A 55727-nucleotide genomic window follows, 5' to 3' on the forward strand; every position below is an offset into this window, starting at 1 on the left:
CGTTCTATCCGTGTTCGAGTCTAGCAGAGCAATCTGCGTGCCAAAAGCCGCGACAAAGTTGCCGCGGGACGTGGCGCGTCATACGTCGAGTCCTTCGTCCCGATATTGCTGCAGCTTGTAGCGCAGCGTGCGCTCCGAAATCCCGAGGCGTTCGACGGCGCGCTTGCGCGAGCCGCCGACGTCGCGCAGCGTCGCGAGGATGTGCTCGCGCTCGAGGTCCTTCATGTTCGTCGGGCGCGGGTCGCCGGCCGATCCCGTCGGAAGCGGCGACCCGCCGGCAAAGCTTGCCGGGGAAGCGGAAACATTTGCCGCCGCCGGCTCGCAAGCGTATGCGAGCGCGAAAGATTCGGCCGCTGCGGCGGGCTCGGCTTGCGGCGTCGGCGCCCAGTTCGGGATGCACAGTCGGATCGTCTCGACCGGGATCGTGTCCCCGGCCGCGAGGATCAGCGCACGCTGCATCGTGTTTTCGAGTTCGCGCACGTTGCCGGGCCACGCGTGACGTGTCAGCAGTTGTTCCGCGTCGACCGTCAGATGCGCTGTGCGTCGCAGCCGTTCGCCGTGGCGCGCAAGAAAATGACGTGCCAGCGGCAGGATGTCGCCGGGGCGCTCGCGCAGCGCCGGAATCGCGAGCGGGAAGACATTGAGCCGGTAATAAAGGTCCTCGCGGAAGCGGCCGGCGGCGACTTCGCGCGCCATGTCGCGGTTGCTCGTCGCGATGACGCGGATATCGAGTGCGATCGGCTTCTTGCCGCCGACGCGCTCGACTTCACGCTCCTGCAGCACACGCAGCAGCTTCGCCTGCAGCGCAAGCGGCATCTCCGAGATTTCGTCGAGCAGGATCGTGCCGTCCTGCGCCTGTTCGAACTTGCCGGGCTGTGCACCGTGCGCCCCGGTGAAGGCGCCCTTCTCGTAGCCGAACAGCGTCGCTTCGAGGAGATTCTCCGGAATCGCGGCGCAGTTGATCGCGACGAACGGCCCCGCGCGGCGCGCCGAATTCGCATGGATGTGGCGCGCGAAGACTTCCTTGCCAGTGCCGGATTCGCCCGTCAGCAGGACGGTCGCGTCGGTATCGGCGACTTTGGCCGCGAGCGCAAGCAGGTTGCGGGTGCGAACGTCTTCCGCGATCGCGTCGTCAGTCGAGGGCGGCTTCGCCGCATAGCGGCGCACGTGTTCGAGCAGCACCTCGGACTCGAACGGCTTCATCAGGAAGTCGCACGCGCCGCCGCGCATTGCAGCCACCGCCTTTTCAACGTCGCCGTACGCGGTCATCAGCAGCACGGGCATTTGCGGCAGGCGCGCGCGCAGTTCGGCGAGGAGCTGCAAGCCGTCCATCGGCTGCATCCGCAGGTCGCTGACGACGAGGTTGAATGCCTGTCGGCCTACTTCGGTGAGCGCGGACGGTCCGCCGTCGACGCCGGTCACGCCGTGGCCGCCCATCTCCAGCGTCAGGCAGACCGCGTCGCGCAATGCATCGTCGTCCTCGACGACGAGAATGTTGAGCTGCTCGATCATGAAATTTCCTTCGTTGCGACGGCGGCGCCGTCGTCATCGACTTGCACGAGCGGCAGAGTGAGCGTGAACACCGAGCCTTTCCCGGGACTCGATTCGATCGTGATGTCGCCGCCATGCCCGCGCGCGACGCCGCGTGCGATCGCCAGCCCGAGGCCGGTGCCGTCGGCGCGAGTCGTGAAGAACGGCTCGAAAAGCCGCTCCTGCTGCGCGGGTTCGATGCCGCGGCCGGAGTCGGCGACGCGAAAGAAGGCACTCTCACCGTCGTCCGCCACTGTCAGCGACACGACGCCGCCCGCATCGGTCGCCTGGATTGCGTTCTCGATCAGGTTCGTCAGCGCCCCGCCGAGCGCCTTGCGGTCGCCGAGCACGTCAAGGTCGCCGCAGTCGCAGCGGGCCTCGAAACGCAACTCGCGGGCGCGGGCGAGCGGTTCGAGCGTGTGCACGAGTTCGCCGAGGAGATCGCAGATGCCGAAATGCTCGCGGCCGAGGCTGTCGCCGCGCGCGAACAGCAGCATGTCGCGGATCAGCCGTTCGAGGTAGCGCAGGCGCTCGATCGCGCGGTCCGCAACCTGGATGCGATTGGCGGGGCCGAGTTCGGGCTGGCGCAGGTTGCCGGTATAGAGCAGCGCCGCGGCGAGCGGCGTGCGCAACTGGTGTGCGAGCCCGGCGACCATCTCGCCCATCGCCGCCAGGCGTTCGTTGCGCTCGGCCTGCAGGCGCATGCGGTGCGTTTCGGTGACGTCGTGCAGCAGCACGATGCGTCCTTCTCCGGATTCGAGCGCGGTGACCGACAGCGACACGCGCCGCACGCTGGCTCCGGTGCCGATCGTCACGTCGCCCGGCGTCTCGGTCGAGCCGAGCTCCGCGGCGAGTTCGTCCCATCGCGTCCCGGCCGGGTCGCGGCCGAACAGCCTTTGCGCCGCGCGATTGACCTGCGCGACCCGGCCTTCGCGGTCGAGCATCACGACGCCGGCCGGCAGCGCGCCGAGCAGCACGTCGAGCCGCTCGGTGAGCTGCGACACCTGGCCCTGCAGCGCGTTGTACGCGGTCGACAGTTCCTCGGACGCGCGCGAGAAGACCGCGAACGCTTCCGCGAGACGGGCGGCGTCGAGGCGCGGACCGGGCTCGTCGGCGGCAGGAAAGGTTTCGGGGAGCATCGCGTGCGAATCCGTTTTCACGGCTCGCAGAGTACGGCGCTCCCGGCGAGCGGCAAGGGGCAAATAGACGGCAAAAACTGCCGCTTATCCGCGCGAGGGATTTGACGCCGCGGCCGACAATGTCGTCATCCGAAATAGTCTGACCCAGGGACTCTCATGGCATCCGCCGACCCCGTCGTAGCGCAGCGGCCAGCAATGCCGGCCTTGCCGGTCTTTCAGCGCATCAATGAACTGAGCCAGCGCCAGAAGCTCTCCGCTGCGGCGGCGATCGCGATCGCCATCGCGATGCTCGTCGGCGTCTGGCTGTGGTCGCGCACGCCCGATTACGCGGTGCTGTTCTCGAACCTCGAAGAGCGCGACGGCGGCGCGATCGTCACCGCGCTGCAGCAGCAGAACGTGCCCTACCGTTTCGCCCCCGGCGGCGGCGCGATCCTGATCCCGTCGGCGATGGTCCATGAAGTGCGGCTGCGCCTTGCCGCGCAAGGGCTGCCGAAAGGCGGACTCGTCGGCTTCGAGCTGATGGAGAACCAGAAGCTCGGCGTGTCGCAGTTTCACGAGCAGGTGAACTTCCAGCGCGCGCTCGAAGGCGAGCTCGCGCGCACGATCCAGTCGATCGGCACGGTCGCGTCGGCGCGCGTGCATCTGGCGATGCCGAAGCAGTCCGGCTTCCTGCGCGACGAGCAGAAGCCGACCGCGTCGGTGCTCGTGAATCTGCGCCCCGGGCGCACGCTCGACGCGGCGCAGGTCGCCGGCGTGGTGCACCTCGTGTCGTCGAGCGTGCCGCGGCTCTCGAACGACAACGTCAGCGTCATCGACCAGAACGGCACGCTGCTGACGACGCGCAGCGACCCGTTGCGGACGGCCGGACTCGACGCGACGCAGCTCGACTACGTCCGCAACCTCGAGGCGGGCTACATCCGCCGCATCGAGACGATCCTCGCGCCGATCGTCGGCGCCGAAAATTTCAAGGCGCAGGTGACCGCGGACGTCGACTTCAACCAGGTCGAGCAGACGGCCGAGACCTACAAGCCGAACCCGGCCGCGGAGCAGGCGATCCGCAGCCAGCAGACGAACGAGCAGACGACGCGCGAGCCCGCCGCGCAAGGCGTCCCCGGCGCATTGACGAACCAGCCGCCCGCACCACCGACCGCGCCGATCACGTCGCCTGATGTCGCACCCGGCGGCGACGCGGCCAACCCGCCGCTCAACAGCAACCGCGCCTCGACGATCAACTACGAGCTCGACCGCACGATCCAGCACACGCGCCAGGCGCTCGGCCAGGTGCGCCGCCTGTCGGTCGCCGTCGTCGTCAACCAGCGTATCGAGACCTTGCCTAACGGCCAGACACGCACCGTGCCGCTGACCGACGAAGAGTCGACGCGGCTGACGAACCTCGTGCGCGAGGCGGTCGGCTACAACCAGGCGCGGGGCGACAGCCTGCACGTGTCAAACGCGCCGTTCGCCGCGCCGGAAGCCGCAGCCGACGCCGCCGTTCCCGCGTGGAAGGACCCGCAGATGATCGAACTCGGCAAGGAGCTGCTGAAGTACGGCGTCGTGCTGCTCGCGCTCGCGTTCGTCTATTTCGGCGTCGTGCGGCCGCTGATCCGCAACGTCACGCCCGTGCACAAGGACACGGACGCGTTCGACGAAGACGGCGACGATGACGTGATCGTCCAGCTCAACGGCCCGACCGGTCCGACGTTCGACGACAAGCTCGCCCGCGCGAAGGAAGTCGCGAAATCGGATCCGAAAATGATCGCGAACCTGATCAAGGACTGGATGGGCGCGAACGATGAGGGCAAGAAATGAACATGCCTGACGAAGGCCTCGCGAAGAGCGCGACGCTGTTGCTCGCGCTCGGTTCGGATGAAGCGGCCGAGGTGCTCAAGCTGCTCGGCCCGAAGGAGGTGCAGAAACTCGGCACGGCGATGGCGAACCTGCCGTCGCAGCAGCGCTCGCGCGTCGAATCGGTGCTCGACGAGCTCGAGGACCACCGCGTCAAGGGCGCGCCGGTCGAGGCCGACGAGGAACAGATCCGCGCGATGCTGACGAAGGCGCTCGGCGACGAGCGCGCCGGCCATATCATCGCGCGCGTGCTGCAGGGTTCGGACACGGCCGGCATCGAAAGCCTGAAGTGGATGGATCCGATGACGGCGTCGGACCTGATCAAGAACGAGCATCCGCAGATCATCGCGACGATCCTGGTGCACCTCGAATTCGACCAGGCGGGCGAGATCCTGAAGCAGTTCCCGGACCGCCTGCGCAACGACGTGATCCTGCGCATCGCGACGCTCGACGGCGTGCAGCCCGCCGCGCTGAAGGAGCTCAACGAAGCGCTGGCGCGGATGCTTTCCGGCGCATCGGCGATCAAGAAGGCGTCGATGGGCGGCGTGCGCCACGCGGCCGAGATCCTGAACTTCGTCGGCGCCGGCGCCGAGACCGCGGTGCTCGACAACGTGCGCGAATACGATCCGGACCTCGCGCAGAAGATCCTCGACGAGATGTTCGTGTTCGAGAACATCATGGACATCGACGACCGCGGCGTGCAGACGCTGCTGCGCGAAGTGCAGTCGGATTCGCTCGTCACCGCGCTGAAGGGCGCAGCGCCGGAGCTGCGCGAGAAGATCTTCAAGAACATGTCGCAACGCGCGGCCGAGATGTTGCGCGAGGACCTCGAATCGAAAGGCCCGGTGCGGCTCTCGGAAGTCGAAGCCGAGCAGAAGGAAATCCTCAAGATCGTCCGTCGCCTCGCCGAGGAAGGCCAGATCATGCTGAGCGGCAAGGGGAACGACGATGCGTTCGTCTAAGGCGCGCGATCCGCGCAACGCGCTGAAGCGGAGCCACCGATGAGCCTGTCGCGCCATCAGGCAGCTGGTGCCTACCAGCGCTGGGAACCGCAGTCCTTCGGCGGCGCCGACGAAAGCCGCGGTCGGGCGGAAGCGGCGCGGGCCCCTCTTCCGCCGACCGAAGCTGCGCCGCAGCCGGAACCGCAACCGGAGATCCAGTTGCCGACCGCGGCGGACCTCGAAGCGATGTACGAGGACGCGCGCCGCGAAGGACTTGCGGCCGGCCGCGAGGAAGGCTACGCGGAGGGTTACCGCGACGGCGCACAGCAGGCGCGCGACGAGGCCGCACGGATCGCCGCGCTCACGACCGGCCTCGATGCCGCGCTGACGCGCCTCGACGAGGAGGTGTCCGAGGAAGTCGTCGGCCTCGCGATCGAACTCGCGCGGCGGATGGTGCGCCACACGCTCGCCGAGCAGCCGTCGGCCGTCGTCGACATCGTGCGCGCGGCGCTCGCGCAGCTGCCACAGGGCCACGCGCGCATCCACCTGAATCCCGCCGATGCCGCCCTCGTCGCCCGCCATCTCGGCGAGCAGCCCGGACATGTGCACCATTCGATCGTCGAGGACGACGCGGTGAGCTGCGGCGGTTGTCGCGTCGCCAGCGTGACGAGCGAAATCGATGCGACCGTCGAGACGCGCTGGCGCCGCATCCTCGAAGGGCTCGGCCGCAGCGACACCGCGTGGCAGGAGCACGACTGAGATGCGCGGCGCCGACGCGTGGAAGGGCTACCTCGCCGAACATCGCCGTCTGCTCGCGAGCGTGACGCCGTTTCAGACTTCCGGGCGCCTCACGCGCATCAACGGCCTCGTGATGGAAGCGGCCGGCCTGAAGCTGCCGCTCGGCGCGGATTGCCGCATCGTCGCGAGCAGCGGCGCCGCCGTCGAGGCGGAAGTCGTCGGCTTCAACGGCGACAAGCTCTATCTGATGCCGACCGACGACGTGTTCGGCCTCGCGCCGGGGGCGCCGGTGCTGCCGGTCGAACCACGCCCGTCGCGGCCCGCGGTCGGCGTCGCACCCGTGCCGCGGCGCCGCACGTCCGACCGCGCAAAGCATCTGCCGGTCGGCGACAAGCTCCTCGGCCGCGTGCTCGACGGCGCCGGACGTCCGCTCGACGGCCTCGGGCCGCTCGACACGACCGACACGCGCTCCTTGCAGAGCCGCCCGTTCAACCCCTTGTCGCGCGCACCGATCGACACTCCGCTCGACGTCGGCATCCGCGCGATCAACGCGCTGCTGACCGTCGGCCGCGGCCAGCGGCTCGGCCTGTTCGCCGGCTCGGGCGTCGGCAAATCCGTGCTGATCGGCATGATGGCGCGCTACACCGCGGCCGACGTCATCGTCGTCGGGCTGATCGGCGAACGGGGCCGTGAAGTCAAGGAATTCATCGAGCAGAACCTCGGCGCCGAAGGGCGCGCGCGCTCGGTCGTCGTCGCCGCGCCCGCCGACACCAGCCCGTTGATGCGCCTGCAGGGCGCGGCGTACGCGACGACGATCGCCGAGTACTTCCGCGACCAGGGCAAGCAGGTGCTGTTGATCATGGATTCGCTGACGCGCTACGCGATGGCGCAGCGCGAGATCGCGCTCGCGATCGGCGAGCCGCCGGTCACCCGCGGCTACCCGCCGAGCGTGTTCGCCCGCCTGCCGGCGCTGGTCGAGCGCGCAGGCAACGGCCTCGAAGGCGGCGGCTCGATCACCGCGTTCTACACGGTGCTCGCCGAAGGCGACGATCAGCAGGACCCGATCGCCGACTCCGCGCGCGCCATCCTCGACGGCCACTTCGTGCTGTCGCGGGCGCTCGCGGATCAGGGGCACTACCCCGCGATCGACATCGAGCAATCGATCTCGCGTGCAATGCACGGCCTCGTGACGCCCGAACATTTCGACCTCGTGCGGCGCTTCAAGCAGATGTTCTCACGCTACCAACGCTCGCGCGACCTGATCGCGGTCGGCGCCTATCAGCCTGGCGCGGACCCGATGCTCGACCGCGCGGTCGCGATCTACCCGAAGCTCGAAGCCTTCCTGCAGCAGCGCATCGACGAGCAGGAAACCTACGCGCGCGCGACAGCCGGCCTCGGCGGCCTGTTCGCCGCCTGACGCTTGCCCGACGCGCCGCCGCATCCGACTCGCATGTCCGACCTCCCTCGAACCTTGCCCCTTGTTCGCCAGCGCCGCGCCGCGGCCGATGATCGATGAGCCATTCCTTTCCGCTGAAGCCCCTCCTCGACCTCACACAGACCCGCATGGACGACGCCGCGCGCCGCCTCGGCCAGCTGATCGCGAGCGAACAGGAAGGCACGCGCAAGCTCGAGCTGCTGCAGAACTACCGTGCCGAGTACGAAACGCGCTTCCACGATGCGGCGCGCAACGGCCTGAGCCCGGAGGCATGGCGCAACTACGCGAGCTTCCTCGGCCGCATCGATGAAGCCGTTGCGATCCAGGCCGCCGCGGTCGAGCGCTCGCGCCACCTCACGGTCGCGGGCCAGGAGGCGTGGACGGAGCAGCGCAACAAGGTCAAGGCCTTCGACACGCTGCAAAAACGCTTCGACGCCGGCGTAGCGCGGAACGCGGCGAAACAGGAACAGCGCGCTTCAGACGAATACGCGGCGAAGCGCTACCGCGATCGTGAGGACACCGACGATGCGGGCGCCGCATGACCAGCGCCTCGTCGAATGGCATGGAGCTTGCTAATACACGTCGCGCTCCATCGAGAATTGCAGCAACAGGAATTCCAGCATGTCCGACTCCGCCCTGAACGCCCTGCTCCGGCCCACCGCATCGTCGCCGCTGTCCGCGAGACCTCAGAAAACGCCGCCGCCGGCGGGAGGCGAGCCTCGTTCCGACGACAGTTTTTCGAAGGCGCTGGAACGTCGCATGAATCCCGCCGAACAGGGTGTCGGCCGCGGGACGCGCGACGCGCAGCGGCGGGACCCGGCAGTGCGCAGGAACGAAGCGGGGCGCGACGCGCAGGCCACGCGGCAGGAACAGCCGCTGCGCAACGACGCCGGATCACGCGAACGGACCGACGCCCGCCCCGCCCGCGGACCGGCCGGCGCGTCCGAGCGCCGCGATGCGAAGGTCGCGGCGACCGGTTCCAGCGCAAAACGGGAAGCACCGGCCCAGTCCAAAGCCACGCCCCCCGCTGCCGAAGCCCGCGTGACGCTCGATACCGCCGCAGCGTCGGAAAGTGAGCAGGCCGCGACCGCCCTCCCCGCCACCGCGCCTGCCGGCAGTCCGGCAAGCGATCCGTCCGCAGCGGCAAGCCTTGCCGCGCTGCTGCCGAATGTTGCCGCGCTGCCCAGCGCGCCGGCCGCAGGCGACACGGACGGGATTCCGCAGGAGGCTGCGCTGCTCGATGGCGCCGGAAGCAGGACGGGCGCATCGCTGCTCGAAAAACTGATCGCCGAAGCGGGCGGCCGAATCGCGTCCGCCGACGGGTCGGAGGCCGGCGCGGGCGCTTCGCCCGCCAACGACGAAGGTAGCCCCGCGGCTGCCAGCGACAAGGCCGCGACGATCGGCCTGCCATGGAAGGCCGACGGGGATGCTGTCGCGACCGACGCCTCGACCGGACGCGCTGCACCGGCGGGCGCGACCGCCTTGGCCGCGAACTCCACCATCCCGCAACCCGAGACCCAACTCGGCCTGCACGCCGCGGGCGTCACCCCGACCGGCCGCGTCGAGCAGCCGCTGCCGCAACTGCCGGTGACAACCCCTGCCGGACAGCCAGCCTGGGCGGAGGACGTCGGCGGACGACTGGTGTGGATGGTCGGCCGCCACGAATCGAAAGCCGAAATCGTGCTGACCCCGCCGACTCTCGGCAAGCTCGAAGTGTCGATCCACGTCGGCGCCGACCAGGCGACCGCACATTTCGTCGCCGCAACTTCCGCTGCGCGCGACGCGCTCGAGCAGGCGATGCCGCGGCTGCGCGAAGTCCTGCAGCAGGCCGGCATCAACCTCGGCCAGACGAACGTCAGCACGTCGGGCGAACAGCAGGCCCAGCAGCACGCGCCCGGGCGGCAGAACGGCAGCCGGTCGGTGAGCGGCGGGCTGGGCGAGATCGAGTCCGCGGGCGCACCGGCCGCCACCCGCCATTGGGTGCGCAGCGGGAGCGGGGTCGTCGACACCTTTGTCTGACCGCCCATCGACCGCGCGCGAAGGGCGACCGTGCCCGCGCCCGCAGCCCGAAGGCCTCGAATAGCGGCCGCTCTCCCCCACATTTCCGCCCTTGGTCGCGTCATTGCGCGCGGGATAATGCAAGGGTGGAAACAGGAGAAATGATTCATGGCAAAGGCCCCCGCCACCCCGAAACCCGAGGCCGCTGAAGCCGCGCCGGTCGCGCCGCCGCGGAGCAAGAAGCTCCTGATCATCGCGATCGCGCTGGTCGTCGTCGTGGTGCTGGTGCTCGGCGGCGTCGCGGGGCTGCTGATGCTCAAGAAGAGCAAGTCGGCTGACGACGAGCACGCCGAAGATGTCGCAGCGACGCAGACGTTCGACCTGAGTAAGCCGCCGACCTTCGTCTCGCTGGAACCTTTCGTCGTCAACCTCGCGCCCGAGGATGGCGAGCGCTACCTGCAGGTCGTGCTCGCGCTGCGCGTCGCCGACCCGAAAACCGGCGAGATGATCGGCGGCTTCATGCCGGCGATCCGCCATCAGATCAACCTGCTGCTCGCGGGCAAGCTGCCGTCCGAGCTCGCGACGCCCGCCGGCCGCGAAACCCTCGCCGACGAGATCGTCGAACGCACCAACGGCGTGTTCGGCGGCAAGCGTGCGAAGGACTCGGACGCGAAGGCGCCCGCCGGGCCGATCCAGTCCGTGCTGTTCAACTCGTTTATCATCCAGTAAGGAAACGGGCGGCCATGGCTTCCGATTTTCTCTCGCAGGATGAAGTCGATGCGCTGCTGAAGGGCGTCGCCGGGGAGCCGGACGAGCTCGAAGAGGACTCCGGCGACCAGAGCGGCGTACGCCCGTACAACCTGGCGACGCAGGAACGCATCGTCCGCGGGCGGATGCCGACGATGGAGCTGATCCACGAGCGCTTCGCGCGCTACCTGCGGATCGGGCTCTTCAACTACATGCACCGCAACGCCGAGGTCTCGGTCGGACCGGTCAAGGTGCAGAAATACGGCGAATTCGTCCGCAACCTCGTCGTGCCGACGAACCTCAACCTCGTGCTCGCGAAGCCATTGCGCGGCACCGGCCTCGTCGTGTTCGACCCGAACCTCGTGTTCCTCGTCGTCGACAACATGTTCGGCGGCGACGGTCGCTTCCACTCGCGCGTCGAGGGACGCGACTTCACGCCGACCGAGCAGCGCATCATCCAGGGCATGCTCGGCGTCGTGTTCGCGGAATACTCGCGCGCGTGGGCGCCGGTGTTCAAGATCGATCTGGAATACGTGCGCTCGGAGATGAACTCGCAGTTCGCGAACATCGCGACGCCGTCCGAGATCGTGATCTCGGCGAGCTTCTCGCTCGAATTCGGCGGCTCGCAGGCCGACATGCACATCTGCTTCCCGTACTCGATGGTCGAGCCGATCCGCGACCTGCTGTACTCGACGATGCAGAGCGACCATCTGACGCAGGACAACCGCTGGATCAAGCTGCTGACGCGGCAGCTGCAAAGCGCGGAAGTCGAGCTCGTCTGCAACCTCGGCAGCGCCGACGTGACGCTGCGCGACGTCGCCGACCTGCGCGTCGGCGACGTGATCCCGCTCACCGTGCCGGAGCACCTGCACGGCGAGGTCGACGGCATTCCCGTCCTCGAACTGAGTTACGGCCGCCAGGGCGGCCACTACGCGGTCAAGGTCGAGCGCTTCTTCGCGAACGAGGACGCCGACAGCCCATTACCCGGAGGCCAGCATGGCTGACAACGACACCGATCAGATCACCGAAGACGACTGGGCCGCAGCGATGATGGAACAGTCGGCCGCCGAAACCGGTGCCGACGCCGAAGCGCGGCGCGTCGCCGCCGACCTCGCCGCGGTCGCGGAATCGCCGTACCAGGCGAAGCCCGCGAGCCATCTGTTCCCCGACTTCGGCGCGTCGTCGCCGAAATCCGGGACGCTGAACGACTTCGACATGATCCTGGACATCCCGGTCCAGCTCACCGTCGAACTCGGCCGCACGAAGATCTCGATCCGCAACCTGCTGCAGCTCGCGCACGGCTCGGTCGTCGAGCTCGACGGGCTCGCCGGCGAGCCGATGGACGTGCTCGTCAACGGCACGCTGATCGCGCAAGGCGAAGTCGTCGTCGTCAATGACAAGTTCGGCATCCGCCTCACGGACATCATCACGCCCGCCGAGCGGATGCGGAAGATCCGCGGCTGACGGACGAGTCCGCACGCGCCCCGCAGTTCGGGACGTGGACGGCGCCGACACTGAGGCGTCGAACGACGAAGATCGCACGTCGCCGTTGATCCGGCAGGTCCCGAAACGCCGAGTTGTCGCAGCCCAAAACGGAAACTCTTCGCCGATGTTCCGGCCGATCTCCTCGCGAAGGCGGAGGCCATCATTGATGGCGGATTCGCCGAATTTCCGGAAACGACGGGCCCCGACGTTTGATCCACCCACCTTCCCCGGCAGGGGTGCTTTCGAGCCCGGGCCCGCGCCCCGGAAACCTCGAATAGCCGCGCTTTCGCCCCTCTTATCCCTCCTCCCCCGCCGCGGCCGGCGTCTATCCTTCTTCCATCCGAAGAACCCGCGAACCGCCGTGACACCCTTGCGCTTCACCCACCTCGCTCTCCTCCTCGCCGCGTCGCCGCCGCTCGCTGCCGCCGACGCACCGCCCGACGTCGCCGGCAGCATCGGCCAGATGGTGTTCGGCCTCGCGGTCGTCATCGGGCTGCTGCTCACCGGTTTGTGGCTGATCAAGCGGCTGTCGGTCGCGCGCGGCGCGATGACCGGACTCAAGGTGCTCGGTGCGGCGCCGGTCGGTCCGCGCGAGCGAGTCGTGCTCGTCGAGATCGCGGGCAAGGTGCTGGTGCTCGGCGTGACGTCGGCGAGCGTCAATACGCTGCACACGCTGTCCGCGGACGAGGCCGCAGGTCTCGTCGGCTCCGACCCGGGCAAGGCCGCCGGCGATTTTCCGGGCTGGCTCAAGCGCGCGATGGAGCGTCGCAACGATGCGCGTTGATCGGATGAGCATGTTCCGGCACTTGCTGCCGGCGCTGCTGCTGTTCGCCCCGTTCGCCGCCGCCGCGCAAGGTCTGCCCGCGATCACCGGCACGCCGGCGCCGGGCGGCGGCACGACGTACAGCCTCAGCGTGCAGACGCTGCTGCTGCTGACTTCGCTGTCGTTCATCCCTGCGGTCGTGCTGATGATGACGTGCTTCACGCGGATCATCATCGTGTTCGCGCTGCTGCGGACCGCGATGGGCACGCAGACTTCGCCGCCGAACCAGGTGCTCCTCGGCCTCGCGCTGTTCCTGAGCTTCTTCGTGATGTCGCCGGTCCTCGAGCGCGTGTATGCCGACGCCTATGTGCCGATGTCGCAGAACGAGATTTCGCTCGACGAAGCGCTCGCGCGCGGGTCGGTGCCGGTCAAGGAGTTCATGCTGAAGCAGGTGCGCGAGCCCGACATCGCGCTGTTCGCGCGGCTGTCGAAGACGCCGCCGGTCGAGCGCGCCGACGACCTGCCGATGCGAGTCGTCGTGCCGGCCTTCGTCACGTCGGAGCTGAAGACCGCGTTCCAGATCGGCTTCGTCGTCTTCATCCCGTTCCTGATCATCGACATGGTCGTCGCGTCGGTGCTGATGTCGATGGGCATGATGATGATGTCGCCGGTGATCGTGTCGCTGCCGTTCAAGATCATGCTGTTCGTGCTCGTCGATGGCTGGACGCTTCTGATCGGCTCGCTCGTCCAGAGCTTCGCCGTCTAACCCGGAGAACCCAACATGACCCCTGGCATGGTCGTCGACATCGGCCGGCAGGCCGTCGAAATCACGCTGATGATGTCGGCGCCGCTGTTCCTCGCCGCGCTCGTCACCGGCCTCGTCGTCAGCGTCTTCCAGGCGGCGACGCAGATCAACGAAATGACGCTGACCTTCGTGCCGAAGCTCGTCGCGGTATTCGCGACGCTGGTCATCGCCGGCAACTGGATGATCACGCTGATCACCGACTTCACGCGCCGGCTGCTCGAATCGATCCCGACGGTGATCGGCTAGGCGCCGACCGATGCTGAGCGTCACGTCGGCGCAACTCGACGCGTGGATCGCCGCGCTGATGTTTCCGCTCGCGCGCATCCTCGGCCTCGTCGCGTCCGCGCCGCTGCTCTCCAACCGCATGGTGCCCGTGCGCGTGCGTCTCGCGATCGGCATCGCGGTCGCGCTCGCGGTGACGCCGGCGCTGCCGCCGATGCCTACAGTCCCCGCCGACTCGATGCTCGCGGCGGCGATCCTCGTGCAGCAGGCCTTCATCGGCATCGCGATGGGCTTCATGATGCGCATCGTCTTCGCCGCGGTCGACGTCGCCGGCGAGATGATCGGCCTGCAGATGGGCCTGTCCTTCGCGGTGTTCTTCAGCCCGCAGAGTGGCGCGCAGACCGCAGTCATCGCCGAGTTTCTCGGCCTGATTTCGCTGCTCGTGTTCGTCGCGCTGAACGGCCACCTGATGCTGCTCGGCGTCCTCGTCGCTAGCTTCGAATGGCTGCCGGTCGGCACCGCGGCGAAAGCCGAAGGCTGGCTGCTGATCGCACGCTACGGCAGCGTGATGTTCGCGTCCGGACTGCTGCTCGCGCTGCCGATGGTCGCGGCGCTCCTGATCACGAACACCGCGCTCGGCGTGCTGACGCGCGCAGCGCCGCAACTGAACCTGTTCGCGGTCGGCTTTCCGATCACGCTGTCGGTCGGCTTCCTCGTGCTGCTGCTGAGCCTGAACGTGATCGCGCCGGCGCTGCAGAGCCTCTTCGAGCGCGGGTTCGACGCGATCGACCAGCTGCTGCGCGCGTTCGTCTGATCAGAAGTCGGGCCAGACGCGCGAGCGCGCGAGCCGGATCTCGCCGCTCGCGACGCGTCGTGCGAACGGGCGCGTCGACTCGATGCCTTCCTCGAAACGCACGACGTCGTAGCCCGCGAAACCCCCGGTATCGGCGAACTGCCGCGCGTTGCGAGCGAACACTTGCCGGGCTTCGCCCTCGCCACCGCTGACGAGCGACTTCATCCGCAGGTCGAAGCGCACGCGCTCCTCGTCGAGCCGCACCGCCTTGATGTCCCACGTCGGCGCGAGCGGATCGTAGATTGCATAGGCGATCGCGCCGCCGGCAAGGTATTCCGCTCCGAGCAGATCGAGCTTCGAGGCCATGCTCGCGGCACCGGCCACGCCGGCGACGGGCGCGCTGTACTGCTCGAGCGCGGCGCAGCCGGCCGCGAGCGGGACGGCCAGCGCGATGGCGAAGCGCGCGAGTGTGGCTGGGGCGCAGCGACGGCGCGGTTTCGGTGCGAAGAGCGTCATGCCGGTCAGCGCAGGTAGTCGAACAGCGACAGACCGGTGACGCGCACATACGACTGCTGGGCCGCTTCGAGGATCGTCTGCTGCTTCGACAGCCGCGAGATCGCTTCCGCATAGTCGACGTCCTGCAGCCGCGATAGCGTCTGCGCGTACTGTTCGCCGTGTGCTGCCGAGAGTTCCTCGAGCGCGTCGAGCTCGGTCATCCGCGAGCCGACCGACGCGCGGATCGTCAGCACCTTGTCGAGCGCGGTGTCCATGTTTCCGATCGCACTCGCAACGGACGCGGACAGGCCGCCGGCGGGCGGATTGCGAAGGTCGTTGATGAAATTCGATATCCAGCCGAATACTTGCGACTCGGGCTCGCCGGTCGCGGCGTTCGGCACGACAATGAACACGCCGCTGCCGGGCTCGCCGACCGGCATCGTCCGCGACGCGCTCACCTGGATGCTGCGCGCGCCGGCATCGCCGCGGTACGCGACGGCCGCAGGTCCCGCGGCCGGGTCGAACGCGCCCCCCGAGAACGCCGCGTCGGTGGACCGGTAGCCTGCGAAACGATACTCGCCGGTCGCATCCTTGCCGTTCGCAATCCCGAGCAGCGCGCCGAATTGCGCCTCGATGTCGGCCGCGATCGCCTGGTGCTCGGACGACGTGTAGGTCGGGTTGCCGGCCTCGACCGCGCGCGTGCGGATGTAGGTGAGGATGTCGCCGATCGAGCCGAGATCGCTTTCGAGCGTCGCGAGCGCGTCCTTCGCGTAACCGATGTTCGTCTGGAACTGTTCGTTTGCGCGCTGCGACTGCGTGACTTCGAGCGCGCGCGAGGCGGCGATGGGGTCGTCCGACGGCGTCAGAATCCGGCGCCCCGTCGCGATCTGCTGCTGCGTGTGCAGCATCTCCGAACTTTGCCGCTGGATCGCGTTGCGCCCCGCGTCGAAGATCATGTTCGTCGAGATTCTCATGGTGTAACCCCGTGTCAGCGCGCGATGGAGAGGATTTCGTCGAACAGCGTTCCGGCGACCGACATCACCCGCGCGGCGGCCTGGTACGACTGCTGGTAGCGGATCAGATTCGCCGCCTCCTCGTCGAGATTGACGCCCGACAGCGCCTGCTGTGCGTCGGTCGCCTGCTGCAGTTGCGCCTCCTGCGCCGCTTCGCCGATCTGCACTTCGCGCGTCTTGTTGCCGACGAAGCTGACGAGCTGCGAGTACGACGACTGGAAGGTCGCGGTGCCGCCGTTCATGATTCGTGTCGATTGCAACGCAGCGAGCTTCAGCGCGTTCTCGTTGTTGCTGCCGCCCGCGGCTACGCCTCTTGCCGCATCGTTCGCGCCCGATGCGGCGATCGCGCGCGGATCGGAAATCGCGACGGCGAACGAGCCTGCCGCCATACGCAGGCTCACCGGGTCGGCGGCCATCGGGCCGATGTCCGCAAAAAAATCGATGTTGGTCGTCGTCCCGTCAAGAGCGAGGCCAGCACGGTGTTGGGCGTTAAATTCGGTTGCGACCGAAATAGCGAGCTGGCCGAGCTGTGTGCGCGCGCTGTCGAGCGTCTCGCCGCGGAACTTCAACAGCCCCCCGAGTTGCCCGCCGGAAAACAGCGAATCGGGGAGCGACACCGAGCCGTTATTCGGGGCTACGAGGTGGATTTCGCCGCGGAACGGGTCTGCTGGGTCCGGCCGCCTGACTTCGAGTTGCGACACGGCCGAGCCGACGACGAGCGATTGGCCGCTGCCGACGAAGACGCTGAGCGAGCCGTCGGATTCGGTGAGCGTGCTGACCTTGACGAGCTTGTTGAGTTCGGTGACGAGGTTGTCGCGCTGGTCGAGGAGGTCGTTCGCCGGTATCGACGGCCCGCCGACCTGCAGCACGCCGATGCGCTGGTTCATGTCGGCGATCTGGCGCGCGTAGGCGTTGATCGAATCGATGGTGCTGACGATCTGCCCTTCGTTGAGGTCGCGGATCTCGTTCAGACGCGTGTCGAGCGAATTGAAGCGCGCGGCGAGCGATTCGGCGGTCGAGATCAGCGCCTGTCGCGCGGGAATGCTCGCGGGATTCGTCGCGACGTCCTGCACGCCGGCGAAGAAGTCGGCGAGCGCGGGCGACAGGCCGGCGTTCGGGTCGGCAAGCAGGTTGTCGAGTTGCGAGATTTGCGCGCCATAGGCCGAGAATTCTTCCTTGCGCGCCGACGCGTTCAGCACCTGCTGGCCGAGGAACTGGTCGTACTGGCGGCGCACGCCGTCAACTTTCGAGCCCTGTCCGAAGAAGCCGGCACCGGAAAACAGCGGGTCGTTCGTCGTGATGACGGTCGTCTGGCGGTTGTAGCCCGGGGTGTTCGCGTTCGTGATGTTGTGGCTGGTCGTCAACAGGTTCGCTTGCGCGCTGTTGATGCCTGTCAGACCGATGCCCAGTAGCCCCGCCATGATGCTTCCCCCTTTCCTGCTGCTCTTACGGCATTCCCTAGCAAAACTTCTGCCACAACCTCCGCGCCGTCACGCTCCCGCGGCGCGGATCAGGCGAGCAGCGCCGAGCGCAGCGTCTTGCCGTCGATGATGCGCGCGAGCTTGTCCGCGTACATCGGGTCGGTCGCGTAGCCGGCCTGCTGCAGGCTGCGCGCGAAGCCTTTCGCGTCGGTCTGGCCGAGCACCTTCGCGTAGCGCGGGCTCTGCTGCAGCAGGTTTGCGTAGTCGCGGAACGCTTCCTCGTACGAGCCGTAGGCGCGGAAGCGCGCGATCTCGGTGTATTTGCGGCCGTTCGCGTATTCGGTGACCGGCACTTCGACGACCGGTCCTTTCCAGTTCGCGCCGGCCTTGATGTTGAAGAGGTTGTAGCTCGGCCGGCCGTCCGCGTGCCGCAGTTCGGCACGGCCCCAGCCGGTTTCGAGCGCCGCCTGCGCGACCATGAAGCGCGCCGGAATGCCCGTCGCGCGGCTCGCCGTGTCGGCCTGCGCCCAGACGCGATTGACGAACTCCTGCGGCCGGCCGGAGGCAGAGCTGCGCGGCGGCGCCGCGTCCGCCGTTTGCGCGCCGCGCTCCACCGCTCCGGCGCCCGGAGTGCCCGCCGCCGCTCTCGCCGCTTCGCGACGTGCATAGGCGGCGTCGAGTGCCGCGCTCGCCTGCGCGGCGAGTTCGCCCGTCGCACCCGGTTCGCGGGCGGCGGAAGTTGCCGCTTCGCGCGGACGGACGGCGGGAATTGCCGTTCGTGCCGGCACCGCCGGCGCACCGGACATCGGCGCCGCGGCGAGCGGCTCCATTCCAGTCCCGCGGTTTTCGGCCGCGTCGCCGCCGAGCTGCCGATAGATCACGTCCGCAAGCCCCACGCCGCGACCTTGCGCGAGGTTCGTCGACATCTGCTGGTCCTGCAGCGACTGGAAGAGCCGCGTCTGGTCGGTGTCGAGCATGCCGTTGGACGGCACCGCGTCGCGCATCGACTTCATCACCATCTGCAGGAACAGCGCCTCGAACTGCTTCGCGGTCGCGCGCAGCGCCGCCGGCGAATTGTTGTCGCGCGACAGGCGCTTCAGGTCCGCGAGCGCGTTCGGGTCGAGGGTGTTGATCTGCGCCGGGGCGACCATCTCAGATCACCTCGAGCTCGGCGCGCAGCGAACCCGCGGCCTTCATCGCCTGCAGGATGCTGATGAGGTCCATCGGCGTCGCACCGAGCGCGTTGAGCGCCTTGACGACGTCGGCGAGGTTCGCGGCCGCGCGCACGTTGTGCACGATGGCTTCGTCCTGCCGGATGTCGACCGCGCCACGCTGCGTGACGACGGTCTCGCCGCGCGAGAACGGCGCCGGCTGGCTGATGACCGGCTCGACGTCGATCGTGACGGTGAGATTGCCGTGCGCGACGGCGACGTTCTGCAGCGTCACGCTCTGGTTCATGACGACCGAGCCGGTGCGCGAATTGACGATGACTTTCGCGGCCTGCTGCGCGGGCGTGACTTCGAGGTTCTCGAGCTTGCCGAGGAAGGCGACGCGGTCGGTCGTATCCAGTGGCGCGCGCACCTGGATGCTGCGTGCATCGAGCGCCTGCGCGGTGCCGGCCGCAGTCGCGAGGTTGATCGCATCGACGACGCGGCGCGCGGTGCCGAAGTCGGAGTCGTTGAGCTCGAACGTGACGTGCTCGCCCTGACCGACCATCGTCGGCACGGCTCGCTCGACGGTCGCGCCGCCCGGCACGCGGCCGGCCGACAGGTGATTGATCGTCTGCGACGAGCCCGCGGCCGATGCGCCCGCGCCGCCGACCAGCATGTTCCCCTGCGCCATCGCGTAGACCTGTCCGTCGGCGCCCTTCAGCGGCGTCATTACGAGCGTGCCGCCGCGCAGGCTCTTCGCGTTGCCGATCGACGACACGGTGATGTCGAGCTGCTGCCCCGGCCGCGCGAACGGCGGCAGGCTCGCGGTGACCATCACCGCGGCGACGTTCTTCAACTGCAGGTTCGTGCCCGGCGGCAGCGTCACGCCCATGTTGCCGAGCATGTTGACGATGCTCTGCACGGTGAACGGCGTCTGCGTCGTCTGGTCGCCGCTGCCGTCGAGGCCGACGACGAGGCCGTAGCCGACGAGCTGGTTGTCGCGCACGCCGGCGACCGACGCGAGATCCTTCAGGCGCTCGGCCGCCGCGCCGCCGCAGCCGACGATCAGCGCGAACGCACACGCCGCGGCCCGCAGCATCCTGCCCGGGGTCACGGGGCGTCGGTCATTGCGAAACATCTTTCACTCCCCGCGGGCCGCCATCAGAACGGCAGCACGACGTTGAAGAAGCGCTGCAGCCAGCCCATCTGGTTCGACTCATCGATGTAGCCGCTGCCCTTGTATTCGATCCGCGCGTCGGCGATCTGCGTCGACTGCACGGTGTTCGCCGCGGTGATCATCGTCGGGTTGACGACGCCGGAGAAGCGGATGAACTCGTTGCCCTGGTTGATCGCGACCTGCTTTTCGCCCGACACCAGCAGGTTGCCGTTGGGATAGACCTCGATCACGGTGACGCTGATCGTGCCGTTGAAGCGGTTGTTCGCCGCGGACGCGCCCTTGCCGGCGAAATCCGAATCCATGCCGGCTTCGACGTTCATGCCGGCGAGCCCGGCGAGCGGCACGCGCGACGCCGCGCTGATGCCGCCGCTGATCGACGAGCCGCGCGTCGCGCTGCTGTTCGCGGCCTTCTGCGCGGTCGTGCTCTCGACGAGGTTGATCGTCAGCGTGTCGCCGACGTGGCGCGCGCGGCGATCCTCGAATAGCGGCCGCGCCTGGTTCGCCTGGAAGATCGCCCCCGTCGCGGGCTGCGCCTGCGGACGCGGCTCCGGCCGCGCCGTCATCGGCTGATGCACCGCGGTCGGCGGCGTCGAATAGATCGCCGCACAACCGGACAGCAGCGCGAGCACGAGAACGGGGACGACGCGGACGATATTCATGATGCGACGGTTCAAAGTTGCGTCAGGCGCCCGAGCATCTGGTCGGAAGTCTGAATCGCGCGCGAGTTGAGCTCGTACGCGCGCTGCGTCGCGATCATGCTGACGAGCTCCTCGGCGACGTTGACGTTCGAGGTCTCGACGTACTGCTGGTTGATCACGCCGGCGCCGTTCGTGCCGGGCTGGTTGGGCGTCGCGACACCGGACGACGGCGTCTCGCGGAACAGGTTTTCGCCGATGCTCGACAGGCCGCCCGGATTGACGAAGGTCGCGAGCTGGATGTTGCCGACGACGGTCGGCGCGGTCTGGCCGGCCTGCAGCACGCTGACCGTGCCGTCCTTGCCGATCGTCACGGTCTGCGCGTCGTTCGGGATGATGATCGCGGGCTCGAGCGGATAGCCGCTCGCGGTGACCATCTGGCCTTGCGAGTCGAGCTGGAAGGCGCCGTCGCGCGTGTAGGCCGGCGTGCCGTCGGGCAGCGCGACCTGGAAGAAGCCCTGCCCCTGCACGCCCATGTCGAGCGCGTTGCCGGTCTGCTGCAGGTTGCCCTGCGTGTGGATGCGCTCGGTCGCGACCATGCGCACGCCCGTGCCGAGCTGCAGGCCGCTGCCGATCTGGTTCTGCTGCGTGTTCTGCGCGCCGGGCTGGCGGATCGTCTGGTACAGCAGATCCTCGAACACCGCGCGCGAGCGCTTGTAGCCGTTCGTCGAGACGTTGGCGAGGTTGTTCGAGATGACGTCGAGCTGGCTTTGCTGGGCGTCGAGGCCGGTACGGGCGATCCACAGTGAGCGAATCATGATGCTGGCTCCTTTCTTTCCGGCGGACGCGCCGCCTGCAGTGTCGGAGCCAGTCTAGGCCGGCTCCCTTTGCTTCAATCGCCGGAACACGACGTGAAAGACCCGCTATTCCCGGCGCGGGCGCGGCGCTCAGCCGTTCGACAGCACGCGCGTCGCGGCCTGGTCGTTGGACTCGGCGCTCTGCAGCATCCGCGTCTGCATCTCGAACTGCCGCGCGAGCGCGATCATCTGGACCATCTGGTCGACGACATTCACGTTGCTGCCTTCGACGTGGCCACCGGCGACCTGCACCGCATCGTCGACCGGCGCCTCACCGCCGCCGCGCAGCCGGAACAGGCCGTCCTCGCCGCGCACGAGCATCTCTTCGGGCGGATTCACGAGCTTCAGCCTGCCGAGGTTGTTCACGACGTTCTGTTCGCCACCGGCGAGCATTGCCGAGATCGTCCCGTCCTTGCCGACCAGGATCTCGTTGTCGGGCGGAATCGTGATCGGGCCGCCGTCGCCGAGCACCGGCAGGCCGTTCCTCGTCTGCAGCACGCCGTTCGCACTGAGTTCGAAGCTGCCGTCGCGCGTGTAGCCTTCGCTGCCGTCGGGCAATTGCACCGCAAGCCAGCCCTTGCCCTCGACCGCGACGTCGAGCGCGCGGCCGGTCTGCTGCAGCGGCCCGGCGTCGAAGTTCGTCGCGACGCTCGCATCGACGACGAACGCACGCGTCGCGAGCCCTTCGCCCTGCACCGGCACCGCGCGCAGCTTGTGCAGCTCGGCGCGAAAGCCGGTCGAGTTCGCGTTCGCGAGGTTGTGCGACACCGCCGCCTGCTGGTTCAGCGTGTGCTTCGCGCCGCTCATCGCGGTGTAGATCAGGCGGTCCATGTCGCGCTCCGTTGCGGTGACGCGCCGTCCCGGGAGGCCGGCGCGAGGTCAGACGTGCTTAGCCGAGATTGACGATCGTCTGCAGGATCGTGTCCTGCGCGCGCACCGACTGCGCATTGGCCTGGTAGGCGCGCTGCTGCACGATGAGCTGCACGAGTTCGGACGTGAGATCGACGTTCGCTTCCTCGACCGCGCCTGCGGTCATCAGGCCGAGGTTCGCACTGCCCGGCACGCCGACGATCGGCTGGCCGGAATCGGGCGACTCCGCCCACAGGTTGCCGCCGAGCGACAGCAGGCCGTTCGGGCTCTGGAAGTTCGCGAGCACGACCTGCCCGAGGTCGCGACTCTGGCCGTTGCTGTAGCGCCCGAGGATCACGCCGTCGTCACCGATCGTGATGCCGGTGAGCCGCCCCGACGCGAAGCCGTCCTGGCGCAGGGTGTTCACGCCGAACTGGCTGCCGAACTGGGTGCTGTCACCCATGAAGAACTTGACGTTGAAATCGGGGGCTCCGCCAAAATTCGCATTGTCGATATCCATCGTCAATGTCGGTTCCGAGCCGGCCGCCGGGCTCGTCAATTTACCGGTCGCGGGGTCGAACGTAACTGTGATGCTGCCGGGGGTGGTGGGCGTCGTCCCGTCGACGATGGGGTGAACGGTCCACTCGCCCGCTGTCGCCTCCTTACGAAAATACAAGGTTGCGGTATGCGAGTTGCCAAGCGCGTCGTAGAGCGTCGCGGAAGTCGAGAAATTGTAGTTTCCGGACGCGGGGTTGTTGGGATCGAGCGGCTTGGGATTGGCGGCGCTGAACGCCTCCGTGGGAGTCTGGGCTCTGGAATCCAGGTTCATGCCGATGGCCAACTCGGTCGTCCGTTCGGGCGACACGTCGGAATAATTCAGCTTGATGGCCGTCGGATCGCCACCGGCAAGGATCACGCCGTTGTTCGCCGGGTAACCCGTCAATTGCATCCCCTGAGCATTGACGATGTAGCCGTTCTTGTTGATGTCGAACTGCCCGTTGCGCGTGTAGGCGACCGAGCCGTCGGAGTTGGCCATGCGGAAGAAGCCGTTGCCGTTGATCGCGACGTCGAGCGGGTTGTTCGTCGTCGTGATGTTGCCCTGCGAGAACGACTGCGTGACCGCGCCGATCGCCGAGCCGATGCCGACCTGCACCCCGGCCGCCGCGCCATTGAGCGCCGCCGCATAGACGTCCGCAAACTCGGCGCGGCCCGCCTTGAAGCCGATCGTGTTCGAGTTCGCGACGTTGTTGCTGATGACGTCGAGCGCCTTCGACGCGGAATTGAGGCCCGAGAGGCCCTGCTGGAATGCCATGATCTTCTCCCTGGAAGGTCTGGGTTCAGAGAATCTGTTTGATCTCGGACATCTTGAAGATGCCCAGGTCGCCGATCTGGAGGTCCGAGCCCTTGGGCCCGCGGACGACGCTCGTGACCGCGCCGAACTCGAGCATCTGGCTGGCGACCGCCTTGTCGCCGGTAAGCGCCTCGATGCTGACGGTGTACTTGCCGTTCGCCGCGCGCGCGCCGTCCGCCGCCGTGCCGTCCCACTGGAAGTTGTGCGTGCCGGCGTCGAAGGAGCCGAGCGGCACGGTCGCGACTTCGAGTCCGTTCGCGTCCTTGATGCTGAGCGTGACCTTGTCGGCGGGCGCATCGAGCGAGAAGCCGCCGATCGCGCCGGCGTCGCTGAGCTGCATCCCCTTGCCGGGGATCAGCACGCCGCGGCCGACCAGCGAAGCCGCCTGCAGCGCTTCGGACGACTGCTGGCCTTGCATGATCTGGCCGAGCATCGAGTTGAGCCGCTCGATGCCGTCGACGGTGCTGATCTGCGCGAGCTGCGACGTGACCTGCGCGTTGTCGAGCGGATTCATCGGGTCCTGGTTCTTGAGCTGCGCGGTCAGCAGCGTCAGGAAGCGCGACTCGGAAAGTTCCTCGGATTTCGCGGTTGTCGTCTTGCGCGCGAGGCTCGCGGCGATCGCGTCGGTCGGCGACGGAGAGGTGTTGGTTACGGCGGCCATCGTGCGCTCCCTGCTTACTGGCCGATCGCGAGCGTGCGCTGCATCAGCGTCTTCGCGGTGTTCATCACTTCGGCGTTGGTCTGGTACGCGCGCGATGCGGAGATCATGTTCGTCATCTCCTCGACGACGTTCACGTTCGACATCTCGACATAACCTTCGGGGTTCGCCGCGGGGCTCGTCGGGTCGTAGGTCATCCGGCCGGCCTCGGCGCTTTCGACGACCTTCGTGACCTGCACGCCGACGCCGTTCGGCCCGGCGACCGGCGTCGCGGTGAAGACGACCTGCTTCGCGCGGTACGGCTGCCCGTCGGGGCCGGCAACGCTGTCGGCGTTGGCGATATTCGACGCGGTCGCGTTGAGCCGCGCGGACTGCGCGTGCAGCGCGGAGCCTGCGATGTTGAAGACGTTGAGCATGCTCATGATGGTCGCGCTCCGGTCACTGGCCGCTGATCGCGGTCTGCATCCCGCGCAGCAGGCTGTTGATGAAAGTCACGCTCGCCTCGTAATGGATCGAGTTTTCGGCGAACGCGGCGCGCTCGACGTCCATGTTCACGGTGTTGCCGTCGACGCTCGACTGGTACGCCTGGCGGAAGCCGATCGGTGCGCCCGCTGCGCCGCCGTCCTGCCCGGCGAGATGGCGGGCGGACGTGCCGGCCAGCGCGAGCGGGCCGACCTTGGCGCCGAGCGCGCCTTTCAGCGCCGACGCGAAGTCGATGTCGCGCGCCTTGTAGTGCGGCGTGTCCGCGTTCGCGATGTTCGACGCGAGCAGCTGCTGGCGTCGCGCCTGCACGTTGAGCGCGGTCTGGTGGAACTGCAGCGCATGGTCGAGTTGGGTCTTCATCGCATCACCTCGAAGTCTTCGCCGGCTGCCGTGAGTGGCTGGATCCGGCCGGCATGGCGCTCAACGCACCTTCCATGCCAGCCATCGTAGTCGGGGCGATGCAAGCGCCTTGCGTCGATAAGACCGGAAATTACCGGCCAATTTCGCCGCTTTCGGATGACGCGGCCGCGCGCGTTGCCGGCGGGCGGAAAATGTTGCCGCTGCACAGGAGCGGCCTCGGCGCGGCGGCCGAAGTGCCGACGACCGCGAAACGGAATGGAGATTTGCCGGCCCAGCGGGGGACGGTGCCGATGACGTCGGATGGACGTTGGCGCACGAACTGCGGGAGGTAGCCGGCAAAGCCGGATGTGTGTGTCCGCGAACTACGGCCGGTAGTCGGCGACGCCGGACGAGCGCTTGCCTGCGAAGCCCGCGCGCCCGGCTGCCGGTGAAACGGGACCGGGCGGTTGCCGCCGACGCGGCGGACGTGTTCGAATCGCGCCATGTCGCCATCCCGTCTTTCTGCTCGGCCAGTCCGTGCCGCACTCAGCGGCGCAATGCTCGCCGCCGCCTTCAGCCTGCCCGCCCTCGCGCAACAGGCCCCGAAACCCGTGCGCGAAGCGGTGAGCGCGTTTCTCGCACAGCAGACCGCCGGCCTTCCCGGCAAGGTCGAAGTGCAGGTCGGCGAATTCGAAGCGGGAAACCGGCTGCCGCCGTGCGCCGAGCTGACGCCTTTCCTGCCGCCCGGCACGCGCGCGTGGGGCCGGATCAGCGTCGCCGTGCGCTGCGAGTCGCCGGTGACCTGGACCGTCTATGTACCGGCGCAGGTCGCGGTGATGAGCGAGTTTCTCGTCGCCGCACAGCCGCTGCGAGCGGGCCAGATCGTCGGCCAGGCGGACCTCGGCCGGCGCTTCGGCGACCTCGCGGCCGAGCCGCCGAACACGCTGACCGACGCGACGCAAGCCGTCGGCCATCACCTGCGTTACGCGGTAGCGGCCGGCAGCACGCTGCACACGAACATGCTGCGTCTGCCGCCGGCGGTGCGGCAAGGACAGGTCGTGAAAGTGGTCGGCAGCGGCACCGGTTTCACGGTGTCGAACGAGGGCCGCGCGCTGAACGCCGCGGCCGAAGGCGAGCCGGTGCGGGTGCGGCTCGGCAACGGGCATGTGGTGTCGGGAACGGCGCGGGCGGGCGGGGTCGTCGAACTGGCGTTCTGATTCGCGGTTCGGGATGCGGAGCCCGCAGGTTCAGGACCAGTGCGGCAATGAAAGCCACGATACGGTCCGCCTGAGCCGGCTTCGGTCGACGGCGCTCGCGCGAGCCGCCTCCCGACTCGTTCGCTGCGACGGAATGCGAACCCCGTCGTTGCCGCGCCGGCCGCTCCGCGAATCTCCTGAGCGCGTCGAACTCCGCTGCCTGCTCGCGGAGCAATTCGACCGCGCAAGACAAATCCTTACATTTCGGCGCCGTTTCGCGACCTTCCCACGGCGGTCGAACGCCTAAAGTTCAGCGGAACTGCGCCGTAGACATGGCCAGAGAGAATACCTACTGGGAGTTGCACCATGAAGATCGAAGGCAGCGTGAAGCCGGTCGGTGCGACGCCGACCGGTGAAACCCGGGCGCGATCGAATGCGAGCACCGCGCCCGTCCCGGATGCCGCGGCGAAGGTCGAACTGTCGTCGTTGTCGGCGAGCCTGATCAAGGCCGAAGCCGCGATGGCATCGACTCCGGTCGTCGATCGCGCGCGCGTCGACGAGATCCGGCAGGCGATCAGCGAGGGTCGATTCACCGTGGACGCCGAGCGGATCGCCGACGGACTGATCAAGAGCGTGCGCGAGTTGCTTGACTCGGGTTCGCGCTCGTGAGCCTGCAGCCGGAACTCCAACGGCTCGCCGCATTGATCGACAGCGAAGCCGTCCTGCTGCGCGCGTTCATCACGCTGCTCGAACGGGAGGAAGCGCTCTTGGTCGCCGGGGATGCCGACGCGCTGCTCGCGCTGTCGCACGACAAGACCGACCGCTTCCACAAGCTGCAGCGGCTGCATAGCGACCGCGCGCTGCTGCTGGGCCGCATGCGTCGGCCCGACACCGACGCGTCGGTACGCGAACTGTGCGCCCCGCTGCCCGACACCCTCGCCCGCTGGGACGAGATCCACGCTCTCGCGCGCGAAGCGCAGCGCCGCAATGCGCTCAACGGCAAGCTCGTCGCCGAGCGCATGCAGCACAACCAGGCGGCGCTGTCGGTGCTGCTCAGCGCCGCGAACCGGCCGCAGCTTTACGATTCTGCCGGCATGGCCCGGCCGACCGGCGGCGGCCGCCACCTCGGCAGCGCCTGAGCGCGGCCTTTCCGGTTCGGCCGTCCCCGCCGCTCCCTTCCGCTGGGGACGGCTGAATCCTCAGCCCGTCAGCCCTTCTTCCTTCATCGCCTCCTGCACCTTCGGGCGCTCGGCGATGCGCGCCATGTAGGCGCGGATATGCGGCCACTGCGCGGTGTCGATCTGCAGCATGCCGGTCCAGTTGAGGACCGTGAACAGGTAGGCGTCGGCGATCGTGAAGGTGTCGCCGCAGACGTACTGCTTGCCTTCGAGCATCTGCTCGAGCGCGTTGAAGCGCCGCCCGATCGTGCCCTTCTGGACTTCCTTCATCTCGTCGGTCATCGCCGGGTTGAACAGCGCGCCGATCTGCTTGTGGACTTCGGACGACACGAAGCTCAGGGCTTCGAGCAGGCGAAAGCGCTCCATCGTGCCGGGCTTCGGCGCGAGGCCGGACTCGGGCTTGCGATCGGCGAGGTACTGGCAGACCACGTTGGCTTCGGTGAGGATCGCGCCATCGTCGAGGCGCAGCGCCGGCACGTAGCCTTTCGGGTTGATCTTCCAGTAATCGTCGCCGCCAGCCGTTCTCTTGTTCGGAATGTCGACCTTTTCGAGTTCGAGGCCGATGCCCGCCTCGCGAGCCACGATGTGGGGAGCGAGCGAGCATGCGCCCGGCGAGTAATAAAGTTTCATGGAACGTTTCTCCTGTCGATTCGGACGCCCGCGCCTGCCGCCGGCTGCGGAATGCGAACGTCCTGCGCCTTAGTGCGACCCGCGCCGGCGAAGTTCGGAGCCCCTTTTCATCTTTCGGCTTTCATGTTTCGCGCTGACGCGGTTCGTCCGCATCGACGGCCGCGCCGCCTCATCGAGCCGCGAGACGCGCGACGGTGTCGTCGATGAGCCGCCGCGCGATGCTGAACGGGTGCGGCAGGCGCGGCAGCCGGTCGATGCCGAACCAGTCGGCCGCTTCGATCTCGTCGGGCTGCGGCGTGATCGTGCCGCGGGCGTAATCGGCGACGAAGGCGACCATCAGCGAGTGCGGAAACGGCCACGGCTGGCTGCCGAAATAGCGCAGGTTCGCGACCTCGATGCCGACTTCCTCGCGGACTTCGCGCACCAGCGTCTCTTCGAGCGTCTCCCCCGGTTCGACGAAGCCGGCGAGCGCGCTGTACATGCCCTCGGGAAAATGCGGCGAGCGCGCGAGGAGCAGTTCGCGCTCGCGCAGCACGAGGGCCATCATCGCGGGCGCGATCCGCGGATAGCTCCTCAGTCCGCAGGACGGACACACCCGCGCCCGCTCGGTGGGGTGCCGCTCGGTCGGCGTGCCGCAGCGGCCGCAGAAGCGGTGCGTCTGGTCCCACTCGATGACCTGGAGCGCACGCCCCGCGAGCGCGAACGTCGCCTCGTGGATGCGGCCGAAGAGCGCGCGCAGCCCGCGCCACTCGGCCGATTCCAGCGCGGCGGCCGTTTCGGCATCGGCGGTGAAGCATCCGCATCCGGCGAGGCGTCCGAGATAGAGGCTGCGCGCGGGCAGCACGCCCAGCCGTCGCAGTTCGGCGCGGCACGGCACGTGCGTCCCGGCGTCATCCGCGACGACCAGCAACGCGCTTTCGTGAAAGACGAACCACAGGTCGTTGTCGCGGGCCTGCGCGGGTTCGACGATGCCCGGTGAAAACATGATCTCCCACTGCTCCGAAACGAAGTGTGCCGATTGTGCTCCGTCCACGCGCGGATGGCGGAACCGCGTCGAACTTCGGCCCGCTACCGCGGCCCCTAGGGCGCGACGCGCTCCGACCGGTTGGCGGCGTCGGGAAGCACGAGCGTCTTGCGCGCGAGCAGCAATTGCAGGCACTCGGCGGCCGGCAACGGTCGGCTGAAGAGGTAGCCCTGCATCTCGTCGCAACCGAGCTGCCAAAGGTGATTCATCTGCTCCTCGCGCTCGACGCCTTCGGCGATCACCTGCAACCCGAGGTTGTGACCGAGCCCGATCACGCCGGAGCACACCGCCTGCGCGCCGCTGTCGGTCGTGACGTCGCGGACGAAGCTCTGGTCGATCTTCAGCAGGTCGATCGGCAAGCGGGTCAGGTAGCTGAGCGACGAGTACCCGGTGCCGAAATCGTCCACCGCGACGCGGATGCCCATCGCGCGGATCGCGCCGAGCTTGTGGATGTTCGCTTCGACATCCTCCATCAGCACGCTCTCGGTGAGTTCGAGGTCGAGATACGCGCGCGACGCCGGGTAAGCCTGGAGCGCCTGCTCGAACCACGCGATCGAATCCTTCCTGCGCAACTGGACGGCCGAGACGTTGACGGCGATCCGCGGCAGCTCGACGCCGGCCGCGAGCCACTCGGTGGCATCCGAAAGCGCCTTCTCGACGACCCAGCGGCCGGTCTCGACGATCAGCCCGGTCTCCTCGAGGATCGGGATGAACGCCGCGGGCGCGATCAGGCCCTTTTCGGGATGGTTCCAGCGGATCAGCGCTTCGAGCCCGATGATCGTTCCGTCGCGCAGGCTGACTTTCGGCTGGTAGTGCAGCACGAACTCGTCGCGTTCGAGCGCGCGGTGCAGCCGGTTTTCGAACGACAGTTGCTCCGACACCCGCGCGTTCATCTCCGGCGCATAGAAAAGGTAGCTCTCGTCGTTCGTCCGCGCCTTCAGCAGCGCCGTTTCGGCGTTCGCGAACAGCGTCTCCGCGTCGAGCCCGTCGCTCGGATACAGCGCGACGCCGAAGCGGAACTTCAGGTGCAGATCGGTGCCGTCGATCGAATACGGACGGTCGAGGGACTCGCTCATCGCACGATCGAGCAGGTGGGCGACATCCGCGGCATCGTCGAACCCGGAGACCACTGCGGCGAAATGATCGCCGCCGAGGCGGGCGATCCGGTCCTTGCCCGAAAAGGCGGCCACGAGCCGTTCGCCGACGAGCTTGAGCAGCGCATCCCCGGCGTGACGGCCGAAAGTGTCGTTGATGCTCTTGAAGCGCTCGATGTTGATCAGCAGCACCGCGACCAGCGACCCGCCGGCGGTCTCACCGCGGGTCTGCACGAGTTGAACGACGCGATCGTGGAACAGGGCGCGGTTCGGCAGGCCGGTCAGCGCGTCGTAATACGCGAGGTAGTCGAGTTGTTCGCCCTTGCTGATATATTCGAGCGCGAACGAGATGTCGCCGGCGAGTTCGACGAGGAGCTTGAGCTCCATCTCGTCCTCGAACACGCCGGTCTGCGCCGCGTACAGCGCGAGCACACCGGCCAGGCGCTGGTCCTCGAACAGCGGGAATACCGCCTTCGAACGGCATCCCATCGCGAGTGCGTCGTTCGGAAAGATCTCGCAGCCCGCCGACGCGAGGTCATTGCACGTCGCATAGCTGCGCCGCTCCATCGCGACGCCGATCAGTCCCGCGCGGGCGTCCAGCAGCGCGCTGTCCGCCGCCGACAGTTCCCGGCCGGCCGAACGCGACAGGTCGCTATTTCCCGCGACCCACGCAGCCGGTCTGATCGTCTGCGAGCCGGGATCGAGCACGCCGATCCACGCGAGGCGGAACTTCCCGAGCTCGACGGCGATGCGGCAAGCCTCCCGGAACAGCTCGCCGCGATCGTGCATCCTGACGATCGCGGTGTTGATGCCTGAGAGCACCGCGTAGATCCGGTTCAAACTCGCGACCTTCTGCTCGGCGCGGGTGCGCTCGACGACCTCCGCCTGCAGCGCAGCGGTGCGCTTCGCGACGAGTTCCTCGAGATGCCGGTAGAGCTGCGCGCGCTGGATCGCGAGGGCGACCTGGCTGCCGACCGCTTCGAGCAGGCGGAGATCCTCGGCGCTGAAGTACCCGCTGTCGTCGCGCACGATGTTCATCAGGCCGAGGCTGTGTTCGCCCGCCATCAGCGGTACGACCGCGTGCGTCCGCGCGAGGTGTTCTCCCGCGGCGACGCCCTGCAGGCGCTCGCACTCGACGAGCGCGACGTCGTGCCGCAGCTCGCCTTCGCGCAGCATGCGGCGGCATCGGCAATCCGCCGCGAGCGCGACGACGTCGTGCAGCGGTGCCGGCAGCGAACCGCTTGCGACGGTGCGCAGCCCGCCATGCCCGTCATCGAGCCATACCCATCCGGCGCGGAAATCGGGCAGCTCGAGCAGGCCCGCGAGCGCCTGCTCGCACGCATCGGTTTCGGTCGTCACCCGGTTCAGCTCGCCGGCGATGCGGTAGAGCATCCGGAGCGTGCGGTTCGACAGCGCGATCTCGCGCTGCTGCGCCTGCAGCTCCTCGTTCATGTGCACCGCTTCGTCGTACGTCGAGACCAGCAGGTCGACGATCTGCTCGCGCCCCGACGCGATGTAGTGCTTGCGGCCCCCCATGTAGATTTCCATCCCCTCGTCCGCGGGGCCGGCCTTGCGCAGCTCGCGGTTGAGCAGGATGTATTCGACGCGCGCGAGGAGCGCGGTCGGTTCGTACGGCTTGCGGATGAAATGGTCAGCACCGCATTCGAGGCTCTTCGCGATGTCCTGCACGCCCGACAGCGACGTGACGATCACCACCGGGATGTCCGCGAGCGCCGGGTCGGACTTGATCGCAGCGCACAGTCCGTAGCCGTCCATCTCGGGCATCACGACGTCGGAGATCACGAGCGCGGGTCGGCGCTCGCGCACCGCGGCCAGCGCCACCCGGCCGTTGGGCGCGACGCGGACGGTGTGTCCCTGCTGTTCGAGCAGAAAACGCAGCTTCTCGGCCTGCGTCGGGCTGTCCTCGGCAATGACGATATCCACGCGCGGAATCCTGTTGTCTTCGTTCGCCACGACCCACTTCTCCTTCGGCATCCTCAGCTATGAATGTGGCTTCATCCGGTCACGGGCGACGAGACCGGCGAGCATCATTGCGATTTTCTGCGGCGGCAGCACGTACTGGGCCGCACCGAGCGCGACTGCCGCGCCGGGCATACCGAAGACGACGGACGATTCGCGGTCCTGCGCAAACGTAGCGCTTCCGCCTTCCCGCAGGAGCTTGAGTTCCTGCGCGCCGTCCCGCCCCATGCCGGTCAGCAACACCGCGGCGGCAGCAGCCCCGAACGCCGCGGCCGCCGAGCGGAACAGCACCGACACCGACGGCTTCACGCCGTGTTCCTTCGGCCCGTCGACGAGCGCGACCGTCCCGGGTGAGCGTACCTGCAGATGACTTCCGCTCGGCGCGACATACGCGACGCCCGAGCGCGTCTCCTCGCCGTCGGTCGCGACCCGCACCGCATAGCCGCTGCTGTCGCCCAGCCATTGCGCGAAGCCCTCGACGAAGGTATCGGAGATGTGCTGCACGACCAGGATCGGCGCCGGCAGGTCTTTCGGCAGCGCCGACAGCAACTCCTTCAGCGCGATCGGGCCGCCGGTCGAGGCGCCCGCGACGACGACGCGGATCGAACTCCCCGGTCGCGGGCCAAGGCCAGCCGGGGCGGCCGGGGCGGCCGGGGCGGCCGGGGCGCTCGACGCGTCGGCGTGACGCGGCCAGCGCCTGACGACTGGGACTTCCGACATCACCCGCACGGTACGGACGAGCTCCGCGGCCTCGACGTCGAACCGCGGATGCCCGGGGCCGCGCGGCTTCGCCAGCACCGCGAGCGCCCCCGCATCGATCGCACGGAAGTTCGCCGCAACTTCGTTCGCGTCGCTCGTCGCCGTCGCCATCACGATGCGCGTCGGACAGGTTTCCATGATCCTGCGCGTCGCCGCAAAGCCGTCCATGCCCGGCAGATGGATATCCATCAGGATGACGTCCGGACGAAGCCGTTCGGCTTCGCGCACCGCCTCTTCGCCGTCGCTCGCCATTCCGACGACCTGGATGCGCGACGCGCCGCCGAGGACATGCGCGAGCAGTTCGCGCGCGACCGGCGAATCGTCGACGACCAGCACCCTGACCGTTCCTCCGGCCGCGACAGCATTCATGTGAGCCTCCTGATCACGGCCAGCAGATCGCTCTGGTCGAAGCTGCTCTTGACGACGTAGGCGTTGGCCCCCGCCTCGACGCCTCGTTCGCGATGTTCGCGCGACGCCAGTGCAGTCACAAGGACCACGGGCAAATCGGCGAGTTTCCGGTCCTGGCGGATCCGCTCGGTCAGCGCGAAGCCGTCCATCCGCGGCATTTCGACGTCGGACACGACGAGATCGAAGTGCGCGGTGTGCAGGGCGGTCAGCGCGTCCACGCCGTCGACCGCGGTCACGACGTCGTAGCCCGACGATTCGAGGATGTTCTTCAGCAGCGTGCGCGAGGTCACCGAGTCCTCGACGACGAGCAAGGACAGTCGCGCCTCTTTCTCGTCAGGCCCTGCCGAGGCCACGGTGCGCGGCGCAATCGTCGATGCGCCCGGGCCTGCGGCGACCGACCCGGCCGATCTGTCCGCGCCTGCACCGTTCGGCGCCGCGTCGATCGGCGCCGGCGACAGCGCCGCCGCGGCGAGTGCCGACTTCATTAGGTCCGGGACGCTCAGGATCGGCACGACGCGGCCGGCGCCGACCACCGTCGCACCGGCGACGTTGCGCACGCGCCGCAGCTGTGGCCCGAGCCCTTTCACGAGCACCTCCTGGTCGCCGAGCACCGCGTCGACGGCGAACGCGATGCGCCGGCCTTCGCTCGCCAGCAGCACGACGCAAAGGTGGCTGGCGTCCCGCCGCCCCGAAGCGGACGGCAGGTCCAGGACATCGGCGAGGCGGACGAGCGACAGCGCCTCGCCGCCGAGCTCGATCGCGTCGCGGTTGCCCGCGGTCCGCACCGAGCTCGCGCCGATCCGCGCGACCCGCTCGACATCACGCACGGGAATCACGAACTGGTGGTCGCCAACGCCGACGAGCAGTCCGTGAAAGTTCGCGAGCGAGGTCGGAAGCACGATCCGGAACGCCGTGCCCCCTTCGGCGGGCGACTCGATCGCGATGCTGCCGCCGAGCTTCTCGATCTTCTCGCGGACGATCGCGAGCCCGAGTCCGCGCCCCGAAATGCCGGTCAGCTCCGGGCTCGTCGACAGGCCCGACGCGTACACCAGCGCCTGCGCCGCGTCGTCGGACAGCCCGTCCGCGTCGGCCGGCGCAACGAGGCCCAGCGCGACCGCCGCGGCGGCAACCTTGCGCGCGTCGATCCCGGCGCCGTCGTCGGCAATCCGCAGTTCGACCCTGTTGCCTTCCTTCGACAGCACCGCGACGTGGATTCGCCCGCGTGCGCCCTTGCCCCGGCGCACGCGCTCGTCGGGCGCCTCGATGCCGTGGTCGACCGCGTTGCGGACGAGGTGGATCAGCGGATCCTTCAACTGTTCGAGGATGCGCCGGTCGATCTCGATCGCTTCGCCGTCGATGCGCAGCTCCACCTGCTTGGCGCTGTCGCGCGCGAGATCGCGGACGAGTCGCGGCAGCAGCTCGAACACGACGCCGAACGGCTGAACGAGCATCTGCTTCACGTCGTCGCGCAACGCGTCGGCAAGGCCCGCGAGCGTGCGCCGTTCCCGCTCGGCCACGCGTTGCAGCGCGTTCACTCGGTCACAGAGTGCCTTCACGTAGTGTTCGTCCCGCTCCACCGCATCGAGCACCCCGTCGACCGTCGGCCCGCGTTGGCCGGGGATTGTTCCGATCCTGTGTGACCGCGTCGCTCCGCCGGCGCCGGTGCCGTTCGCGTTGCGCTCGCTCGCGCGGCGAAGCGCCCGAACGTCGTGGGCGGTCCGACTCCACGACTTCCTCCACGCGGACAGTTCCGCGCACACCGCGTGCAGTTCGGCTGCAAGCTGGCCGGCGCCGACCTTGAACGCGAGAAGTTCTTCCGCCTGGACGAGCACCGCGCCGAGCCTCGCCGCCGGGATGCGGATGGTTTCGCCCGGGCTGCGCGCGGACTCCATCCGCGCACGCCTCGCAGTCGGGCGCGCCGCGTCCGCCGCGTCGCCCTTCGCCACAGTCGGCTGCGCAGCAGTCGGCATGTCCGCCGCCTGGGAAGGTTCCACCGGCGTCCTCCCCTGCGTGTCGGCGGGGCTGGCCGGTGGCGAACGAAGCGCGGCGCCGCCCGCGACGAAGCCTGCTTGCGACGCGGGGCTGACGGGCGCGGTGGCATCCGCGGCCAGCAGCGCCGCGAGCTCGTCCGTGCGCAGCGCAAGCGCTTCGACGAACGCGGGTGTGGGGCTCACCGCCTCCCGTTTCAGCTTCGCAAGGCGCGTCTCGAGGTCGGCGCACACAGCTTCGACCTCGGCGAGGTTCACCGCCCGCGCCGCGCCCTTCAGGCTGTGCGCCTCGCGGAACAGGGTCTCGACCGCCTGTCGTCCGCGCTCGGCGGAAACGGGTTGCTCCAGTTCGCGCAGCAGCGCGGAGATCGCACGCAGATGCTCGTCGGCTTCGAGCCGGAACGTCGCGCGAAGGTGATTCAGAAACGCGTCGGCGTCGAGAGGCGGCATCGGGAAGACCCGCGTCAGAACCGGTAGCGCCCGACCATTTCCTTGAGCTTCTGGCCGAGCGCGTGCAGGTTGTGGGCGGCGGCTTCAGCCTGCCGCGTGCTGTCGAGGTTCTGCGTCGTCGCGACCCGAATGTTCGTCGTCGCCGCCGCGAGCTGATCCATCCCGGCGAGCTGCTGCTGCGCCGATACCGCGATCTGGCTCGCCGCATGCGCGCTGTCGTCGATGCTGTCGGCGAGTTGGCGGATCGCGTCGCCGGCCACCTGCGAGCGCAGCACGCCGGTCTCGACGGCGCGCGACCCCTGCTCGGTTGCCATCACCGCGCCGCTGGTCGCCTTCTGGATGTCGCCGAGGATCGCACGCACCTGGCTCGTCGCCTGCTTCGACTGTTCGGCGAGACTCTTCACTTCCTGCGCGACGACCGCGAACCCCCTGCCGAACTCGCCGGCCTTCGCGGCCTCGATCGACGCATTCACCGCGAGCAGGTTCGATTGCTCGGACAGGTCGTTCACGCTGGCGATGATCTCGCCGATGGCCTGGCTCTGCTCGGCGAGGCGGACGATGCTCTCGGCGATCTGCTCCATCTGCTCACGGATCCGCTGCATCGCGTCGGCGCTGTCCTCCACGGCCCGCCGACCGTCCTGGGCGATCTGTGCGGCCTTCTGCGCCCCGTCGGCGACCGTCCGCGCCTTCTGACTCGACAGCGTCGCGGTCTGCTTCACTTCCTCGACCGTCGTCGCGGTTTCCGCGGTGGCCGACGCGGTTTCCGCCGCGGCAGCGGCAACCTGGGTCGTACCGGCGAGGATGTCGGTGGCCGACGAGGCGAGCACGTTGGTGCCGTCGCTGATCTCGCGCGTCATCTCGCGCAGGTTCCGCACCATCGTCGCGAACGCGGTGCCCAGCGCGTCCTCGTCGGATTGCACCTTGACCTGCATCCCGAGGTCGCCCGCCGCGATGCGGGTCGCGACGTCGGTCTTCTCCTGCAGCGATCGCGCCATCTGGTCGAACCTGTCTTCGAGCACCCCGATTTCGTCCGAGCGCGCGGAGACTGCGCCGACCGCGACGATTTCCCCCGCGGCGATCCGCTCGGCGCGCCGGGCGATCGTCTTCAACGGCACCGCGATCACGCGATTGAGAAACGCCGCCGTGAGGATGCCGAACAAGAGGGCCGCCGCACCAACGACGAGGAAGACGCGCATCGTCGACGTGATCCGCTGCTCCGCTTCGGCGACGCCCGCTTGCGCTCGCGCCTGTGCCTCGATTCCGAGGTCCGCGGCAAGCCCGCGGATTGCTTCGAAGCGTTCCTTCTGGATGCCGACGCTGAGTTGCTGCACCTCGTCGCGCCGCCCCTCGCGGAGCATCGCGATCGACTCCTGCCGCGTCGCTCGACTCGCGGCCGCAAGCATGCTCATCCGGTCGAGTTTCGGCGCGAGCAATGCGTCGCGCTCCACCAGAGCCCGCAGATGCGCGATGCGCTCCTCGGCTTCGCGCTCGCCGGCCGTGACCTCCTTCACCAGCGCCTCGTGCTCCGCAGGTCGCAGCTCGACCTGAAGCTGGAGCATCTGCGCACGCACACGGTTCTGCACCGCGCGCAGCTCGACGAGTTCGGTGGCGACGGCGAAGTCCCGTTCGAAGAGCGTTTTCTGCGACTGCAGCAGGTTCGCCATCCCCGCCTGAGCGATCCAGATCACGACGCACAGCAGCACGAGCATCAGGCCGAAGGCGACGAGGAATTTCGTCCGCGTAGAGAGATTGAGGAGCCAGTTCATCGTTCTTCCCTTTTTTGTTTTTTGGTTCTTCGTCTGCCGGAAGCGAATTCCGCCGTTCGCCGTGAAGGTGTTGAGAGGAGGAAATGGGCGTCAGCTTGCTCGGTCCGAACGGTCGCCTTCATCTTTTGCCTTGACGGTTAATAACCCACCTCGTCGGCGACGACAATCGACGGATCGGCGAGGAGCTTCCGGCCGTCGAGGATCACCCCGCGCTCCCGCGTGACGCCGAGGAGGTAATCGGGACGAATCACCGAAAGCGTCGGCAGCGGCGGCTGCACCTCCGACACCGGAATGCTGCGGCTGCCGACGATGCGGTCGGCGAGGATACCGAAGCGCATCTTGCCGTCATCGAGGACGATCGCCTTGTCGAGATCGGTGAGGCCTTTCCGTGCGAGCCCGAAGAATTTCCCGATGTCGAGCATCGACAGAATCTCGCCGCGCAGATGGATGACGCCGAGCACGAAGGCGGGCGTGCCCGGCAGCACGGTCAGTTCGCGCAACGGGACGACTTCGCGGACCCAGACGGATTCGATCGCGTGGCGCTCGTCGGCGAGCATGAATTCCAGCACCTCGACGCTCGCACCGACGGCCGCCGGCAGCGCAACCGCGAGCGCCCGCGCGCGCGCCTCGAGGGCCGCCCGACGCGCGGCGGGGGACGGTACGCGGTGCTCGTCAAGCGCCCGCGCTGCGTCGGTCAAACGCGCATGCACGCGCGCCCAGTCGATGCCCGAGTTCATGAAATGCGCTCCGTAGCGTCGATGATTTCGCGCAAGCGTCCGGCAGTCAGGCCTTCGCCGTCCGGCAGCGGCGCATCGGCGGCGCTCGCGTCGAGAAGGCGCCGGGCGACCGAGAAATGCGCCGCGGCGCGCGAGGGCTGACCGAGGCGGCGCAGGAGATTGGCGAGCGAAAAATGCGCGAGCACATGGTCCGGGTCAATGTAGAGCGCCTGTCTCAGCGCGGCCTTCGCGTCTTGGGGCCGGCCCGATTCCTCGAACACCGACGCGAGCAGATAGCGCAGGCCCGCGTCCGACTTGTCGGCGGCCACCGCGGCTTCGCCCAGACGGCGCGCTTCGTCGAACTCGCCCCGGTTCGCGCACTCGCGGCAAGCGAGGGCGAGGGCTTCCGGGCGGGAAGATGGTCCGGCGGCCGCGCGCTGCCCATGTTGGTCGCGCGGCCGTCGCGGCGCCCGCGCTTGAACGACGCGACGTCCCTGCCCCGCAGGCTCGCCGATATCCGCTCGGGACACTCCGACGCTGCGGGACGCGGGACCGGAGTCGCCGTGCTGCGCCGTCCCTTGCCGGCCGCGGCTTTTCGACATCGGCGAGGCGTGCGCGGTGCCCTCCTTGCGATACAGCAGCGCGTCCCCGATGCGCACCGTCGAGAATCCGGGGAACAATGCGGCGTCGGCCTCCGCCGCGGCGACGATCAGCCAACCGCCGTCGACGACGGAGCGATGGAACCGGCGCGCGACGGCCTCGGCGGCAGAGCGCTCGAAGTACATCAGCACGTTGCGGCAGAACAGAATGTCCATCGCGTTGGTGCCGTTCGTGACCGACGGATAGACGTCGTCGACGAGGTTCAGGTAGGCGAATCGGGGGAGGCAACGCCCGACCTCCCTGACCCGGAAGCGACCACGCCCGGCCGCTTCGAAATGCGCCTGACGCAGCCCGTCGGAAACGCCGCGGAACGACCACTCGCGATAGACGCCCTGCTCCGCGCGGGCGAGCGCATCGACATCGATGTCGGTGCCGAGGACCGCGACGTTCCACGACGCGAGGTCCGGCAGCAGGCGGGCAAGCAGGATCGCGATCGAATAGGCCTCCTCGCCGGTGCTGCAACCCGCGCTCCAGATCCGCAAGTGACGGTCGGTGGCGCGGCGCGCAGCAATCAGCGGGGGCAGGATTTCCGCTTCCAGCGCGGTCCATACCGCGGGGTCGCGGAAGAAATAGGTTTCCCCGACCGTCAGGTGATGCGCGAGCGTGTCGAGACGCCGACGATCGGGCGGGGCCTCCATCAGCATCCGCGCGCACGTCTCGACGTCACCATACCCGAGGCCCGCCGCGGCATCCTCGAGGCCGCGCAGCAGGTCCGCCCGGCGCGACGGCGGAAAATGCAGTCCGGTCCGCTCGGCGACGAACTCGCTGAATCGCTGCAAGACCGTTTCGGGGATCGGCGCCTTCATCCCTTGCTGTTACGCGTCGGCCGCGAGCGCGTCGTCGAGCACACGCTCTTCATCGAGGGACAGGAAGGCGTCGAGGTCCTGGATCAGCACGATCCCGTCGGGAAGCCTCGCGACTGCGCGGAAGTGTTCGGTGCCCGGGGCGACGGATTCCGTCGCTACGATGTCACCGGCATCGAGTTCGACGACGCCCGCAATCTGCTCGACGAGCAGCGCGACCTTGCGCATCCGGGTGCGGGCAATGAGCAGATGGTCGTCGAGGGCGATGTCCCGCGCCGGCAGACCGAAGCGCACGTGCAGGTCGACGACCGGGATGATTTCGCCGTGGACGTCGATGACTCCCCGGACCACGGTCGGAGCGTTCGGCAACGGCGTGACGGCGACGGCGCGCAGGACGCGCTCGACGCTGCACAGGGACAGTCCCAACCGCCGCTCGCCCAAGGTAAAGACCGTAACGGTTTCCATCACCTGCCCATTTTGGGGAACACCTACCGCAAGCATAGTGCCGACGCATACCAATTTGCCAGCGTTTTCTTGTGCCGGCACCGTTGCGGACGTGCTGTGGGGGTATTCGCTTGGCGTGACGGCGCCGATCTCGAACGGGGCCGGCGCGGCCCCGTTTCGCCTCATTGTCCCCGCTGCTGCGTCGGCACCGCTGGGCGGTTCCGGCGCGCAGGCGGGGAGCAGGTCACTCCTCGAGCAGACTGCGCAGCATCCACGCCGTCTTTTCGTGCACTTCGAGCCGCTGCGTGAGCAGGTCGGCAGTCGGCTGGTCGTTCGCGGCCTCGACGACCGGGAACAGGTTGCGAGCGGTGCGCGCGGTCGCTTCCTGTGCGTCGACGAGATAGCGAATCATCTCGAGCGCTTTCGGCACGCCGTCGACCTCCTTGATCGTCGCGAGCTGGACGAACTCCTTGTACGTGCCCGGCGCAGGATGCCCGAGGGCCCGGATGCGCTCGGCGATCAGGTCGAGCGCGCCCCACTGCTCGGTGTATTGCTCCATGAACATCACGTGCAGCGTGTTGAACATCGGACCCTTCACGTTCCAGTGGAAGTTGTGGGTCATCAGATACAGCGTGTAGCTGTCCGCCAGCAGTCCGGACAGGCCCTGGGAAATCTTCAGGCGTTCATCCTCGGACAGGCCGATGTCGATCGCCGTGCGTACGTTCGGATTCTTGTTTGCCATGATGCGCTCCTGATGAAAGTTGGATCGAGGCGCGACCGGCCGATCCCACCGACATTGCGAAATTGGGATACCGGCTCATGCCAACTGCGAAGGGGATTCTGGCACAGGTGTCCGGCGCGGGGCGACCTCGTCGGCGACTGCCTCAGCAGGAACACTGCCGAGGCCGACGCGAACATGCGTCCGTGCCGGTCGTCCGGTCCGCGATCGACTTTCGGGCGACGACCGGCGAGTGCTGCCAAGGGTCGCGCTTCCCCCGCGTATCGCCGCAATCCGGTCTCACGCGTGTCGGGCGAAGCGACGACGAGCACGCCGCAGCGAGACCAGGTACGACTTCGCGCACCTGTCGGGACATGGTAGTGTTCGAGCCCGCCATGGCCCTGGATGCCTCCTCCCGATCTCCCGCGCGTCCGCGTCCTCCTCGGGCGTCACGAACGACGATGCGGGACGTCGACCTGCCGCACATTCGAGCAGCTTCGACAAAGTCCTCCCGGCGTGGTCCCTCCGAACTCCTGTTCCCCTTGATCGAATGAAGAGCGTGCTGCAAAGCGGAATGGCCGCGCTCATGGCCGGTGCATTGCTCGCGGGCTGCGCGACGCAACCCGAACCCGTCGCCGTCCAGCCGCCAGCCCCCGTCGAGACGAAGACGCCCGAAATCCTCGAGCAGGCCCCCGCTTCCCCGCCCGCCGGAATCTTTCGTCCCGACCTTCCGGTCCCGCCGCTGCCGCTTCCGGCACCACTGCCGGGACCGGCGCCCGCGGCGCCCCCGCTCGTACGCCCGCTCCCGACGCAGGGGCAGGCCCGGGTGCTCGAACTCCTGCCGCCAACCCTCACGCGCGACCGCAAGGGGTGGGCGGGAGACATCGCTGACACCTTCGCTGCGCTGCGCCTCGCGCCGACCGACAGCAACGTCTGCGCTGCAATCGCCGTCATCGAACAGGAATCCGGCTTCCAGGCGGATCCCGAAGTTCCTGGTCTGTCGCGGATCGCCTGGCGGGAAATCGAAGCCCGCCGTCAGCGCTACGGCATCCCGAAGCTCGCGCTCGACGCCGCACTGTCGAAAACCTCGCCAACCGGGCAGACCTACAAGCGACGCCTCGACACGCTGCGAACCGAACGGCAGATGAGCGCGCTGTACGACGACATGATCGCCGAGCTGCCCGGCGGCAGCCTCCTCCTGAGCGGCTACAACCCGGTGCGGACCGGCGGGCCGATGCAGGTGAGCGTCGCGTTCGCCGAAGCACACGCCCGCGAGAAGGCTCCCCGGACGTTCAGCGACGGCGACACGCGGCGCGCGGTCTTCACGCGACGCGGAGGCGTCTATTTCGGCATCGCGCACCTCCTCGACTACCCCGCCCCGTACAGCACGCCGCTCTATCGCTTTGCCGACTTCAACGCCGGCCATTACAGCAGCCGCAATGCCGCGTTCCAGCAGGCAGTCGCCCGCCTCACGAAGAAACCCCTCGTCCTCGACGGCGACCTGCTGAGCTACGACAACGGCAGACCGTCGACCAAGCCGAGCGCGACGCAGAAAGCGGTCCTCGCGCTATCGCGCCGCCTGAAACTCGACGCCGACGAGATCAACGCCGGCCTGCGCCAGGAAAAGACGGACGCCTTTGCCCGCACGCCGGTGTATCAGCGCCTCTTCTCGCTCGCAGACGGTTCCTCCGGCGGCCGAACGCCGCGCGAAGCAATGCCGCGAATCAACCTGAAAAGCCCGAAGATCCAGCGCAAGCTCACGACCGAGTGGTTCGCGAAGCGGGTGAACATGCGATACGGCAACTGCATGGTGCGAGCCGCGCGCAGCGGAATGCCGAACTGAGCGCGACGACGGTCGAGCGGTTCGAAGTCGTGGGCCTGTAAAGTCGGCGTGCCGATGCGAATCCTGCGTGCCTACGTTGCCGAGGCGTCGAAGAACAGGATCTTCACCGGCCCGACGGATATATAGAAAGCTTGCGACCCCAGCCGGGTCGCCGGACGAGTCCCGGGAAATGCCGGGGCCGGGAACGTCTCTCGGGAAAGCTCGTACACGCCTCGGCGGCGCTATCGTCGTTCCCGCGCCAAAAAGCAAAAAGGGCCTGCATTTCTGCAGGCCCTTTTCTTGTTTGGTGCTGCTGACCGGAATCGAACTGGTGACCTACTGATTACGAATCAGATTTTCGGCGGTCCAGCAAGCATAGACATCTACCTACCTGCATAGCTCAAGTAATTGTTATCGCGGCGTTTTTGGCACACTGCGGCGGTTTGCATCGGTTGGGGAAATAGACGAAAATATATTTAATCCGTTCCCCAAACGTTCCCCGAGGATTCCACCATGCCCCGCGAGCGCCTTACCCTCTTCAGAATCGCTGCATTCAATCCGACCGGCGAGGGCTTTCTCTGGGACACCGAGATGCCCCGTCTCGCGGTCCGCGCTCGGCCATCGGGCGCACGCTCGTTCATCTTCAAAGGGTCGCTCTCGGGCAAGGAAATCCGGGTCACTATCGGCAGCACCGACGCATGGACCATCGAGGCCGCGCGTGAGCGAGCGCGGGAGTTTCAACGATGGATCGACGATGGGCGGGATCCGCGCGAGGTGCTGCGCGAGCGCGAGACAGCACGCCTCGCCGAGATCGCCGCTGCTGAAGCTGCAGCACAGGCAGCACGGGACGAGGCCGAGCGCCGGGAGCGCTACACCCTGGGCGCGCTCTGTGACGCCTATGTCGCGCACCTTGAGCGCTCGGGCAAGGGCAAGAGCGCAGACGATACGCGCTCGTCGTTCAAATGCCACGTGATCGAGGCGCACCCGAAGATTGCCGCCCTCCCCGCCCGTGACATCACCCCGCACCAGGTGGCCGCGATGGTGCGCAAGGTCCGGGACGCCGGCAAGGAGCGGGCCGCCGGCGTGCTGCGGTCCTATCTGTCGGCCGCGTTCAATGCCGCCCAGCGCGCACCGTTCGATTCCGCCTTGCCGTCGGATTTGATCCCCTTCGCGATCGAGCACAGCCCGGTCGATGCGATTCCGGCGATCCCGGTCAAGCGAGGGGAGCGCACCTTGTCCGCGGCCGAGCTGCGCGCATATCTGGCCGCACTCGGTGACGATCTCGCGGACAAGGCGCTGCGCCTCGCCCTCCTCGCCGGCGGGCAACGCATGGCCCAGCTGCTGCGCGCAAAGGTCAGCGATTACGACGTGGACACGGCAACGCTGCGCCTGTGGGATGGCAAGGGCAAGCGGCAGAGCGCACACGAGCATCTGCTGTCGCTGGCACCGAAGGGCGCCGCCCTCGTCGAGGAGCTCATCGAGCGGGCTCGGAAGCGCGAGCGGGACCGGGCGAAGGCCGCCGGCGAGGAACCGCGCGACGTGGGCGGCATGTGGTTGTTCTCGTCCTACGGCAAAACGCAGATGGTCAACACGACACCCGGTGTCCGCGCTGCCGAAATCAGCGTCGGCATGAAGGGCGAGGCCTTCGACCTGCGCGACATCCGCCGCACCTGCGAGACGATGCTCGCCGGACTGGGCATCAGCAAGGACACCCGTGCTCAACTCTTGTCGCACGGCATCAGCGGCGTGCAGGCCGCGCACTACGACCGGCACGGCTACACCGACGAGAAGCGCGCCGCGCTGGTCGCGTGGGAACGGAAGTTGGACGAAATCGAGAAGGGCAAGAAGCCGGCCGGCAACGTGCGCCAGCTGCGTCACGCATCGTAACGCCAACCATCGCAAAAAAGAGATATATTCATGCAATGGACGGTCAAAGCCACACTGGAGGCCGAAGCGGAACTGCTGGCGATGCCCGCCGACACCCAGGCCCGCTATCTGCACATCGCGGAGTTGCTGGAGGAGTTCGGCCCGCACAACGTCGGGCTGCCGCACGTGCGCCCGCTGGAGGGCAAGCTGTGGGAAATGCGGATGACCGGCCGAGACGGGATCGCGCGGGCGGTGTATGTGGCTCGCACGGGCCGGGTGCTGACCGTGCTTCACGTCTTCATCAAGAAGACCCAGAAAACCCCGCGCAAGGCTATCGAGACGGCCCATGCGCGCCTGCGGAGTTTGACCGATGAGTGACCTTGCCAAGCTGAAAGCCCGCGTCCTGGCGAATCCGGACGCCCGCATCGAGTACGAAGCGCAAGCACCCGAGTTCGATATCGCCCGCGAACTCATCGCCGCCCGCGTCCGCGCCGGCTTGTCGCAGGCGGAACTTGCTGAGCGGATGCACACGACGCAATCGACCATCGCCCGATTGGAGAGCGGCCGTTCGCTGCCGTCCATGCGGACCCTGGCGCGCTTCGCAGAGGCGACGGGAAGCCGCGCGGTGGTACGACTGGAACGCGCGGCCGCGTGAGGTGAACTCACATATCGATCAATGGCTTGCGCGCCGCAGACAAGACAGGTAGAGTTCTAGGCACCGGGAGACATCGACATCGCCCGAGTCAGGCCGATACACAACGGGATGCGTGCCCGGTATCGCCCCCCTGATTGCTAGGTCGGATTGAGCGAACGCCACGCAGGAAGTTCGACCGCGATGCCACGGGAGCCCAGTGTTCCCCTCCGCATGCGATGGGCAGACGCCCGTCGTGCGCTGGTACCGTGGCCGAGTATGTGACGGCACAGGCCCCGACGGCGGGCTTACAGCGGACTCACCGGAGTCCGTCCACGCATCGTTGATCCCGATGGCGGACTCCAGAACGGAGCTCCGACCATGTCGCACCCCAAATCCCCCGATCGCGCGCCGCTGCCGGGCCGCAACTACACCACCGCCGAATTTGCCGAGATGCTGCGCATCCAGCAGCGCAGCGTCCGTTCATACCTTTGGCGCCACGGGCACTACGGCGGAATCGTGCCGATCAAGCTCGGCGAGTCGGTCGGATCCCGCCTGCTCTGGCCCGCCGAGCAGGTCGATGCGCTCTTCAAAAAGGAGAGCGCGAAATGACAGCCCGACAGCAACAGATCGAGGCGCTACGCCACGCCATCGCCGTTTACCGGCGCGCGATTACCGAGGGGCGGCACGGTCAGTGCCGGGACTGGCACCTCCGTGTGGCGAACGACGCCGAGCACACGCTCGCGAAACACACCGGCGCGCCCGCGCCCAAGCAAGGCCCGACCTATCACCAGAAACTTAGCCTGACGGACGCGCTGCGCGAGGTCTACCGCGAGCTCGCATTCGTCGCGCACGAAATCGGGTTCTCGCCGCTCCGGGATCGCCAGCGAGCGGCCGAGCTGCTCGGCGTGACCTCCGAGCAATACCGGAGGGTCACGTCATGACGATCACTATCAACCGGCCGCCACAAAAAGAAATGCCCCCGCCGGCGGCTACCGAGCGAGGGGCACAGGTGAGGACAAGTCACAAAGCGAAGATAGCACAAATCGGCGCTGATGGAATTGTTTTCGCCGACGATCTCAGCAATTTTTCGCCTCTTTCGCGCCGGGTCTCGATGGCCGATGTGCTCACCGAGATCGCCGTCGAGGTTGTGCTCGCGCTGCGTTCGACGACCGGGGGTGCGCGATGAGCCGCATCACGCCTCCGCGTCCGGGAGACGCCGCTGCGAACTCGCACCCGGCCGCGTTCCGGGAGCCCATAACGCAGGCCGACGGCGAATGGATCATGACGCATGGTTCTCGTGCGCAGCGCCGGAACGGGCTGCGGCAGCTGAAGGCCCTCGTGCGTCAGGGCGTCTCGGGCGCTGCCGACGTCCTTGCTGACCTGCTCGCCGAGCAGAAAGGGGGCGGGCGATGAACGCACCCCGAATGACCCCACGCCGGAGAGCCGACCACGACTCCATCGAGCGGGGCGTGAAGATCGTGCAGCCGGTGTCGAGCACTCGACCTGCTGCTGCTGCGCAGGCTGCACCGCCTGCCCCGCTTCCGACCGCCATCGAACAACACGCGCCGATTGAGCCGATCGCCGACGCGCAAGAGGACACACGCATCATGAAACCGAACGATCTACCCGCCGGCGTCGCAGTAGCCGTCGCTGAACCGTCGGTCGAATACTGCGGCAACTGCGCTTCGTCGCCGTGCCGCTGCGGCGACGAAACGCCCGCTGCTGCCGAGCCGGCAGCCGAAGCACCGGCCCAATTTGCCAATCCCGTATGTGATGTCGAGGGGCAATGTTTTTGTGGACGCTGCGATCACGACGTCATCACGATCGTCCGTGACGCCGCCGGCAAGCTGGGCAAGAGCTTTCAACTCGGTGAGGACGGGCGCGTCACGAAGAGCGCCGTCGTGCACCTGAGCATGGGGTGCGCCGTCATGCGCCGCGTGCCGGATCATGCAGCCCTGCGCGCGCTGCTCATGGAACTGGGCGACGATCCGCATGCCGCGCTGATCAACGGGGGGTTCCGCGGCATCAAGGTCGGCGAGCCGTTCATGATCTTGTCGGAGCGGAACCTACGCAAGCTGTGCAAGACCGACAGCCGGGATGAGCTCACGGGCGTGCATACGAAGCGCCTCACCGAACCCATGGCCGGTTTTGCTGCCGGAGCGCGCGTCAAGATCGTTGGCCGGCTGAAGGACAATATCGAGCCGTCGTCCTGGCAAATCCTCGACCGCGACGTCGACGAGCACACGCCGCCGCAGTTCGCCGCGCCCGAGTTCGACTGGATCGCGGCCGTCGACCGGATCCTTCCTGGAGTGGCCGCCGCCGAACGGACAATGACCTGCTCGTCGTCGGCGCGAGTATTTCGCGACGCGCAGCCCGTCGGCGCGGGCAACGGGCACACGTGGATCCAGGTCCGCGACCCGAGCGACATCGAGCGCATCCGCGCCGCGGCGATCGTCCGGGCGGCCGAGCACGGCCTCGCCTGGCTGAAGCCCAAGCTCAGCCGTGCTTCGGGAGAGGTGACGGGAAACGCGCTCACGACCGTGTTCGACTCCTCCGTGTGGGACCGGGCGCGTCTCGTGTTCTGCGGCAGGCCGCAGGCGGGCGCGGGGCTCACCGTTGGGCCGCAGGTCGTGGAATCGACCGACGTCGCGCATTCGCCCGAGTGGGGCGCGCACCGGCTCGATACGACGCTCGCGGCTCTGCCGACGACCCCGGAGCGCATCCGTGAAATTACCCGCGCCGCAGGTGTGTCGCTGACGCTCAGGACCGAGAATGGCCGCTTCGTGTTCGACGACTACGAGCAGCTGCGCCTGGCGACCGAGCTCGACATGGTGGACGGCATGATGACCGTCGCGGACCTGATCGAGCTGGGCGCGCCGAAGCTGCGCTGTCAGGCGCCGTTCCGGGCCTCCGACAGCATGGCTGCCTACACGGGAAAATCTGCCGATGGACGCCCGTTCGTGCACGACAGCGGCACGAATACGAACCATTGGCTGTGCAACGACGACTGGGCGCAGGCGTCCGGGATGTTCGACGATTTCGAGGCGGAAGAAAGCGTCGAGGGGCCTGAGGCGGCCGCCTCGGAAGGAAGCGTCAAGGAGCCCGGCGCGGTGCAGCCGGCGGATGTACCGCAACCGGTCGAGCTTCCTCGCGCGGGCGCCGCGGAGGCCATCGACGAACTGCGCACCGAGACGGCGACACAAATCGCAGATGCGCCCGCCGAGGCCTTTCCCGGGCCCTTCCCGGGCGTAATGTCGGATGTGGTAGAGGCCATCCTCGAATCAGCGCCCAAACCCCAGCCCGAGCTCTCGACCCTTGCAGTGCTGATTGCAATGGCCGCCGCGTGCGACGGTTCGCGCTGCCTCCCGAGCGGGGGGCGTCTCAATCTCTACGGGGTGGGCATTGCGCAAACGGGGGCCGGGAAGGAGCATCCCCGGCAGGCCGCTGGAGCACTCGCCGAGGCGTGTGGTGCCCGCTTGATCGGAAAGCCGGCTTCGGGACAAGGGCTGGAGGATGCTCTCACAGAAGGGCCCGGGATGATCGTCGAGCTCGACGAGATCGCCCATGTGCTGGAGGCGCTCTACGGGACAAACAAGCCGCCGCATCTGATCGAGCTGAGCTCGGTGCTTCTGCGCCTCTACTCCGCTTCGAGCACGGTCTACGCGACCCGTGTTCGTGCACAGGCGCGGGGTGTTTCTCAGCATCGGACAGTGGCCAATCCGTGTGTGAACCTGATCGGCTTCGCGACGCCGGAGACCCTCGGGCGAGCCCTCACCTCTGCGAGCATCGAAGACGGGCTGCTCGGCCGGCTGTTGATCGTCCCCGGGCGGCAGGACGTCGCGCCGCGTCGGGTGCGCGCTCGCTTCGAATTGCCGGAGCACGTCACGGGTGTTACACGACTCCTCCGCTCTGACCTGGCAGCCTTCGAGGATGACCCCGAGAGCAGCGGCACAATCAGTGTCACCCCGACGGCGGACGCTCTTCTTGAGGAGCTGCTGCATGCCTTCGACGCCGCGATGAGGCAGTCTTCCGAGGCATTCGCCCGTGCGCTGCTGGTCCGGTCCTATGAGAAATGCGAGCGAATTGCCGGGGTGCTTGCCGTGTTCGATCAGCCGAACGCCCCCGTCGTCGACGTCCGTCATGTGGAGTGGGCCGCCCGGTTCGTGAAAGCGTCCGATCGTGCCACCTTGCGCTTCTGCGCGGATTTCATGCACGGCGGAAAGGTGCAGGCCGCCGCCGCGCTGGTCTTGAAGACTGTCAAGCGCGCGCTGCAAGGGGAATTCACCCCTCAACGCAGGCATGAAATCGAGGCGTTGAAAAACGGAGCGGTGGCTCGTTCGATGGTCTTGCGGGCGACCAAGCTGAGTAAGCGCGAACTCGACGAGGCAATTGAGCATTTAGCGGCCCGCGTAGAACTCGTCGAGTTGGTCGACAGGAAGGCGCAGAAGGACGGGCGCGACGTCAAACGGCACCTCTACTCCCTTCCGTACGCCCATGAGTAACGTGCGCGCCCCGAAAAACGCTCAATCCCAAGCGCAGCAAGGGTTTGAGCGCCATTCACCCCCGTGTTCCGCGTGTTCCCGAGTGTCCGAAAAACGCTCAATCCCAAGCGCAGCAAGGGTTTGAGCGTCATATTTGCGATGTTCCCGGTCCCCCTCATACAACACACACACACACGCAGAGGCAGGATATGTACAAACAAGAAGAGGTGGGGGGGAGAGGGGGTTAGAGAACATATAGAAAATCTCCCTCAATCCCTTGTGGCGTCTGGGGTTGACTGTTCCGGGAACGCACGGGAACAGGGGTGCGAAAAACCCGCCCAATCCCAAGCGCCGCAAGGGATTGTGCGTTCGGGGAACGGATTACGACACACGGTGCCGCATTTCCACGCAGCACCCTGGCTGAGCAAGCACAGATCGGCCCCAGCCGACACACCGTGCCGCACCTCCACGCAGTACGCGTATACTAGGAACCGCTAATGCTTTTTCCCGCGCGCGAGGGCCGGGTGTGGTCATCGAACTTAATGCGGAGAATAGGCGCGGTACCCTCGGTCGTTTAGACACGCCGCGAGGATTCGCTCCCTCGACTCTGTCTCTCCCATCTTCGACAAACCCCCGACCAGCGTTCCCGCCGCTGCAGCACCGGCGACGATGAACGGGATCGCAGGCGGGAAGACTGCGCCAGAGACCGCGGTAGCAACGCCCGCCACCGTCACGCCGCCGGCGGCACCCGCGACGACCGTCGTCCCGGCCGTCGAATCGCTCTTGTCGTAGGTCAGGGCGAGTTGGTGGCACTCGGCCATATCCGTTCGGTACTGCGGCTCACTGGGGATTGAGCGCGGATCAACGACGACCCTCGGAGCACTAGCGCACCCGACCAGGAAGGTTGCCGCGACGGCGACACCCACCAAGCCCAGCTTCATATACGGCTCCGGTATCAGGACAAGCCTACGACGCGACCCGCCATCGACTCGAGTTCGATGCGATTCCGCTCAACACTAGGCGTGTTACTCCACACGTTGATGAATCCGACTTGCTTGTTCGAGCAGGCGCTCCGCGAGGCAGCAGTTCTCGCCAAGTTGCTCCGATTCAGCACCCCCCGCTGCGCTCAGAGCGACGAGACGCGCGAGCCTCGCAGGACGTGGTGTGTCGATTATCGACGTCGAGGCTCAGTTCAGTTAGCTTAGACAGAAGTTTCCCGCCCGCACGAGGGCCTCTGTTCGACCGCATTGAGCAGCGCGCATCGAGCGGCACACCGTGTCGAGACACGTGCGCTCCCCATCCGCTGAAGCACCCGGCGCCCAGCCGACACACAGTGCCGTCGATACGACGTGCCGCGCATGCTTCCTCTCGATCGCCGATACTGAACATCACTCCCCTCAGAATTCTGTGCGACATGTGCGGCCGCTACGCCCTTTACGGCCCCCTCTCCGGGGCCCGACGACAATTCGAGATTTCGCTCGATGAGCAAGAAATCATCCCGCGCAACGCGCCAAATCCGTTCGCCTGGGGGGAGGACCGGTACAACGTCGCTCCGTCGCAGCTCTCCCCGGTTATCCGAACCGTAGGTGACCATCGCGAGATCATCACGGCCCGCTGGGGGTTGCTGCCGCACTGGGTCAAGGAACCCGGCCGGCTCGCTCGGCCGATCAATGCAAAGGTCGAGACGGCCGCTTACAAACCGATGTTCCGTTCCGCGTTTCGCCAGTCCCGTGTGCTGATCCCCGCGAGCGGCTTCTATGAATGGCAACCGTTACGGGGCGGAAAGCAGCCGTACTTCATTCGGCCGATCGGCGGCGAGACGCTGTTCGGCTTCGGCGGTCTCCTCGAGCGCTGGACCGGCCCGGAGGGTGAGGTCCGTACCTTCGCGATCCTGACCACCGCTGCGAATGACATCATGCGACCGATTCACGACCGCATGCCCGTCATCGTCCAGCCGAAGGATTACGCTGCCTGGCTTGACCCACACCTGACCGATGCGGATCTTGTGCGGGAGCTCGCCGACGAGTTTCCGCCGGGACTGATGCGGGCCCATCCCGTGAACCGAGCCATCGGTAATCCTAGATCGCAGGGGCCCCAATTGGTGGAACCGGCCGAGGACATTTAAGGGCCCGACTTCAAAGCTCCTCGCTCCCGCACGAGCGTTTGTTCGGCGCGATCGGACTTCGACGCGTTCCTCGCGATCCTGCACGTTCTCAGGGCCCTGCCATCGCAGGGTATTCCCAAAGCACTGGATCCGCACGAACCGCGACGCGAAGCAATTCTCGGCGCAACCGAAGCAAATGAGGCAGTTGAACTTCGTGCGATGAAGAAGGGCACCCCTACCATGCCCTTCCGGATACGCTGCCGATGGCACTATCGCCGCCAAGCGTTACTGGCGTGCCAACCCACGGTGGCCGATCGATACCGGCAAAGCCGCGACTCAAGCTCCGAGCCTCGCGATACCGCTCATTCACAATCTGAAAATGCACCTGCAAGGGGGAGTCAAGGGACTTGCAGAACGCTCTCCCACGGCAGTTCGATGTCATGTCGGCCGAAATGCCCGTAGACCGCGGTCTTCGCATAAATAGGCCGCTTGAGATCCAGCGACTCGATGATGCCCTTCGGCGTGAGGCGAAAGCGCTCGCGCACCCACCGCTCGATCTCTTGATCGGGAATTGCACCCGTGCCGAAGGTGTCGATCATGAACGACACCGGTTCGACAACCCCAATCGCATAGGCAAGCTGTACGCGGCATCGGTGCGCCAGACCGGCGGCCACGACATTTTTTGCCACGTGACGGGCCATGTAGGCGGCCGAACGATCCACCTTGCTCGGATCCTTTCCCGAGAAAGCACCCCCGCCGTGCGGACAGGCCCCTCCGTACGTATCGACGATGATCTTGCGACCGGTCAAACCGGTGTCGCCCCTTGGTCCGCCGACGGTAAAGCGGCCCGTTGGATTGATGAGGGTCTCGAATCCCTTTGCGCGGAGGATTTCCGGGATTTCAGGTTCGATGATGTGGTGCAGAATCTCGGCACGCAATGCCGGGGTGTCGATGGATTCGGCGTGCTGCGTCGAGAGGACGACCTTTTCGACGGCGACTGGTCGGCCGCCCTCGTAGCGCACCGTCACCTGGCTTTTCGCGTCCGGGTGCAACCAAGGCAGATCGCCGGATTTGCGTAACGTGGCCTGGCGCCGTACGAGCCGGTGCGCCAGGCTGATCGCCAGAGGCATCAGTTCGGGTGTCTCGTCACACGCGTAGCCGAACATCAGCCCCTGGTCGCCCGCGCCGAGCTCTCCGTCGTCGCGATCGACACCTCGGCCGATTTCGCGCGACTGGTGATTGAAGGCGATCTTGATCTCGCAGCGGCGTGGGTCGATTCCGGTAGCGGCATCGCTGTAGCCGATTTCGGTGAGTGTTTGGCGCACGATGCTTTCGGCTGCGGCTTCGATGTCGCGGAAGATCACCTCGTCGCGTGTCTTGAACTCGCCGGCGACGAGCACGAACTGGTCGGCAAGCACGGTTTCGCAGGCGACCCTGGCGTCCGGATCACGGGCGAGGAAGGCATCGAGGATACGATCGGATATCTGGTCGGCGACCTTGTCGGGGTGGCCTTCGGAGACGGATTCGGAGGTAAAGAGGTAGTTTCGCTGGCTCATGAGGTGCTCATATGAGGTTGTTCGGGCTGTCGCCACCGCGTGGGGTTCAGACGCGGGGCTTGCCGTCGTATCGGACGAAATCCTCGCCCTCGTAGACGAAGCGGATCGACCTGCCGCGTTCGGCAGCAATGCGGTTCGCCTCCTCCACGGGAGTGTGAAGTTCGGCTGCGAAGTAGCTGCTACCCGGACACTGGCCTTCGATCACTGCGATCCCCAGTTCATCCATCAGCTCGGAATCCTCGCGCAGGAAATGGTCGTAGGCCGCGCCTTGCGCATCGCCCGTCTTGTAGTAGTCCTCCCACTCCTGACAGCGGTCAGGCGCGTCCGACAGCCAGTCGTCGATGATCCCCTCGATCGCGCTCCAGTTCCTTCCATCGGCCATAAACCACTCGAGCCAGCTATCCTCGACCAACTCCTCAATGGCCGTGTCGTCGAGTAGGGGATTTTGCTCTCGCAAGTGGTCCCGGTAGATCTCCTGAATGGGCTCGTACATGGCGGCGTGACTCTCGACGATGGAAGCATCCACGTCCCCGACGTTGCTATAGCCATGCGCGTCATAGCGCGTTTGCGGCTCCTCAAAGTTGGCGTACGAAAGGGTGCCAAATTCGCTCACCTGGAAGAGATCCAGAGTGCGTACAGCTTCAATCCATAGTGAATCGATCTCGTCCTGGGAGGCGGCGGCCAGATCGACGGGCAGGGCGATTGACGCTCCCAAGGATGCAAAAATCTTGAGAAAAGTCCGGCGGTCCATCTCAGTTGCTCCGCCCGAAGAAGAACAGCCAGTCGTTGATGTCGAGTTGCTGCATCTGCCCCGCTTGGGCGCGAAGGAACTGCTGCCAGCCGTCGTATTCGTCGCGCCGCGCAGTATGCCACTCGAGCTTCTCGAGGCATTCCTCGAGGTCCTTCTGAAGATCGTTGCGGACCATGACCTGCGCGCTGCGGTGCCAGTCACGCGCCTTGGGGTTGGCGTAGCCCGTAGAGATCTTCTCATCGACCTCTAGCCCTTCGGCCCGGATAGTGTCCATCACCGCCTTGCGCTTCCCCTGCCAAAAGGCAAGGCGCTCGCCGTGGAAGTGCAGTTTGACGAGCGCGGCCTCGGCCAGTTGGTCGGTGGTGTAGTCGAATTTCCAGTTTTCGCGAAGCATTTCGGCTTCTCCTCTTTAGCGGCTTCGCCGAAGTGGCAGGGGCCGCAATCCGGACCAAATCCCCCTCGCCCGTGAGGTGGGCGAATCCATTATTCGAAACAGCGCGCTCGCAACGTGAGCTCACCCCTCCTTCAGCCCGACGAGGGCCCCTGGGGACAGCGTGATCGATCTAGAGCAATGGGATCATCGTCGTCTCCCTGATATGGGAGGCGCCCTGTTTAGCGGTATGCATTTAACGTCCCCCGCAAGTGGGGCAAAATCGGGGACGGAATCGCCGTTGCAGCTACGGTCTCACTTTAACGCGGCACCTGCGTTCGTAGGAGAAATTCCCCGCAAATCTGGACCGACCCGCAGCTGCGCGTTCGGAATAAGGTTCATCGACAAGCAATAAATCGTGGCGAAGACCAATGATGGCTTGTCCGCGGGCAACAGGCGGCAAAAACCGGGCCACAACCGGCCGTTGGTGATGCGCTCAGAATTTCCCTCGCCAGCTGCGCTTGGATGACCGGTTTCGGCGACTAGCTTGAACCCCGCTTTGGCGCGACCCGGCCAGGAGCAGACACAGGGAGCAGTTCCCGAAACCGGCCGTTTGAAGCGGCGCCGATGGCTTTCCGGCAGGGGTAGTGAATCCCGGATTGACTTGCGTCGATCTACCTTTGGCTACCACAGTACCTTGCCGTAGAGGAACAGCAAGGCTGCCAATGCCTGACGGTGCGTGGATGCCGAAACCTTGCGTTCGTTCACCAGCCAAGACAGAAATGCTTCGACTTCGCTGCCGCCCACGGTTGCCGGTGACGTACGCCATGGAAACGGATGAACGCACGAACCCAGTGGACATACGAGTGCTCGGTTCGTAAGCTGTAATGCAAGTAGCGTATGTGTTCTCGCATTTGGTCCAGAACCTCGATTGAACGCAGCGGTGGCAACGGTGCAGTGCTGGTTTCATGGCATGGCTTCCAGCCGCCCCTTTGTTTCGCCAACACCGAGGTCAAGCTTCAAGCGGATGAGGTGAGCATCAAAATACGTCGTTTCTGCAATCACACGCAGAAGAATGCAGCTACGTGTCCGTCAACTCCGACGTTAGGCCGACACAGACAGAGCCGTGAGTCGGCTAGGCTATTAAAGAATAAGGATGATGAGAAGCGATGTCCGCTTGGACCGATTTTCTGGATGAAGTGAGGGCAGCTGAGCGTGATCTAGGTAGTCCACTCGAGCCGTGGTACAGGGGACACACGAACCACACGTGGGACCTCGTTCCCAGCCTTCCTCGTGAGACAAACTGGGAAGCAAAGGAGAAAACGCTCTTCTTGGAGTTCAGCCGAACGGCCTCTCGCCTGTTCGAGAAGAGGACGAGCGACTGGGAAACCCTGTTCGACATGCAGCACTATTGGGTGCCCACACGCTTACTTGACTGGACGACCGTAATGGGCGTGGC

The 55727-nt window shown here is 67.1% G+C and carries 55 protein-coding genes, 1 tRNA gene and 1 pseudogene (1 of these 57 cut by a window edge); 27 read left to right on the plus strand and 30 right to left on the minus strand.

What is annotated here, in order from left to right:
• Positions 1–78: 78 nt before the first annotated feature.
• A complete protein-coding gene (locus ROZ37_RS01025; RefSeq protein ID WP_312656780.1) occupies positions 79–1512 on the minus strand; it encodes a sigma-54 dependent transcriptional regulator in 1434 nt (477 codons plus the stop codon).
• On the minus strand, positions 1509–2669 hold the full coding sequence (locus tag ROZ37_RS01030) for an ATP-binding protein (protein WP_312656781.1): 1161 nt from the start codon (positions 2667–2669) through the stop codon (positions 1509–1511). Before ROZ37_RS01030 ends, ROZ37_RS01025 begins: the two co-directional genes overlap by 4 nt.
• 156 nt (positions 2670–2825) lie before the next feature.
• Between ROZ37_RS01030 and fliF the strand changes: the two genes are divergently transcribed.
• From fliF to fliR, 13 genes are all read left to right on the plus strand, one after another.
• Positions 2826–4478, plus strand: coding sequence for a flagellar basal-body MS-ring/collar protein FliF (gene fliF / locus ROZ37_RS01035; protein WP_312656782.1), 1653 nt, complete (start codon positions 2826–2828; stop codon positions 4476–4478).
• A complete protein-coding gene (fliG, locus tag ROZ37_RS01040; RefSeq protein WP_312656783.1) occupies positions 4475–5476 on the plus strand; it encodes a flagellar motor switch protein FliG in 1002 nt (333 codons plus the stop codon). Before fliF ends, fliG begins: the two co-directional genes overlap by 4 nt.
• 39 nt (positions 5477–5515) lie before the next feature.
• Positions 5516–6214 (plus strand): flagellar assembly protein FliH, encoded by a 699-nt coding sequence (locus ROZ37_RS01045; RefSeq protein WP_312656784.1) that lies wholly within the window; start codon positions 5516–5518, stop codon positions 6212–6214.
• 1 nt (position 6215) lies between these two features.
• Positions 6216–7610: a flagellar protein export ATPase FliI gene (gene fliI, locus ROZ37_RS01050; RefSeq protein WP_312656785.1), complete on the plus strand. Its 1395-nt coding sequence runs from the start codon at positions 6216–6218 to the stop codon at positions 7608–7610.
• Positions 7611–7705: 95 nt separating this feature from the next.
• Positions 7706–8170 (plus strand): flagellar export protein FliJ, encoded by a 465-nt coding sequence (gene fliJ / locus ROZ37_RS01055; RefSeq protein ID WP_312656786.1) that lies wholly within the window; start codon positions 7706–7708, stop codon positions 8168–8170.
• 217 nt (positions 8171–8387) lie between these two features.
• A complete protein-coding gene (locus ROZ37_RS01060) occupies positions 8388–9647 on the plus strand; it encodes a flagellar hook-length control protein FliK (RefSeq protein WP_312656787.1) in 1260 nt (419 codons plus the stop codon).
• 147 nt (positions 9648–9794) lie between these two features.
• Complete coding sequence (fliL, locus tag ROZ37_RS01065) at positions 9795–10355, plus strand: flagellar basal body-associated FliL family protein (protein ID WP_312656788.1); 561 nt, start codon at positions 9795–9797, stop codon at positions 10353–10355.
• A gap of 14 nt (positions 10356–10369) precedes the next feature.
• Positions 10370–11377: a flagellar motor switch protein FliM gene (fliM, locus tag ROZ37_RS01070; protein ID WP_312656790.1), complete on the plus strand. Its 1008-nt coding sequence runs from the start codon at positions 10370–10372 to the stop codon at positions 11375–11377.
• Positions 11370–11837, plus strand: a complete 468-nt coding sequence (gene fliN / locus ROZ37_RS01075) for a flagellar motor switch protein FliN (protein WP_312656792.1) — start codon at positions 11370–11372, stop codon at positions 11835–11837. Before fliM ends, fliN begins: the two co-directional genes overlap by 8 nt.
• A 382-nt stretch (positions 11838–12219) precedes the next feature.
• Complete coding sequence (fliO, locus tag ROZ37_RS01080) at positions 12220–12642, plus strand: flagellar biosynthetic protein FliO (protein WP_312656794.1); 423 nt, start codon at positions 12220–12222, stop codon at positions 12640–12642.
• Positions 12643–12646: 4 nt separating this feature from the next.
• Positions 12647–13387, plus strand: coding sequence for a flagellar type III secretion system pore protein FliP (gene fliP, locus ROZ37_RS01085; RefSeq protein WP_312657482.1), 741 nt, complete (start codon positions 12647–12649; stop codon positions 13385–13387).
• Between the two features lie 15 nt (positions 13388–13402).
• A complete protein-coding gene (gene fliQ / locus ROZ37_RS01090; RefSeq protein WP_312656795.1) occupies positions 13403–13672 on the plus strand; it encodes a flagellar biosynthesis protein FliQ in 270 nt (89 codons plus the stop codon).
• 10 nt (positions 13673–13682) lie between these two features.
• Positions 13683–14462, plus strand: a complete 780-nt coding sequence (gene fliR / locus ROZ37_RS01095; RefSeq protein ID WP_312656796.1) for a flagellar biosynthetic protein FliR — start codon at positions 13683–13685, stop codon at positions 14460–14462.
• Here the strand turns inward: fliR and ROZ37_RS01100 are convergent, their stop codons facing one another.
• The 12 genes from ROZ37_RS01100 to flgB form a co-directional block, all read right to left on the minus strand.
• Complete coding sequence (locus ROZ37_RS01100) at positions 14463–14957, minus strand: hypothetical protein (protein WP_312656798.1); 495 nt, start codon at positions 14955–14957, stop codon at positions 14463–14465.
• Positions 14958–14962: 5 nt separating this feature from the next.
• Positions 14963–15910: a flagellar hook-associated protein FlgL gene (flgL, locus tag ROZ37_RS01105; protein ID WP_312656800.1), complete on the minus strand. Its 948-nt coding sequence runs from the start codon at positions 15908–15910 to the stop codon at positions 14963–14965.
• A 14-nt stretch (positions 15911–15924) separates the two neighbouring features.
• Positions 15925–17370 carry a flagellar hook-associated protein FlgK gene (gene flgK, locus ROZ37_RS01110; protein WP_312656802.1) on the minus strand — a complete coding sequence of 482 codons (1446 nt, stop codon included), beginning with the start codon at positions 17368–17370 and terminating at the stop codon, positions 15925–15927.
• An 89-nt stretch (positions 17371–17459) separates the two neighbouring features.
• Positions 17460–18521, minus strand: coding sequence for a flagellar assembly peptidoglycan hydrolase FlgJ (gene flgJ / locus ROZ37_RS01115; RefSeq protein WP_312656804.1), 1062 nt, complete (start codon positions 18519–18521; stop codon positions 17460–17462).
• 1 nt (position 18522) lies between these two features.
• Positions 18523–19620, minus strand: a complete 1098-nt coding sequence (locus ROZ37_RS01120; RefSeq protein ID WP_312657484.1) for a flagellar basal body P-ring protein FlgI — start codon at positions 19618–19620, stop codon at positions 18523–18525.
• Positions 19621–19682: 62 nt separating this feature from the next.
• A complete protein-coding gene (locus ROZ37_RS01125; RefSeq protein ID WP_312656806.1) occupies positions 19683–20357 on the minus strand; it encodes a flagellar basal body L-ring protein FlgH in 675 nt (224 codons plus the stop codon).
• An 11-nt stretch (positions 20358–20368) separates the two neighbouring features.
• Positions 20369–21151: a flagellar basal-body rod protein FlgG gene (gene flgG, locus ROZ37_RS01130; protein ID WP_312656807.1), complete on the minus strand. Its 783-nt coding sequence runs from the start codon at positions 21149–21151 to the stop codon at positions 20369–20371.
• A gap of 129 nt (positions 21152–21280) precedes the next feature.
• Entirely contained in the window at positions 21281–22021 is a 741-nt protein-coding gene (flgF, locus tag ROZ37_RS01135) for a flagellar basal-body rod protein FlgF (protein ID WP_312656809.1), read from the minus strand.
• A gap of 58 nt (positions 22022–22079) precedes the next feature.
• On the minus strand, positions 22080–23351 hold the full coding sequence (gene flgE / locus ROZ37_RS01140; protein WP_312656811.1) for a flagellar hook protein FlgE: 1272 nt from the start codon (positions 23349–23351) through the stop codon (positions 22080–22082).
• A gap of 25 nt (positions 23352–23376) precedes the next feature.
• On the minus strand, positions 23377–24051 hold the full coding sequence (locus tag ROZ37_RS01145) for a flagellar hook assembly protein FlgD (protein WP_312656813.1): 675 nt from the start codon (positions 24049–24051) through the stop codon (positions 23377–23379).
• A 14-nt stretch (positions 24052–24065) separates the two neighbouring features.
• Complete coding sequence (flgC, locus tag ROZ37_RS01150; protein WP_312656814.1) at positions 24066–24470, minus strand: flagellar basal body rod protein FlgC; 405 nt, start codon at positions 24468–24470, stop codon at positions 24066–24068.
• Between the two features lie 16 nt (positions 24471–24486).
• The gene (flgB, locus tag ROZ37_RS01155; RefSeq protein WP_312656815.1) at positions 24487–24891 is read right to left on the minus strand and encodes a flagellar basal body rod protein FlgB; all 405 of its coding nucleotides are present in this window, start codon (positions 24889–24891) and stop codon (positions 24487–24489) included.
• Positions 24892–25427: 536 nt separating this feature from the next.
• Here flgB and flgA point away from each other — a divergent pair.
• The 3 genes from flgA to ROZ37_RS01170 all read left to right on the plus strand — a co-directional run bounded on the left by flgA (position 25428) and on the right by ROZ37_RS01170 (position 27205).
• The gene (flgA, locus tag ROZ37_RS01160) at positions 25428–26087 is read left to right on the plus strand and encodes a flagellar basal body P-ring formation chaperone FlgA (protein WP_312656817.1); all 660 of its coding nucleotides are present in this window, start codon (positions 25428–25430) and stop codon (positions 26085–26087) included.
• A gap of 345 nt (positions 26088–26432) precedes the next feature.
• On the plus strand, positions 26433–26735 hold the full coding sequence (flgM, locus tag ROZ37_RS01165; RefSeq protein ID WP_312656819.1) for a flagellar biosynthesis anti-sigma factor FlgM: 303 nt from the start codon (positions 26433–26435) through the stop codon (positions 26733–26735).
• Positions 26732–27205, plus strand: a complete 474-nt coding sequence (locus ROZ37_RS01170) for a flagellar protein FlgN (RefSeq protein WP_312656820.1) — start codon at positions 26732–26734, stop codon at positions 27203–27205. Before flgM ends, ROZ37_RS01170 begins: the two co-directional genes overlap by 4 nt.
• A 60-nt stretch (positions 27206–27265) precedes the next feature.
• On the opposite strand, the gene gstA is transcribed toward ROZ37_RS01170, so the two are convergent.
• From gstA to ROZ37_RS01220, 10 genes are all read right to left on the minus strand, one after another.
• Complete coding sequence (gene gstA, locus ROZ37_RS01175) at positions 27266–27874, minus strand: glutathione transferase GstA (RefSeq protein ID WP_312656822.1); 609 nt, start codon at positions 27872–27874, stop codon at positions 27266–27268.
• A gap of 169 nt (positions 27875–28043) precedes the next feature.
• Positions 28044–28859 carry an NAD(+) diphosphatase gene (gene nudC / locus ROZ37_RS01180; protein WP_312656824.1) on the minus strand — a complete coding sequence of 272 codons (816 nt, stop codon included), beginning with the start codon at positions 28857–28859 and terminating at the stop codon, positions 28044–28046.
• A 95-nt stretch (positions 28860–28954) separates the two neighbouring features.
• Positions 28955–31966 carry an EAL domain-containing protein gene (locus ROZ37_RS01185; RefSeq protein ID WP_312656826.1) on the minus strand — a complete coding sequence of 1004 codons (3012 nt, stop codon included), beginning with the start codon at positions 31964–31966 and terminating at the stop codon, positions 28955–28957.
• Between the two features lie 27 nt (positions 31967–31993).
• Complete coding sequence (cheB, locus tag ROZ37_RS01190; RefSeq protein WP_312656828.1) at positions 31994–33100, minus strand: chemotaxis-specific protein-glutamate methyltransferase CheB; 1107 nt, start codon at positions 33098–33100, stop codon at positions 31994–31996.
• Positions 33097–35577 (minus strand): response regulator, encoded by a 2481-nt coding sequence (locus tag ROZ37_RS01195; protein ID WP_312656830.1) that lies wholly within the window; start codon positions 35575–35577, stop codon positions 33097–33099. Before ROZ37_RS01195 ends, cheB begins: the two co-directional genes overlap by 4 nt.
• Before the next feature lie 14 nt (positions 35578–35591).
• Positions 35592–37343: a methyl-accepting chemotaxis protein gene (locus tag ROZ37_RS01200; RefSeq protein WP_312656832.1), complete on the minus strand. Its 1752-nt coding sequence runs from the start codon at positions 37341–37343 to the stop codon at positions 35592–35594.
• Between the two features lie 137 nt (positions 37344–37480).
• A complete protein-coding gene (locus ROZ37_RS01205) occupies positions 37481–38080 on the minus strand; it encodes a chemotaxis protein CheW (protein WP_312656834.1) in 600 nt (199 codons plus the stop codon).
• The gene (locus tag ROZ37_RS01210) at positions 38077–39525 is read right to left on the minus strand and encodes a CheR family methyltransferase (RefSeq protein WP_312656836.1); all 1449 of its coding nucleotides are present in this window, start codon (positions 39523–39525) and stop codon (positions 38077–38079) included. Before ROZ37_RS01210 ends, ROZ37_RS01205 begins: the two co-directional genes overlap by 4 nt.
• 9 nt (positions 39526–39534) lie before the next feature.
• On the minus strand, positions 39535–39987 hold the full coding sequence (locus tag ROZ37_RS01215) for a chemotaxis protein CheW (protein ID WP_312656838.1): 453 nt from the start codon (positions 39985–39987) through the stop codon (positions 39535–39537).
• Positions 39988–40210: 223 nt separating this feature from the next.
• Positions 40211–40708, minus strand: a complete 498-nt coding sequence (locus ROZ37_RS01220) for a Dps family protein (protein WP_312656840.1) — start codon at positions 40706–40708, stop codon at positions 40211–40213.
• A gap of 550 nt (positions 40709–41258) precedes the next feature.
• On the opposite strand from ROZ37_RS01220, the gene ROZ37_RS01225 reads away from it, so the two are divergent.
• A complete protein-coding gene (locus ROZ37_RS01225) occupies positions 41259–42527 on the plus strand; it encodes a DUF1615 domain-containing protein (RefSeq protein ID WP_312656842.1) in 1269 nt (422 codons plus the stop codon).
• A 284-nt stretch (positions 42528–42811) separates the two neighbouring features.
• Here ROZ37_RS01225 and ROZ37_RS01230 read toward each other — a convergent pair.
• Positions 42812–42881 (minus strand) — tRNA-Thr (locus ROZ37_RS01230).
• 138 nt (positions 42882–43019) lie between these two features.
• Here ROZ37_RS01230 and ROZ37_RS01235 point away from each other — a divergent pair.
• From ROZ37_RS01235 to ROZ37_RS01270, 8 genes are all read left to right on the plus strand, one after another.
• Positions 43020–44393: an integrase family protein gene (locus tag ROZ37_RS01235; protein WP_312656844.1), complete on the plus strand. Its 1374-nt coding sequence runs from the start codon at positions 43020–43022 to the stop codon at positions 44391–44393.
• A gap of 30 nt (positions 44394–44423) precedes the next feature.
• Positions 44424–44750 carry a type II toxin-antitoxin system RelE/ParE family toxin gene (locus ROZ37_RS01240; RefSeq protein WP_312656846.1) on the plus strand — a complete coding sequence of 109 codons (327 nt, stop codon included), beginning with the start codon at positions 44424–44426 and terminating at the stop codon, positions 44748–44750.
• A complete protein-coding gene (locus ROZ37_RS01245) occupies positions 44743–45027 on the plus strand; it encodes a helix-turn-helix transcriptional regulator (RefSeq protein WP_312656848.1) in 285 nt (94 codons plus the stop codon). The genes ROZ37_RS01240 and ROZ37_RS01245 overlap by 8 nt, the downstream gene beginning before the upstream one ends.
• Before the next feature lie 357 nt (positions 45028–45384).
• Positions 45385–45615, plus strand: coding sequence for a DNA-binding protein (locus ROZ37_RS01250; protein ID WP_312656850.1), 231 nt, complete (start codon positions 45385–45387; stop codon positions 45613–45615).
• Complete coding sequence (locus ROZ37_RS01255) at positions 45612–45947, plus strand: hypothetical protein (protein ID WP_312656852.1); 336 nt, start codon at positions 45612–45614, stop codon at positions 45945–45947. Before ROZ37_RS01250 ends, ROZ37_RS01255 begins: the two co-directional genes overlap by 4 nt.
• A complete protein-coding gene (locus ROZ37_RS01260) occupies positions 45944–46192 on the plus strand; it encodes a hypothetical protein (RefSeq protein WP_312656854.1) in 249 nt (82 codons plus the stop codon). The genes ROZ37_RS01255 and ROZ37_RS01260 overlap by 4 nt, the downstream gene beginning before the upstream one ends.
• Positions 46189–46419, plus strand: coding sequence for a hypothetical protein (locus tag ROZ37_RS01265; protein ID WP_312656856.1), 231 nt, complete (start codon positions 46189–46191; stop codon positions 46417–46419). The genes ROZ37_RS01260 and ROZ37_RS01265 overlap by 4 nt, the downstream gene beginning before the upstream one ends.
• A 56-nt stretch (positions 46420–46475) precedes the next feature.
• On the plus strand, positions 46476–49508 hold the full coding sequence (locus ROZ37_RS01270) for a hypothetical protein (protein WP_312656858.1): 3033 nt from the start codon (positions 46476–46478) through the stop codon (positions 49506–49508).
• A 518-nt stretch (positions 49509–50026) separates the two neighbouring features.
• On the opposite strand, the gene ROZ37_RS01275 is transcribed toward ROZ37_RS01270, so the two are convergent.
• Positions 50027–50428, minus strand: a complete 402-nt coding sequence (locus ROZ37_RS01275) for a hypothetical protein (RefSeq protein WP_312656860.1) — start codon at positions 50426–50428, stop codon at positions 50027–50029.
• 473 nt (positions 50429–50901) lie between these two features.
• Between ROZ37_RS01275 and ROZ37_RS01280 the strand changes: the two genes are divergently transcribed.
• Positions 50902–51612, plus strand: a complete 711-nt coding sequence (locus ROZ37_RS01280; RefSeq protein WP_312656862.1) for an SOS response-associated peptidase — start codon at positions 50902–50904, stop codon at positions 51610–51612.
• 377 nt (positions 51613–51989) lie between these two features.
• Here the strand turns inward: ROZ37_RS01280 and metK are convergent, their stop codons facing one another.
• The 4 genes and pseudogenes from metK to ROZ37_RS01300 all read right to left on the minus strand — a co-directional run.
• On the minus strand, positions 51990–53147 hold the full coding sequence (metK, locus tag ROZ37_RS01285) for a methionine adenosyltransferase (protein WP_312656863.1): 1158 nt from the start codon (positions 53145–53147) through the stop codon (positions 51990–51992).
• Between the two features lie 46 nt (positions 53148–53193).
• Complete coding sequence (locus ROZ37_RS01290; RefSeq protein WP_312656864.1) at positions 53194–53898, minus strand: hypothetical protein; 705 nt, start codon at positions 53896–53898, stop codon at positions 53194–53196.
• A 1-nt stretch (position 53899) separates the two neighbouring features.
• Positions 53900–54292: a hypothetical protein gene (locus tag ROZ37_RS01295; RefSeq protein WP_312656866.1), complete on the minus strand. Its 393-nt coding sequence runs from the start codon at positions 54290–54292 to the stop codon at positions 53900–53902.
• Positions 54293–54958: 666 nt separating this feature from the next.
• Positions 54959–55182, minus strand: a pseudogene (locus ROZ37_RS01300) (phage integrase N-terminal SAM-like domain-containing protein); the annotation flags it as partial.
• A gap of 255 nt (positions 55183–55437) precedes the next feature.
• Here ROZ37_RS01300 and ROZ37_RS01305 point away from each other — a divergent pair.
• Positions 55438–55727: the 5' end (the start) of an FRG domain-containing protein gene (locus ROZ37_RS01305; RefSeq protein WP_312656868.1), read on the plus strand. It continues 427 nt past the right edge of the window; the window shows 290 of its 717 coding nt (coding positions 1–290); the start codon lies at positions 55438–55440; its stop codon lies beyond the right edge, outside the window.

This window comes from Aromatoleum sp. (genome assembly GCF_032027225.1).
Lineage (GTDB): Bacteria > Pseudomonadota > Gammaproteobacteria > Burkholderiales > Rhodocyclaceae > Aromatoleum.

Excerpts from the sequence above, each read along its gene's own strand:
- ROZ37_RS01025 (WP_312656780.1), bottom strand. The coding sequence starts at position 1,512 with ATGATCGAGCAGCTCAACATTCTCGTCGTCGAGGACGACGATGCATTG.
- ROZ37_RS01030 (WP_312656781.1), bottom strand. The coding sequence starts at position 2,669 with ATGCTCCCCGAAACCTTTCCTGCCGCCGACGAGCCCGGTCCGCGCCTC.
- fliF (WP_312656782.1), top strand. The coding sequence starts at position 2,826 with ATGGCATCCGCCGACCCCGTCGTAGCGCAGCGGCCAGCAATGCCGGCC.
- fliG (WP_312656783.1), top strand. The coding sequence starts at position 4,475 with ATGAACATGCCTGACGAAGGCCTCGCGAAGAGCGCGACGCTGTTGCTC.
- ROZ37_RS01045 (WP_312656784.1), top strand. The coding sequence starts at position 5,516 with ATGAGCCTGTCGCGCCATCAGGCAGCTGGTGCCTACCAGCGCTGGGAA.
- fliI (WP_312656785.1), top strand. The coding sequence starts at position 6,216 with ATGCGCGGCGCCGACGCGTGGAAGGGCTACCTCGCCGAACATCGCCGT.
- fliJ (WP_312656786.1), top strand. The coding sequence starts at position 7,706 with ATGAGCCATTCCTTTCCGCTGAAGCCCCTCCTCGACCTCACACAGACC.
- ROZ37_RS01060 (WP_312656787.1), top strand. The coding sequence starts at position 8,388 with ATGAATCCCGCCGAACAGGGTGTCGGCCGCGGGACGCGCGACGCGCAG.
- fliL (WP_312656788.1), top strand. The coding sequence starts at position 9,795 with ATGGCAAAGGCCCCCGCCACCCCGAAACCCGAGGCCGCTGAAGCCGCG.
- fliM (WP_312656790.1), top strand. The coding sequence starts at position 10,370 with ATGGCTTCCGATTTTCTCTCGCAGGATGAAGTCGATGCGCTGCTGAAG.
- fliN (WP_312656792.1), top strand. The coding sequence starts at position 11,370 with ATGGCTGACAACGACACCGATCAGATCACCGAAGACGACTGGGCCGCA.
- fliP (WP_312657482.1), top strand. The coding sequence starts at position 12,647 with ATGAGCATGTTCCGGCACTTGCTGCCGGCGCTGCTGCTGTTCGCCCCG.
- fliQ (WP_312656795.1), top strand. The coding sequence starts at position 13,403 with ATGACCCCTGGCATGGTCGTCGACATCGGCCGGCAGGCCGTCGAAATC.
- fliR (WP_312656796.1), top strand. The coding sequence starts at position 13,683 with ATGCTGAGCGTCACGTCGGCGCAACTCGACGCGTGGATCGCCGCGCTG.
- ROZ37_RS01100 (WP_312656798.1), bottom strand. The coding sequence starts at position 14,957 with ATGACGCTCTTCGCACCGAAACCGCGCCGTCGCTGCGCCCCAGCCACA.
- flgL (WP_312656800.1), bottom strand. The coding sequence starts at position 15,910 with ATGAGAATCTCGACGAACATGATCTTCGACGCGGGGCGCAACGCGATC.
- flgK (WP_312656802.1), bottom strand. The coding sequence starts at position 17,370 with ATGGCGGGGCTACTGGGCATCGGTCTGACAGGCATCAACAGCGCGCAA.
- flgJ (WP_312656804.1), bottom strand. The coding sequence starts at position 18,521 with ATGGTCGCCCCGGCGCAGATCAACACCCTCGACCCGAACGCGCTCGCG.
- ROZ37_RS01120 (WP_312657484.1), bottom strand. The coding sequence starts at position 19,620 with ATGCTGCGGGCCGCGGCGTGTGCGTTCGCGCTGATCGTCGGCTGCGGC.
- ROZ37_RS01125 (WP_312656806.1), bottom strand. The coding sequence starts at position 20,357 with ATGAATATCGTCCGCGTCGTCCCCGTTCTCGTGCTCGCGCTGCTGTCC.
- flgG (WP_312656807.1), bottom strand. The coding sequence starts at position 21,151 with ATGATTCGCTCACTGTGGATCGCCCGTACCGGCCTCGACGCCCAGCAA.
- flgF (WP_312656809.1), bottom strand. The coding sequence starts at position 22,021 with ATGGACCGCCTGATCTACACCGCGATGAGCGGCGCGAAGCACACGCTG.
- flgE (WP_312656811.1), bottom strand. The coding sequence starts at position 23,351 with ATGGCATTCCAGCAGGGCCTCTCGGGCCTCAATTCCGCGTCGAAGGCG.
- ROZ37_RS01145 (WP_312656813.1), bottom strand. The coding sequence starts at position 24,051 with ATGGCCGCCGTAACCAACACCTCTCCGTCGCCGACCGACGCGATCGCC.
- flgC (WP_312656814.1), bottom strand. The coding sequence starts at position 24,470 with ATGAGCATGCTCAACGTCTTCAACATCGCAGGCTCCGCGCTGCACGCG.
- flgB (WP_312656815.1), bottom strand. The coding sequence starts at position 24,891 with ATGAAGACCCAACTCGACCATGCGCTGCAGTTCCACCAGACCGCGCTC.
- flgA (WP_312656817.1), top strand. The coding sequence starts at position 25,428 with ATGCTCGCCGCCGCCTTCAGCCTGCCCGCCCTCGCGCAACAGGCCCCG.
- flgM (WP_312656819.1), top strand. The coding sequence starts at position 26,433 with ATGAAGATCGAAGGCAGCGTGAAGCCGGTCGGTGCGACGCCGACCGGT.
- gstA (WP_312656822.1), bottom strand. The coding sequence starts at position 27,874 with ATGAAACTTTATTACTCGCCGGGCGCATGCTCGCTCGCTCCCCACATC.
- nudC (WP_312656824.1), bottom strand. The coding sequence starts at position 28,859 with ATGTTTTCACCGGGCATCGTCGAACCCGCGCAGGCCCGCGACAACGAC.
- cheB (WP_312656828.1), bottom strand. The coding sequence starts at position 33,100 with ATGAATGCTGTCGCGGCCGGAGGAACGGTCAGGGTGCTGGTCGTCGAC.
- ROZ37_RS01195 (WP_312656830.1), bottom strand. The coding sequence starts at position 35,577 with ATGCCGCCTCTCGACGCCGACGCGTTTCTGAATCACCTTCGCGCGACG.
- ROZ37_RS01200 (WP_312656832.1), bottom strand. The coding sequence starts at position 37,343 with ATGAACTGGCTCCTCAATCTCTCTACGCGGACGAAATTCCTCGTCGCC.
- ROZ37_RS01205 (WP_312656834.1), bottom strand. The coding sequence starts at position 38,080 with ATGAACTCGGGCATCGACTGGGCGCGCGTGCATGCGCGTTTGACCGAC.
- ROZ37_RS01210 (WP_312656836.1), bottom strand. The coding sequence starts at position 39,525 with ATGAAGGCGCCGATCCCCGAAACGGTCTTGCAGCGATTCAGCGAGTTC.
- ROZ37_RS01215 (WP_312656838.1), bottom strand. The coding sequence starts at position 39,987 with ATGGAAACCGTTACGGTCTTTACCTTGGGCGAGCGGCGGTTGGGACTG.
- ROZ37_RS01220 (WP_312656840.1), bottom strand. The coding sequence starts at position 40,708 with ATGGCAAACAAGAATCCGAACGTACGCACGGCGATCGACATCGGCCTG.
- ROZ37_RS01225 (WP_312656842.1), top strand. The coding sequence starts at position 41,259 with ATGGCCGCGCTCATGGCCGGTGCATTGCTCGCGGGCTGCGCGACGCAA.
- ROZ37_RS01235 (WP_312656844.1), top strand. The coding sequence starts at position 43,020 with ATGCCCCGCGAGCGCCTTACCCTCTTCAGAATCGCTGCATTCAATCCG.
- ROZ37_RS01240 (WP_312656846.1), top strand. The coding sequence starts at position 44,424 with ATGCAATGGACGGTCAAAGCCACACTGGAGGCCGAAGCGGAACTGCTG.
- ROZ37_RS01245 (WP_312656848.1), top strand. The coding sequence starts at position 44,743 with ATGAGTGACCTTGCCAAGCTGAAAGCCCGCGTCCTGGCGAATCCGGAC.
- ROZ37_RS01250 (WP_312656850.1), top strand. The coding sequence starts at position 45,385 with ATGTCGCACCCCAAATCCCCCGATCGCGCGCCGCTGCCGGGCCGCAAC.
- ROZ37_RS01255 (WP_312656852.1), top strand. The coding sequence starts at position 45,612 with ATGACAGCCCGACAGCAACAGATCGAGGCGCTACGCCACGCCATCGCC.
- ROZ37_RS01260 (WP_312656854.1), top strand. The coding sequence starts at position 45,944 with ATGACGATCACTATCAACCGGCCGCCACAAAAAGAAATGCCCCCGCCG.
- ROZ37_RS01265 (WP_312656856.1), top strand. The coding sequence starts at position 46,189 with ATGAGCCGCATCACGCCTCCGCGTCCGGGAGACGCCGCTGCGAACTCG.
- ROZ37_RS01275 (WP_312656860.1), bottom strand. The coding sequence starts at position 50,428 with ATGAAGCTGGGCTTGGTGGGTGTCGCCGTCGCGGCAACCTTCCTGGTC.
- ROZ37_RS01280 (WP_312656862.1), top strand. The coding sequence starts at position 50,902 with ATGTGCGGCCGCTACGCCCTTTACGGCCCCCTCTCCGGGGCCCGACGA.
- metK (WP_312656863.1), bottom strand. The coding sequence starts at position 53,147 with ATGAGCCAGCGAAACTACCTCTTTACCTCCGAATCCGTCTCCGAAGGC.
- ROZ37_RS01290 (WP_312656864.1), bottom strand. The coding sequence starts at position 53,898 with ATGGACCGCCGGACTTTTCTCAAGATTTTTGCATCCTTGGGAGCGTCA.
- ROZ37_RS01295 (WP_312656866.1), bottom strand. The coding sequence starts at position 54,292 with ATGCTTCGCGAAAACTGGAAATTCGACTACACCACCGACCAACTGGCC.